This window comes from Pseudomonas sp. LS-2 (genome assembly GCF_003605735.1).
In the GTDB taxonomy this organism is placed as follows: domain Bacteria; phylum Pseudomonadota; class Gammaproteobacteria; order Pseudomonadales; family Pseudomonadaceae; genus Aquipseudomonas.
The window spans coordinates 171,567-227,589 of sequence record NZ_QXTJ01000002.1 but is presented as its reverse complement, the minus strand read 5'-3'; the positions used below and the strand labels follow the sequence as shown (position 1 = coordinate 227,589).

Genomic DNA, 56,023 nt, shown 5'->3' with positions numbered 1-56,023 from the left:
GATGCCCAGGTCCGGCACACCCAGCGACCCGGCAGCGACCCCGCCCCCGGACAGGTAGATCGCCTTGAAACCGGCGCGCTGGGCCAACAGTGCGTGATTGGCATTGATGGCGCCGACCACTTGCAGCGGATGCTCACTGGCCACCGCATCACGGAAACGTTGGCCGGGAGTCGTTCTTGAAGTCATTGTTCACCTCGGGCAGGAGTAGCTTGCGGGTTCTGTTCTGGGTGGTTCTGATGCTGATATCGCTGTTCGATGTTGCGTTTCGATGCGCCGATATGGCGGCGCATCAGCAGCTCAGCCAGTTCGCCATCACGGTCGGCGATGGCGTCCAGAATGCGATGGTGTTCGGCGAAGGCCTGGCGCGGGCGGTTGGGTGTACTGGAAAACTGTATGCGGTACATGCGCACCAATTGATACAGCTCGCCGCAGAGCATCTGGGTCAGCGTGCTGTTGCGCGCGCCCTGGATGATCCGGTAATGAAAGTCGAAGTCGCCTTCCTGTTGGTAATAACCCACGCCGGCCTGAAACGCGGTATCGCGCTCGTGGGTCTCCAGCACATGTCGCAACTCGCCGATTTCCTCGACCGTCATGCGCTCGGCCGCCAGCCGGCATGCCATGCCTTCCAGGGATTCACGAATTTCGTAAAGCTCGACCAGTTCGGCATGACTCAGCGAAACGACCCGGGCGCCTACGTGGGGAACCCGGACCAGCAGCCGCTGCCCTTCCAGCCGATGGATGGCTTCGCGCAGCGGCCCGCGACTGATGCCGTAGGTGCGTGCCAGTTCGGGTTCGGAGATTTTGCTGCCCGGCGCGATCTCGCCTTTGACGATAGCGGCCTGAATGCGCCGAAAAACGTTCTCGGACAGCGTTTCCGAATCGACGGAAGCAACAGCAATGTTCTCGACGGCATCCAGCATTGTCGACACCTTTTGATTTGATACGGCTAAAACTAGCTAATCGACTTCGATACGTCAAAGCAATTTTCTGGATTGTCGACAATCGTCTAATGACGGCGGTATCTAAAGCTGATTCCTACGAGACGGGTCGTCGTGCCCTTCGCTGGCGCCCTAAAACCTTCATGCTAGAATGCCGCCCGCATTTGGCTGCCGTGTCAGGCAGCAACGGACGTCCGTGATGGACGTGGTCCAAGCCATTTCATACCCTGAGCTGACATCAGCCAGCTCCTGTTTTTCCCTCACCGCGCCAGGACCTATGAGCCGCCATCCCCTACTCTTTCTTTTGTGCCTGTATTTGCCCGGTCTGTTTTTCAGCAACGCCTGCCTTGCAGCAGGCAAGACGGTGTATGGCCTGAACGAGTACGCGGAGCTGACAGGCATCGATCTTCAGGTGGCGGCCAAGCTCGATACCGGCGCCAAGACCGCTTCGCTCAGCGCCCGCGACATCAAGCGCTTCAAACGTGATGGCGAATCCTGGGTGCGCTTCTATCTGGCAATTGACGACGCCCATGAGCACCCCATCGAACGACCGCTTGCACGGCTCAGCAAGATCAAGCGCCGGGCTGGCGACGTCGACCCGGACGACGAAAAGAAGTACACCTCGCGACCGGTAATCAGCCTCGATGTGTGCATGGGGAATGCGTTGCGCACCATAGAAGTGAACTTGACCGACCGAAGTGCATTCCAATACCCGCTTTTGATTGGCTCCGAAGCCCTGAAACGCTTCGACGCGCTGGTCGATCCAAGCCTTAAATATGCTGCCGGCAAACCTGCCTGCGTCACTGATGCTCACACCGCAGAGTAATAAAATGCGCTCTCTTACCCTCCATCTGAAAATCCTGATCACGGCCTTGGTGGCACTGGGTATCGCGATCACGACCTATCAGATATTGGTGCTCGGCATCCCGGTGACCGAAGACGAAACCGACGACCTGTGGAATATCGACGCCAAAGTCGAATTCGTTGCCAACCATAAAGATTCGGTCAAGGTCCAGATGTACGTACCGCCGCTCTCGCGCGACTACATCAGCCTCAATGAAAGCTTCATCTCCAACAATTACGGCGTGAACGTCAACCGCGCCGACGGCAACCGCAAAGTGACATGGTCCGCCCGCCGCGCCAACGGCAACCAGACCCTCTATTACCGACTGGTTCTGACCAAGCGCTACAGCGCCGAAAAAGCCAAGGTCAAAGGCCCGATCTTCCGCGACAGCATTGCCGTTGAAGGCCCGGAAAAAATCGCCGCCGATGCCCTGCTAGCCCCCATTCGCCAGCACTCTGCCGATGTCGAGACCTTCGTCAGCGAAGCCATCAAACGCGTCAACAATCTGAGCGACGACAACGTCAAGCTGCTGCTGGCGGGCGATACGTCGGTGCAGAACAAGGCGCGCATCACCGAAACCCTGCTTTCCATCGCCCACGTTCCCGTGGAAAAGGTGCACACCATTCGCCTGGTCGCGGACCAGCCGCAAATGCCCGAGCTATGGCTGCGCAGCTTCAACGGCAAGGATTGGCTGTATTTCAATCCGGAAAACGGCGAGGCAGGTCTGCCAGAGGATCGTCTGCTATGGTGGATCGGCGACGACAACCTGATCACCGTAGAGGGCGGCAAGAAAGCCACCGTCAGTTTTACCCTGAACAACAGTGAAATGAACGCGATTCGCCTCGCCAAGCTGACTGACGAAAGCACCGACGCCGACTTCCTCGAATACTCGCTTTACGGCCTGCCCCTGCAGACTCAACAGACCTTCATGATCATGGTGATGATCCCGATCGGCGTGCTGGTGATCCTGATCCTGCGTAACCTGATCGGCCTCCAGACCCTCGGCACCTTCACCCCGGTGTTGATCGCGCTGGCGTTCCGCGAAACGCAGCTGGGGTTCGGCATCGTGCTGTTCACGATCATCACCGCGCTGGGGCTGTCTTTGCGCTCCTACCTAGAACACCTCAAGCTGCAAATGCTGCCCAGGCTGTCAGTGGTGCTGACCTTCGTCGTGGTGCTGATCGCCGCCATAAGCCTGTTCAGCCACAAGCTGGGGCTGGAGCGCGGACTGTCCGTTGCGCTGTTCCCGATGGTGATTCTGACCATGACCATCGAACGCCTGTCGATCACCTGGGAAGAACGCGGCGGCGGCCATGCCATGAAAGTCGCCGTCGGCACTCTGTTCGCAGCGTCCCTGGCGCATATCATCATGAGCGTGCCGGAGTTCATCTACTTCGTCTTCACCTTCCCTGCCATCCTGCTGATCCTGGTGGGCTTCATGCTGGCAATGGGTCGCTATCGCGGGTACCGTCTGACAGAACTGATCCGCTTCAAGGCCTTCCTCAAGGAAGACGCCGAACGGGAAAACGTCAAATGATCGGCTGGTGGAAAACCTGGAAGGCTCTGGAAGCCAAAGGGATCATGGGCATCAACCGGCGCAACGCCGATTACGTGCTCAAGTACAACAAGCGCAGTCTGTACCCGATCGTCGATGACAAGATCATCACCAAGGAGCGGGCCATCGCGGCTGGCATTCATGTGCCGGAAATGTACGGCGTCATTTCCACCGAAAAGGAAATCGAAAAGCTCGACGACATCATCGGCGGGCGCAGCGACTTCGTGATCAAGCCCGCTCAGGGCGCTGGTGGCGACGGTATTCTAGTGATCGCCGACCGTTTCGAGGAGCGCTTCCGCACAGTGTCCGGCCGCATCATCAGCCATGACGAGATCGAGCATCAGATCTCCAGCATTCTTACCGGGCTGTACTCACTGGGCGGTCATCGCGACCGCGCATTGATCGAGTACCGGGTCACGCCCGACCAGATTTTCAAGAGCATCAGTTACGAAGGCGTTCCGGACATTCGTGTCATCGTACTGATGGGCTATCCGGTGATGGCGATGTTGCGTCTGCCCACTCGCCAGTCCGGCGGCAAGGCCAACCTGCACCAGGGCGCCATCGGGGTTGGCGTTGATCTGGCGACCGGACTCACCTTGCGCGGCACCTGGCTGAACAACATCATCAGCAAGCATCCGGACACCACCAACGCCGTGGACGGCGTGCAACTGCCCAACTGGGACGGTTTCATGAAACTCGCCGCCGAGTGCTACGAACTGTGTGGCCTGGGTTACATCGGCGTGGACATGGTGCTGGATCAGGACCGCGGACCGCTGATCCTCGAACTCAACGCCCGGCCCGGCCTGAACATTCAGATCGCCAACGACTGCGGGTTGACGCACCGCACCGTTGCGGTGGAGCAGCGACTGGATCAGCTGGCTGACGAAGGCAGGCACGACAGCCCGGAGGAACGGGTCAGATTCGTTCAGGAGCTGTTCGGACACGTCTGACGCGCCTTGACGCTTGGGTCCACTGATCAGCCTAAACAAAAGAGGCGGCGCCTAATCGTCCAATTCCGACACACCTCTAGGAGCCGAGTCACCAGGAGACTACAATCGCGGTCCGCGCACCACGACTGACCTGCCTCGAATGCCAACCTGTTTCGTACACCCGATCGCCTACCACATCGATCCGACCGAATATTTCTCTGCCATCCGCCGCGCCCCCGGCGCCGTCCTGCTGGACAGTGGCCGGCCGGATGCAGACCGAGGTCGTTTCGACATTCTCAGCGCCTGGCCGCTGGAAACACTGGTGCCTGCCGCGGATGAAAGCGGTGGATGCTTTCTCCAGCGCCTGCGTGCCAGCCTTGCCCGGCTGGGCGAGGCTGAGTTGCCGCAGCACTGTGCGCTGCCATTTGCCGGTGGGTTGATCGGCTATCTGGCCTATGACTTCGGTCGCCTGATCGAACCCTTGCCGACACAGGCCATTGATGATCTGCATCTGCCGTCCGCCGGGCTTGGGCTCTATGCCTGGGCGTTGATCAGCGATCACCAACAGCACAACAGCCAACTGGTCTTTCATCCCACGGTCGATGAAACAGAACGCCAGCGACTGATCGGCCTGTTCGAGCCGCCGTCCGTTTCGCCGCCAACTGATGACCAGGACATCGGTTTCACACTCACCACGCCCTTCAGCTCCGACATCAGCGCCGATCAGTATCGCCACGCCATCGCGCGCATTCATGCGTACATCGAGGCAGGCGACTGTTATCAGGTGAACTTTGCCCAGCGTTTTCGCGCTGACTTCAGGGGCGATCCCTGGATCGCCTATCAGGCGCTGCGCAAGGCGTGTCCGACGCCCTTCGCCGGCTATCTGACATTGCCCGGAGACGACGCCGTACTGAGCCTGTCACCGGAGCGCTTCGTCAAGGTCAGCCAGCGTCAGGTCGAAACACGACCGATCAAGGGCACTCGACCGCGAAGCCAGGATGCGGCCGAAGACGCGGCCTTTGCCGAGGAATTGCTCGCCAGCAAAAAAGACCGAGCGGAAAACCTGATGATCGTCGATCTGTTACGTAACGATCTCGGGCGCACTTGCCGTATCGGTTCAGTGAAAGTTCCGGAACTGTTCAGCCTGGAGACCTACCCCAACGTTCATCACCTGGTCAGCGCCGTCACCGGCGAACTGGCCGATGGCAGAGACCCTCTGGATCTGATTGGCGGCAGTTTCCCCGGCGGGTCGATCACCGGCGCACCGAAAATCCGTTCGATGCAGATCATCGACGAACTGGAGCCCACTCGCCGGGCACTGTATTGCGGCTCGTTGATGTATCTGGACGTGCGCGGCGAGATGGACAGTTCCATCGCCATCCGCAGCCTGTTGGCCAAGGATGGGAAAATCGCCTGCTGGGGCGGTGGCGGCATCGTCGCTGATTCGCAATGGGAAGCGGAATATCAGGAAACCTTCACCAAGGTTCGGGTGTTGATGCAGACGCTCGAGGCGCTCTGAGGGCGCGCTCGAATCCCTGGCGAGCGCAAATCGGTGAAGGTTTTTGTTACCATCTGCGCCATTACGAGCGCTTAAGCGCCGATTTCTATTAGGAAGCCGCCTGATGAGCCACCCCTTCGACGTCGCGGAGATCGCCGCGACCTACGCGAACAAGTCCGCCCAGGACATTCTTAAATTCGCCTTCCAGCACTTTGGCGATGAGCTGTGGATTTCGTTCAGTGGCGCTGAAGACGTGGTGCTGGTGGACATGGCCTGGAAGATCAACAAGAACGTCAAGGTGTTCAGCCTCGACACCGGGCGCCTGCACCCGGAGACCTATCGCTTCATCGATCAGGTCCGCGAGCAATACAAGATCGCCATCGACATCGTCTCCCCTGACCGGGAGAAGCTCGAGCCCTTCGTCAAGGAAAAGGGCCTGTTCAGCTTCTATAAAGATGGTCATGGCGAATGCTGTGGCGTGCGCAAGATCGAACCCCTGCGCCGCAAGCTGACCAACGTCAAGGCCTGGGCCACGGGCCAGCGTCGCGACCAGAGCCCGAGCACCCGCAACAGCGTCGCGGTGGTCGAGATCGACAGCGCGTTCTCGACGACCGAGCGTCCACTGTACANCAGACGTGTGGAACTACATCCGCATGCTGGAACTGCCGTACAACAGCCTGCATGAGCGCGGCTTCATCAGCATCGGCTGCGAACCGTGCACCCGCCCTGTCCTGCCGAATCAGCACGAGCGTGAAGGTCGTTGGTGGTGGGAAGAGGCGACCCAGAAGGAATGCGGGCTGCATTCGGGAAATCTGATCGCGAAAACCTGACGCCCTAACTTTCTGTAGCAGTCCGGCCGGGCGGACTGCACAGCGTATCAATGCTCCGGCAGCACCACCCCGTCGAACAACTCTTCCAGCTCCTGCTTGTTGTGGCACTGGATTGCCTTGGCCATGACATCCCGCGTCAGGTGCGGGGCGAACTTCTCGATGAAGTCGCACATGAAACCGCGCAGGAACGTGCCGCGACGGAAACCGATCTTGGTGATGCTTGCCTCGAACAGCTCGCTGGCATCGAGCACCACCAGATCGCTGTCCAGCTTCGGATCGACCGCCATCTTGGCGACGATGCCCACGCCCAGACCCAGCCGCACGTAAGTCTTGATCACGTCGGCATCGGCGGCAGTGAAGACCACTTTCGGCGTCAGGCCGCGATGGCTGAACGCCTCGTCCAGCTTCGAACGCCCGGTGAAACCGAACACGTAGGTAACAATCGGGTATTCGGCGAGAATTTCCAGCGTGAGCTTAGGCAGCTTGGTCAGCGGATGGCCTTGGGGCACCACGACGCAGCGGTTCCAGGTGTAACACGGCATCATCACGAGATCGCCGAACAACTCCAGCGCTTCGGTGGCGATGGCAAAATCCACGGTGCCGTCGGCGGCCATTTCAGCGATCTGCATCGGAGAGCCCTGATGCATGTGCAGCGCCACGTCCGGGTACTGCTTGATGAAATTGCTGATGACTGGCGGCAGCGCGTAACGTGCCTGGGTGTGGGTGGTGGCGATCGACAGGGTGCCCTTTTTCTCGTTGGAGAACTCCTGGGCGATCTGCTTGATGCTCTCGACCTTGCGCAGGATTTCCCCTGCGGTGGTAATGATCCGCTCCCCCGCCGGTGTCACCCGCGTCAGGTGCTTGCCGCTGCGCGCGAACACCTCGACACCCAACTCGTCTTCCAGCAAACGGATCTGCTTGCTGATACCCGGTTGCGAGGTATACAGACTTTGCGCCGTCGCTGAAACGTTGAGGTCGTGGTGCGCCACTTCCCAGATGTAGCGCAGTTGTTGAAGCTTCATATGTATCCCTCAAAGCCGGAGGACGCCAAAGGGCATCAGCGACGGTATATAACTGGATTAATGGTCAAGAAGGCAGAGCTAGAACTTTTTATCACTTTTACACGTTAATGGCACGCTGCTTTTTATATCGCGCCGCACGTTTGCCCCTCACCCCAGGGACGCGGCACGATTCCGCACCATAGGCACCATGTAAACCGGAACCTCTGAAAGCTGCAGAACCCGCGCTGCCGTCCGACCGATCGGGGTATCCCCCTGCGCGCCGTGGCTGTGACTGCCGACCACCAGCAAATCGACTTCCAGACGCTGAGCCTGCTCGAGTATCACGTTGGACGGATCCCCCTGGACCACGCGCACGCTACGAATCAATTCCAGATCCTGATGATCCTCCCCCAGTTCGTCGCGGAAGTTATCGAGTACCCGCTGCTCGATCCCTTCAATCACCGTATTGACGCCTTCGTTGTGCAACTCTCTGAGCACGTCCTCGGCCAGATAGCTCTGCAATACGGATTCGGCGAATAACCCCATGGGCTCGACAACGTGGATCACGTGCAGCTCGGCATTGAACGTTCTGGCCAGCGCCAGCGCATGCTGGAGGACATAAGGCGCATAGAGACCGAGGTCAGTGGCATACAACATCGAGCGAATCATGTGACCTCCAGGCAGCCGTAACAGGCGCAGACACCATTGAGCGTAGCAGCGCACAAGCGATTCAGCAGCCTGGATACAGCTTTGCGATCTAAAAGTTCACTGTTTTAGCTCATTGCTGATGCCATGGGGGACGTGGCCGGTGGCAACCACTTCGCGGGCACGCTCGCAATGGCCGGGCTGATCGTCGAAGAAGACATCGGCAGCGAAGGCCTCCAGAAAGGCCGACTTTTCCAGGCCGCCGAGAAACAGCGACTCATCCAGACGAATGTCCCATTCGCGCAGCGTGCGGATGACCCGCTCATGGGCAGGCGCGGAACGGGCCGTCACGAGTGCCGTGCGAATCGGACAGGATGCTTCGGGAAACTCACGCTGTAGCAGATTCAACGCCGCCAGAAACGGCTTGAACGGACCGCCGGGCAGCGGTTGACGGGCGGCTTCCCGCTCACTGGCCTGGAAGGCCGCCAGACCGCCGGATTGATAAACGCGCTCGGACTCATCGGAGAACAACACGGCGTCACCGTCGAACGCGATACGCAGTTCGGCACTGGCCGCCCGTCGCGCGCCGCCAGACAGAATCGTCGCCGCCGCAAAACCTGCATCCAGCGCGCTGCGCACGTCCTCGGCGTGGGTTGAGAGAAACAGATGGCTGCCAAACGCGGCTAGATAAGGAAAGGGACTTCGGCCCCCGACGAACGCGGCGCGGGAAATGTCCAGGCCGTAATGTTGAATCGAGTTGAAGACGCGCAAACCGGTGTCGGCACTGTTGCGCGACACCAGAATCACTTCGACCCGAGACTGGCTCAGGCTGGCGTTGAGACTCAGCAGCTTTTCAACCAGTAAAAAGGCATCGCCGGGCTCCAGCACTTCGTCTTCATGGTCGATCTGGTATTGACGATAGGCCGCCACCCCGTCGGTCATGTAGATCGCGTGACTCTCCCGCAGATCGAACAGTGCACGCGAGGAAATCGCCAGCACCAGCTTGTTGCCGGCGCTCTTCATGGTCAGATCGTTGGCCATCGGTTATCTCCCGGAAGATGTGGCATAGACGCGGGTAAGTGGACCGTCATGGGCGCTCGGAAAGAACGGCGGGCATTACCGGTTGGAGCGATCAATAAACGCCAGCGCATGGTACAGGGCGCGAATCTTCGGCATGTCGCAGCCTGCAGCGAGCGCCGCAGCCAAGGGTCTTGCATAAATGGCGTCCAGTTCCAGGGGGCGTTTTTCGATGAAATCGTGGTACATGCTCGGGCGATAATCCGGCATGTGGCCGGTCACCTTGAACAGTTGCTCGGCATAGCCGTCCGGCATGACATGCCCGCATGCCTGGGCGCCCTTGACCACTTCAGCCATCAGCCCCTGAATCAGCTCGCGACTGTCGGCGTCGGCCATCAACGGCGTCGTACTGGCATTAAGCAGCACCGAGAGGCCGTTGTAAGGCACGTTCCAGACAAGCTTCTGCCAGCGCGCCTTGTCCAGATTGTCCATCGCCACCGATTCGATGCCCGACGCGTGAAACAGCGCTGCGCCCTCTTCGACGATCCGCTGGCTGGCGACACCGTCGGCAGCAGGTCCACTGTGATAACCGATGTTGACGGCACCGAACGCCTGATGGGCAATCTGCCCCGGCCCCGTGCGATGAACGCAGATGAAACACAGGCCGCCCAGCAAATGCAGCGAGTCGGGCAGTAACGCGCGCAGCTCGTCCTCCACGGCAAGACCGTTTTGCAGCATCAAGACTTTGGCGCCTGGCGCGGCAACCTGGATGATCGCCGGGGCGACACCGTCGTTGCCGGTGGTCTTGGCCCCGACCAGCAGCCAGTCGCAAGGTGGCATATCAGCGGCCGAGGAATAGGCTTGAACGTTTTCCAGGGTCAGGACGCCATGCACCTGACTGTCCACACGCAGACCGCGTTGTGACACCGCACTGAATTCGCTGCGCAGCAGAAAGTGCACGTCATACCCGGCCCGCGCCAGCATCAGGCCGTAAAACCCGCCGATGGCACCGGTACCAATGATGCCAATACGCGGCTTGTTAATGGTTTCGCTCATGACTCCCCCGTTCAAGGCAACTCCTCGGGCGCACGACTCAGCGCTTGGTCAAGGCCAATAATGATGGCATCAGCCGACATTGTGCTACGTAATGCGCCGTAGAACTCACCGTCGCGCACAACGAACAATGATGGCAGGTGAAACACGCCGTAGCGTTGCACCGCACCACCGTTTTCTTCGGCGTCGATCCAGCACAGGCGATCGATCGGCAGAGATTGCTTTGGCAATTGATCCTTCGCCCAACGGCAACTGGCGCAGCCGACGCTGGTGAAGATGAGCAAAGAAACGCCCGGCAGTGACAGCAGCTGCTGGTCGACGTCAAAATCCGTCAGTTGCAGTTGATCCACGTCGATCCCCCTAAAGTCCGCTGCACACTATATCCGGTCACGAACGCCGGTTTGCAATCTTCAAGGGTGCCGACGGTGACGAGCCGGGGCAAATAGTCCCGGCTATGCCGCCCCGGTTGGACGAAAGCGGCGTTTTACCCATTGTCGAAGTACGGCCTAACGCGCTAAGGTTCCGCTCCCCCGTTGCGCTCAATCTTGCTCGGCTCCGCCGCACGGGGACGCTGGCGGCCAGCATCCGTGACCTGATGAGTAACACGATGGCTGATTTACCGATTGACGACCTCAACGTTGCCTCCAACGAGACACTGATCACTCCGGATCAGCTCAAGCGCGAAATACCCCTCACTGCTGCCGCCCAGGCCACCGTGAGCAAGGGCCGCGAAGTTATCCGCAACATTCTCGATGGCAAGGATCACCGCCTGTTCATCGTGATCGGGCCGTGCTCGATCCATGACATCAAGGCCGCTCACGAATACGCCGAGCGCCTGAAGGCACTCGCTGCCGAGCTGTCGGATACCTTGTATCTGGTCATGCGTGTGTATTTCGAAAAACCACGCACCACCGTGGGCTGGAAGGGCCTGATCAACGATCCGTATCTGGACGATTCCTTCAAGATTCAGGACGGTCTGCACATCGGTCGTCAGCTCCTGCTGGATCTGGCCGAGAAAGGCTTGCCGACCGCGACCGAAGCGCTGGACCCGATCTCCCCGCAGTATCTGCAGGACTTGATCAGTTGGTCGGCAATCGGTGCGCGCACCACCGAATCCCAGACCCACCGCGAAATGGCGTCCGGCCTGTCTTCGGCGGTCGGCTTCAAGAACGGCACCGACGGCGGTCTCACCGTCGCCATCAACGCACTGCAATCGGTTTCCAGCCCGCACCGTTTCCTGGGTATCAACCAGGAAGGTGGCGTGTCGATCGTTACGACCAAGGGCAATGCCTACGGTCACGTGGTGCTGCGCGGCGGCAACGGCAAGCCGAACTACGATTCGGTCAGCGTTGCGCTGTGCGAACAGGCGCTGAACAAAGCGAAGATCAAGCCGAACATCATGGTCGACTGCAGCCACGCCAACTCCAACAAGGACCCGGCGCTGCAACCGCTGGTGATGGAAAACGTTGCCAACCAGATTCTGGAAGGCAACGAATCGATCATCGGCCTGATGGTGGAGAGCCATCTGAAATGGGGCGCTCAGGCCATTCCCAAGGATCTGGCCGACCTGCAATACGGCGTGTCGATCACCGATGCCTGCATCGACTGGGAAAGCACCGAGAAAACCCTGCGCGGCATGCACGCCAAGCTCAAGGACGTACTGCCTGCCCGCAAGCGCGGTTGATCCGGGCTGTAGATACGACAACGCCGAGCATTTGCTCGGCGTTTTTCGTGGCGGCCAACCGCGGCTGAAACGGTTGATGCATGCAGTCAGATCTTGGCGGCCTGACGCTGATTGCGCTCCATGTAGCGTTCGACATAAGAGCATGACGGAATCACGGTGTACCCCATGCTTTCGGCATAATCGAGCGCCTCTTCGGTCAGCGCGGCGGCTATGCCTCGTCCCCGCAACGCATTGGGCACGAATGTACGGTAGATATCCAGGGTCTGTTTCCCCAGATCCATGTACGTCAAGTAGGCACGATGACCGTCGATATTGATCTCGAACTGGTGACCGGTCTCGTCATGGTGGATAGACAACGCCTCGCTCATCACTACTCCTCGCGGGTCTTGGAATTTGACCCCTACCTTACCCATGTTTGTCCGGCGAAGGAACCTCTCCAGGCAGATGAACATCGCTGCAGGCTGTGCGCCAGATGAACCGCGCTCGCATGACTGCCTTTCTACGCCGCCCCGTGCCTGATTTGGACACCGAGAAGAGCTTCGCTGTTCTCTAACAAATGAGCACCTGCAAATAGTAGGCGCCAATATTGAATCTGCTCAAGTGAATCAAGAGGAAAAAATGCGATCTGTCGCACTTGCGCCGCTTGTGGAGTTGAACCTGTCATCGCCGATGAATGTCCATTGAGACGTCGACGGTGCGGCGAAGTCACTTTAAGCACCCGCGTACAAGCAACTTCGTCGATCTTCGGCTATACAAAAAAGGCTGTAACGCGGTTCAACGTCACCTGGCCAAGGATCGAATGCGCTATCACCGACTCTTTCGAAGGCATAGGGAGCTTGCCGGTCCAACCGTCCGCCCCTGCCCTACTGACAGCCGTATTCGCCTGACAGCGCCGGGTTTTTTCCAGATAAAAAGCGTGAGGAATTGCACGGAACGCTTTCAAAGCAAAGAATTTTGTGCGGTTCTTGCGCTTAGTCCGTTTACTTACTACAAACAATGGGTAGTATGTACGCCGGTCATTTTCTCATTTTCGAGAGGTGACTAATTTGATAGAAGTCCTTTAAGGGGAACACGATGAACAACGTTCTGAAATTCTCTGCTCTGGCCCTGGCCGCAGTTCTGGCTACCGGTTGCAGCAGCGCCTCCAAAGAAACCGAAGCTCGTCTGACTGCAACTGAAGATGCAGCCGCACGTTCGCAAGCCCGTGCCGATGAAGCCTATCGCAAGGCTGATGAAGCTCTGGCTGCTGCTCAGAAAGCTCAGCAGACTGCTGACGAAGCCAACGAGCGCGCTCTGCGCATGTTGGACAAGGCAAGCCGCAAGTAATAATCCCTCGGGATTATTGATAAGCCGATCCGGTTTTGGATCGGCTTTTTTGTTGCTGGTCGGCGTCGACAGGCAATAAAAAACCCGTTCACCCACCCCTGCTTGCAGAGACCGGTGAACGGGTATCAGCGCCTGATCAGGCTATTGCAGCGTGACCGGCGCATTGTTGATGATTGGCGCGGCTGCACCCGGCACCGCGATCTCAACGGGCATGCCATCTTCGGCTGCGACCACGTCTCGCACCTCATCCCAGTTGATCCGCAGGTTATTGGCCAGGTCTTCACGCTTGAGCAGTGCGTTGATGACCGCGGTGTGCTTGTCGACCACCGACGGATTGCCGCTTTCATCCAGAGGCGTATGCGCTTCCAGGAACACCTTCCCGCCGCTGACACCGAACTTGTACGGCTCGTTCATGATGCGCACGGTGGTGCCCACCGGAACCATGTCAGCCATCTCCAGCACGTTGTTGTTGTACATGCGGAAGCAGCCGTGACTGGTACGCATACCGATGCCGAACTTCTTGTTCGAGCCGTGAATCAGGTAGCCCGGCAAGCCCAGGCCGAACTTGAACGGACCCAGCGGGTTATCGGGACCGGCTGGCACCACGTTGGGCAGGATGTCGCCATCGGCGGCATGTTCGGCCTTGACCGAAGCAGGCGGGGTCCAGGTCGGGTTCGGCGTCTTGGCGGTCACCTTGGTGGTGGAAACCGGCGACCCCCAACCTTCGCGGCCAATCCCCAACGGGAAGGTGTACACCACGTTCCTGCCTTTGGGGTAGTAGTACAGACGGTACTCGGCGAGGTTGATGACAATGCCTTCACGCGGGCCCGGCGGCAGGATGAATCGGGTTGGCAGGATGACCTGAGTCCCGGCGCCTGGTAGCCAGGCGTCGACGCCGGGGTTGGCGGCGATCATTTCCAGATAGCCCAGGTCATACTGGGTGGCCAGGTCGGCGAAGGTGTCTTCGTACTTGGCGGTGATGGTCTGCACCGAGCCGATGATGTCTTCGCCTGGCGGCGGCAACGGAAACTCCAGAGCGGAGACAGGGCCGACCGCACACAGTGCAGCAAGCGACAGACAGCGGGCGAAAGCTGGAATGCGCGACAACATCCGGGAATCCTTGGGTAAACGGGAGGCTTGAATGAGCGGGATTGTACACGCACGCCGGGCCCTTCGGGAGTGGGCGCGACGGCTTACACGCCGGTGTCCAGTTCCGGCCAGATCGGGTTCCAGCCGCGTCGCTGTGCATCGATGATCGCCCGGCACAGGGGGCACAGGCGTTCGTCCTGATAGATCCCCTGTTCGACGCTCGACCAGCGCGGCTGCGCGGGCAACAGACTGCCGCAAAGCGTACGGTCGGCGGAACCGGCCAGTTCCAGTTGCCGGGCGGCCAGATGCACACGAACTTCCTGGCACGCGAACAGGTCGAGCTGCTCATCGGGCTCGATCAGTTGATAGGCAAAAAGGGACCAGGCAGGACGGCGCGGCATGTGGGGCTCCAGATCGGGGGCGCCACATTAGCCCAAAGGCCTGGTTTGGAAAAGGGTTGGCTAGGGTTTGTTACTCTGGTGCCCTCCGGGCCTGTTCGCCAGCAAGCCGGCTCCCACATTTTTTGCAACGTGCCGCAGCCTGAAAGATCTCCTTATCCACCTTGTGATGCCTGACCCATCAGCGAACTAAAAAGGCTGACAACTCGATCCATCAGGCCATGGCACGTTTAAGCTGATGTGGGATCCGGCTTGCTGGCGAATGCGGAAGGTCTGTCACATTGACGTCGACTGACCCACCGCAATCGCGGGCAAGCGCGCTCCTACGATATTGGCTCAATTCAGAAGCCCGATAGGCCACAAATCTGCGGTATTGCAGGACACGCCTAACGGCTTCTGCCCGGAGGGCGTGGGAGCCACCGGGGTGGCGCTCCACCTTGTCGGCGATCTGGCGCGCAGCGGCAGCAAAACCTGTGCATGCGGTGTGCCTGATGCACTGAGGTGGATGATCTTACTGCCGGTACCCGGCAGATCGCCGACAAGTCTGGCTCCCACGCCTTCGGCAGAAGCGGGATTGCAGTGTGGTTCGAGCTTTTGATTCTGGCCGAAAGCCGTGGGTGCCGGCGCAGGCAAGCGCGCTCCTAAGATGTTTGGGGCTCAGCACAGAAGCCCGGTAAGCCACAAGCTGCGGTATTACAGGAGACGCCGAACGGCTTCTGCCCGGAGGGCGTGGGAGCCACCCCGGCGACCTCCCACGCCCTCCGGGCAGAAGCGGGATTGCGGTGTGGTTCGAGCTTTAGATTCTGGCCGAAGCCCGTGCGAACCGGCTTGCTGGCGAACAGGCCTTAAGGGCATTAGAGTTGCAATCCCGAGCCAACCCCTACAGCAACGGCTTCAACTGCGGCCACACATTCTCCAGCAATCGCCCTTGAGCATTGGCGGCCGGATGCAAGCCATCCGCCTGGGTAAACTCGGGGACCCCGCCTACCCCCTCCAGCATGAAAGGCACCAGCGCGACCTTCTTCTCGGTCGCCAGATTGCTGTAGACCTCCTTGAACGCCTGGGTGTAACGCGCCCCGTAGTTCGGTGGAATCTGCATCCCCAGCAGCAACACCCTCGCCCCCGCCTCCCGCGAGCTATCGATCATCGACGCAAGATTTTGTTGCAATTGGGCCGGTGGCTGGCCGCGCAGACCGTCATTGCCACCCAGTTCGAGAATCACCAGATCCGGCTTATGCTCTGCAAGCAGCGCCGGTAGCCGCGCCTGGCCACCGGCACTGGTGTCACCGCTGACCGACGCGTTGACCACCTTCTCCTTGTAACCTTCCTTCTCAAGACGCTGTTGGAGCAAACTGACCCAACCCACGCGGGTATCCAGCCCGAAAGCCGCGCTGATACTATCCCCAACGATCAACACCGTGCCTGCCATGGCTCCTTGAGACAACAGCAGCAACCCCAGGCCAGCACTTAAAAACCACGCACGCATCGGATTCTCCATGAGCGAAAGTATTCTCAGTGCAAGGAACCTAAGCAAAGTGGTCCCCAGCACCGAAGGTGACCTGACCATCCTGCACGAACTCTCCCTGGAACTAAACAAGGGCGACACCCTGGCCATCGTCGGCGCATCCGGTTCCGGCAAATCGACCCTGCTGGGCCTGCTGGCCGGTCTGGACCTGCCCAGCGCGGGCGCGGTGACGCTGTCGGGGCGTAACCTCAGTGAACTGGATGAAGACCAGCGCGCCAGGGTTCGCGCCGAACACGTGGGATTCGTCTTTCAGTCGTTCCAGCTGCTCGACAGCCTGAATGCGCTGGAAAACGTCATGCTGCCGATGGAGCTGGAAGGCCGCAAGGACGCCCGGGAGCAGGCCCGGCATCTGCTGGAACGTGTCGGCCTCGGTCAGCGGCTGACCCATACCCCGCGCCAGCTCTCGGGCGGCGAGCAGCAACGGGTGGCCATCGCCCGCGCCTTTGCCGCCGACCCTGACGTGCTGTTCGCCGACGAACCCACCGGCAACCTCGACAGCCATACAGGCGAACGCATCAGTGACTTGCTGTTCGAGCTGAATCAGGAACGCAATACCACACTGGTGCTGGTGACCCACGACGAACGCCTGGCCCATCGCTGCCGGCGCCTGATCCGCCTTGAAGGTGGCCGCCTGGTCACCCCTATGGAGCCCTGATGGCACGTCTGCCGCTTGCCCGTCTGCTCAGCCTCGCCGCCCGCCAGTTGCTTCGCGATGCCCGCGCGGGAGAGCTGCGCGTGCTGTTCTTCGCCCTCATCGTCGCGGTTGCCGCCAGCACCGCCATCGGCTACTTCGGTTCGAGACTGAACAGCGCGATGCTCTTGCGCGCCACCGAATTTCTCGGCGCCGACCTGATCCTCAGCGGTTCGACGCCTGCGAAACCCGAGCAAATCGAAGCCGGTACCGCGCTCAAGCTCGACCACTCGCAGATCGTGATCTTCTCCAGCGTCGTGGCCACCGACAACGGCATTCAGCTCGCCAGCGTCAAGGCGGTGGATGCGGCCTACCCGTTGCGCGGCGAACTGAAAAGCGCCGATGCGCCCTATCAACCCGAAGTCACCGGTGGAGAGCCGGGTCCCGGAGAAGCCTGGGCCGAAGCGCGCGTGCTGGTGGCGTTGAACCTGAAAGCCGGCGACAGCATCGATGTCGGCTCGACCACCTTGAAAGTCACCCGTGTGCTGACCTACGAACCCGACCGCGCAGGCAATTTCTACAGCCTGACGCCACGGGTGATGATCAACATGGCGGATCTGGAGGCGACGAAAGTGGTGCAGCCGGGTAGCCGGGTCAGCTTTCGCGACCTGTGGCGCGGCACCCCACAACAATTGGCGGCCTACCGCAAGGCGATAGAGCCTGCACTGGCGCCCAATCAGAAAATCGATGACGCCCGCGACGGCAACCAGCAGATAGGCGGCGCGTTGGGCAAGGCCGAGCGCTACCTGAACATGGCGAGTCTGGTCGCCGTGCTGCTGGCCGGCGTGGCAGTCGCATTGTCCGCCGCCCGATTCGCCGTCAGACGGTTCGATGCCAGCGCGCTGCTGCGTTGCCTGGGCCTGTCGCGTAACGAAGCACTGGTGCTGTTCAGTCTGCAACTGGCGATGCTCGGCATTGCCGCCAGTGTGGCCGGCGCGTTGCTCGGCTGGTTTGCCCAGTTGGGGCTCTTCTACCTGCTGGAAAACCTGCTGCCCGCGGCCGTTCCGCCGGGTGGGTGGCTGCCTGCGCTAGCCGGCATCGGCACGGGGCTGGTGGCACTGGCCGGTTTCGCCCTGCCCCCGCTCGCGGCGCTGGGTCGCGTTCCGCCGCTGCGCGTGTTGCGCCGCGACATGTTGCCGATCCCCGCCAGCACCTGGCTGGTCTATGGCGCTGCGCTGTTGGCACTGGGTCTGATCATGTGGCGCCTGAGTCTGGACCTGATCCTGACCTTCGCCCTGCTCGGTGGCGGCCTGATTGCGGCCGTCGTCCTGGGCGGCATCCTGCTGCTGGCTCTGCAGAGCCTGCGACGCCTGCTGGCGAACGCATCTTTGCCATGGCGTCTGGGTCTGGGCCAATTGCTCCGACACCCGATGGCAGCGGCGGGCCAGTCTCTGGCGTTCGGCCTGATTCTGCTCTCAATGGGCTTGATCGCCTTGCTGCGCGGCGAACTGCTGGACACTTGGCAAAACCAGCTGCCCAAAGACGCGCCCAACTATTTTGCGCTGAACATCCTCCCTGCCGAACGCGACCACTTCGCCGAACGCATGGGGCAGTTGTCGACCCACAGCGCGCCACTGTACCCCATGATTCCGGGGCGCCTGATGAGCATCAACGGCGAGGCGGTGAGCAAGTTCGTGACCAAGGACTCGCGCGGAGAAAACGCCACCCAGCGCGACCTCAACCTGACCTGGGCGGCCAACTTGCCGGAAGGCAACACCATCACCGAAGGCCAGTGGTGGAACAACGAGCAAGCGCCCACCGACGCGATACCGGGTGTATCGGTCGAAACAAAACTGGCGAAGAGCCTGAACATGAAACTCGGCGACACCTTGAGCTTCGTGATCGGCGGCGCGACCCACGAAGTCAGGGTCACCAGCCTGCGCGACATCAACTGGGACACCTTCCAGCCCAACTTTTTCATGATCTTCCAGCCCGGCACGCTCAAGGATGTGCCGACCACGTACCTGACCAGTTTCTATCTGGCACCGGGCAACGATCAGCAAATCGTCGAACTGTCCCGCGCCTTCCCCGCCGTCACCATCCTGCAGGTAGAAGCGCTGCTGGAACAACTGCGCAGCATCCTCGATCAGGTCACCCTCGCCGTGCAGTACGTATTGCTGTTCGTGCTGGCAGCGGGCCTTGCAGTGCTGTTTTCCGGTTTGCAGGCGACGCTGGATGAGCGCATTCGCCAAGGCGCACTGCTCAGGGCGCTGGGGGCCAATCGTGCGTTGCTGATCAAGGCCCGACGCATCGAGTTCGGCCTGCTGGGCGCCGTCAGTGGGGTGCTGGCAGCGCTGGGTTGCGAGGTGGTGAGTTTTGCCTTGTATCGCTACGCCTTCAATCTTGAGTGGCACCCCCATGCCTGGTTGTTGGTGCTGCCGCTGATCGGCGCCCTGCTGGTCGGTGGCGCAGGCGTGTTCGGCACCCGCAGAGCCCTGAACGCCAGCCCGCTCACCGTGCTGCGCGAAGGCTGACATCAAGGGTTGACCGTCACGATGCCGACAGCAAAGATGTCGGCATCGTGCACGGAGCACCGACAACCGAGAAGCCCTTTGAGCACCAACATCTGCACCCGCGAGGGTCACACCGCCCTCAAGCAAGAACTCGATCACCTGTGGCGCGTCTACCGACCGGAAATCACTCAGAAGGTCGCGTGGGCGGCGTCGCTGGGTGATCGCAGCGAGAACGCCGACTACCAGTACAACAAGAAGCTGCTGCGCGAAATCGACCGCCGCGTGCGCTACCTGCGCAAGCGCCTGGAAGACATGCGCGTGGTGGACTACTCCCCTGAACAGGAAGGCCGGGTGTTCTTCGGCGCGTGGGTCGAGATCGAGAACGACGATGGCCAAACCAAACGTTTCCGTATCGTCGGCTACGACGAAATCTACGGCCGGATGGATTACATCTCCATCGATTCGCCCATGGCGAGGGCGCTGTTGAAAAAGGAAGTGGGCGACGAGTTCAGGGTGCAGACGCCCACCGGGGAAGCCACGTGGTACGTCAACAGCGTTGCGTACGAGAACGCGGGCAGCTGATACCCCAGATACTCCACCCGCACTTTCCGGTCGGCGTTGAACCGCTGGTAGCAGGTCGACGGCCTGGACATGTTGACGCAGTGAACGGGCTCTTTTTTCTTCCCTGGATGCTAGTGTTGCCCTTGATCTCAGAGGCTGTGCCATGCACGTTATTGCTGACTACTCCAACGAACACCATCGAACTGCCGTCATCGCGCTGTGGGAAACCGTCTTCGGTTACGAAACCGCGCATAACACCCCTGCCCTTGCCATCGATAAAAAACTGGCCGTTAACGATGGCCTCTTTTTTGTCGCGCTGGCAGGAGATGAAGTGGTCGGCACCGTGCTCGCCGGATACGACGGTCATCGTGGCTGGTTGTACTCGGTAGCGGTTCACCCCGCCCACCGCAGACGGGGGTTGGGTGCAAGGCTTGTTCACCATGCGGAGAACGCCCTGACCGGGCGTGGCTGCATGAAAATCAACCTGCAAATCGTCAGCACAAATGAAAGCGTCAAAACTTTCTATGAAGCACTGGGTTATTCGACCGAACCTCGTATCAGCATGGGGAAAAGGATCGAGTCGAATATCGCGATGCCGAGGGGGTAGGTCTGGTTGACGTGGCGTTTGGGTCGGGGACCGCCAGCTTTCGGCCGATTCTGTTGAAAAAGTAGATCTCCTGCCTGGCCTGCGGCAAAATCAGGTCATCGGCCAGCGGGAGGATTCGCAGCATGATGGGACAATTGTCGAACGGACAAGAGAGACTGTTTTACTCGTTCAACATTGAAGATCACATCCCAGCCAATCACCTCCTGCGCAGCATTGATCGATGCCTCGATCTAAGCGATCTGCGCCATTATCTCGCCGATTTTTATAGCCCAATCGGGCGTCCATCGATTGATCCCGAACTGATGATTCGCCTGTTGGTGGTGGGCTACTGCTACGGCATTCGTTCCGAACGTCGGTTGTGCGAAGAGGCTCATTTGAACCTGGCGTATCGCTGGTTCTGCCGCTTAAGCCTCGAAGACGAAGTCCCCAATCGCTCTACGTTTTCCAAGAACCGCCACGGTCGTTTTCGTGACAGCTCGCTGTTTCGCTGGCTGTTCAACGGGGGTGCTGTGTCGGTGCATGGACGCGGGTCTGGTCAAGGGCGAAGGGTTTGCTGTCGACGCCAGCGTCATCAAGGCAGATGCCAGTCGACAACGTGGCGTACCTGGCAACGAAGAGGTTAACTGGCGCGATCCGTCGCTGAGTACTCGCGCCGTTCGTGAGTACCTGGATGCGCTGGATGATGAGGCGTTGGCCGAAGCACTGCCCAAGCGCCTGTCGCTGACTGATCCACTTTCTCGTTGGACCGCAGCGCCAGGAGGCCCAGCGTTTTTCGCCTACTCGACGAACTATCTGATTGATGTCGAGCATGGCGTGATCATGGACGTGGAGCCGACGCCAGCGCATCGAACCGCCGAGGTCGAGAGTACCAAGACCATGATTGAGCGGGTCGAAGAACACTTCGATATCAAGCCGGATCGGCTCATCGGCGATACCGCTTATGGAACCGCACCGATGCTGGCCTGGATGGTGGACGAAAAAGACATCGAGCCACATGTGCCGGTATGGGACAAAACCGAGCGTAAGAACGACAGCCTCTCGATCAGCGATTTTCAATGGAATGAAGAGGTGCAGGAATATCGTTGCCCCGCGGGGAATGCCCTGCGTAGCGAGTGGCGGGCCTTCAAGAACCAGCGCTCACATGTCACGAAAGCCGACACCATCATCGTCCGATCCCGGCAAACCGACTGTGCTCCATGCTCAATGAAAGAGCGCTGCTGCCCGAACACTTCATTTAGAAAAATCGCACGCAGCGTCCATGAAGCAGCCCGCGATGTAGCGCGGCGAATCGCCAAGACACCTCAATATGTGTGCTCTCGCCACGAACGTAAGAAGGTCGAAATGTTGTTCGCTCACCTCAAACGAATCCTGAAACTGGATCGGTTGCGACTACGAGGAATGACCGGTGCGAACGACGAATTTACCTTGGCGGCTGCGGTACAGAATCTAAGAAGACTGGCAAAACTGACCTCACAAGGGCCGCCGGCCAGGGGATAGGTACGCCCGGAAACAGCAAAAAACCTCAAATCAACCCACCGACCAAGCTGCAACGATCAACGCAGAACGAAAAAGCCACGCAACGTGGTGGATAGGTTCTGAGGTGAGGGACAACCTCGACATCTTCGAGCCTGAAATTCCGACTTTTTCAACAGAATCGGCCAAAAGCAGTCACCGAGGGGTGTTTAGGCAGCTGAAATGCGAGTAACACCAGTTGTTTCGAGAGCCTAGGCGCAGACCAGAGGATACAGAACAATCTAGTTTGGGATGGAAGCGATAAAACTTTACGGGTTAGGACTCAAGATAGGCTGCTGGATCTTGATAGCGCACAATTCAAGGACGGTTACCCATCAACTCTCAGGAGCTGTAACGCGAGCATATGACCAGGGTAAAACCAGTAGCCCCATTGCGTGACTTTCCACAATCGCACCTCCCATGGGCGGCGCAGCATCCACAACCCAAGGAAGGCGCTGAGAAAAGCGGTCAGCAGCGTGGCTGCGGCATACCCATCCAGATCCAACATGCGCCCCAATGCGCCGTGCCTTGAGTTCATCAGCACGCAGAGCAACGCGGGCAAAATCGCCAATGCAGGGTGTGCGGGTTTTGTGACGGCAATCGTAAACGCAGCAGGCAACAGCAAGCCGTACACCCCGTACATCAACGACTGCTGATAGATCAACCCAATGGTCAATGCAGCCACCGCCAGTACGGCACCAGCATGTGAGCGTTGGTGAAACCCAAGCGCGACCAATAATCCCAGCGTCAGGGATGGAAAAACATTCAGGGTCTGGGAGTCGTAGAACCACCTGTAAGGCGGCTCTGAAATTAAAGAAAAGAACACCATGAACGCCACATAGCGTGCCGAACTGGGGGTGATCATTCGCCTTGGCGTTGTACGCGCCACGTTTGCGGCTATCGCCAGGCAGAAGAACGGAAAAGAGATTCTGCCGGGGATAAAGGTGATGGCGAGTTCCGGCCACACGAGGCGCAGATGATCGATCACCATGGTGATCAACGCGATCCACTTGATCAGATCAAGGCCGTGTTTTCGATCAGGTTTGTCAAGGGCAGGCACGATTGTCATTCAGGCACCCCAGCCAAGCGTGATTGAGGTCACCACCAGGTAACGCGAAGCTTTGGCCAGGGTGACAATCACCAAAAAACTCCAGAACGGCGCTTTCATCACGCCCGCCACCAAGGTAATGGGGTCGCCGATGATTGGCAGCCAACTGAGTAGAAGCGTCCATTGTCCATAGCGGTGGTAAAGCGCTTGCGCCTTGATGAGCTGCCGTTCTTTTACGGGAAACCAGCGCCGGTCTCGGAAGCGTTCGATGGATCGCCCCAAGAACCAGTTCAGGATGGATCCGGCAACGTTCCCTACCGTAGCACTCAATAGCAGCCCAAGCGTGGCATAGCGCTCCGACAACAGCATGCCCACCAGCACAGCTTCGGATTGCAAAGGCAGAAGTGTCGCGGCGCCAAAAGCCACCGCAAACAGCCCCAGATAACCCGTGAGATCAAACACTGCGCCAAACTCAGCTGTGCAGCCCGATCCAGCCGTTGATACCTACGTACAAGCCCACGCAGATGATCAGCACGCTGGAAAGGTAAGGAGCTCGGCGCGCTGCTTCGCTCAGCCACGGAAAGCGACTGGAAGCCTTACGTGCTCCGATTGCAGCCGCAGCTCCCACCGAAACCAAGGTAATCGCCAGCCCAATACTGAAGCAAAGGACGAGGATGGCCCCCAGCGTGACCTGCTTGACCTGCAAGCACAGCAGCAGAACGGTAATCGCTGCCGGACAAGGCACCAGTCCACCGGTCAAACCAAATACCAGGATTTGGCCATTGGTGACCTCACGGTTAGTAAAGCGCTTGCGAATATCGTTGGCGTGAGCGCGTTCATGGGTATCCTGATAACCCTCAGCCGTCAGATCCATCCCGGCGAGTTCAGTATGGTCAGGATGGTGGCCGTGTTCGTGCTCTTTGAAGTCGAGGTCGTAGTCATGCGTATGACCGGCATGGCCCAGGCTCAATCGTGCTTTGAATTCGTGGGGTTCAGGAATTTCGTCGAGCGATTGGAGAAAGCCGTTCTCCTGCGCAAATCGAAATGACTGCATGACGCCGTCAGAGCGGATGGTGTGGACAACAACCTCGTCTTCCACCCACGTATGGCCACTTAGCGTCTCCAGTCGCCAGTGAGGCGGCATACCCTCCTCAAAAATCGACAGCTCAACCACGCCATGTCCGGTGTTGATACGGTGAGTTTCATCATGTCCATGATGGCTTTGAGTTTGCTCCAGTTTGTAAAGTTGCTCACCACGCCATGTACGCCAGAGCATCCACAGCGCAATTGCCACGATCAGCACCGAAGACGCTATCTGGAAATACGGTTCGGTTGTCTCTGCATCGAGGCCCTGTCCTAGATACATGCCCACTATTGCCACCAGCCACACCACTGCTGTGTGCGAAACAGTGGCCGCCAGCCCCAGCATCACGGCCTGTTTCACCGAGCCTCGGATCGCGACGATGAATGCCGCCATCATTGTTTTGGAATGACCCGGTTCAAGGCCGTGCAAGGCGCCCAAGAGAATGGCGCTTGGAAAATACAGCCAGGCATGTGATCCGCCCTGCTGCAACAACTCGGAGAAATTGAGCATGGTCGCCTTACAGGTATTTGGTGATTTGTTTGAAGGCTTCCAGGGGCGCTCGCTCGCCCTTGGCGAGTGAGTCCACCGTGTCCTCAAGACAGTGATCGATGTGATCCTGAATCAATGTCCGCTTCGCTTGGCACACAGCCTTTTCGACGGCATGAAGTTGCTGGGCAATGTCCACGCATTCCCGGCCTTCTTCGATCATCGTGATGATGCTGCGCAGGTGTCCGTCAGCTCGTTTTAGCCGCTTGATGATTGCTTCGTGAGACTGATGCGTATGTCCATGAGGGGGTTCATGCTCACTCATTGCTTGAGCCTCTTGGCTGAATGATTTAGGCTGGCATGCTATCCCCTAGGGGGGGATACGGTCAAACCGTCGTCGAAAAAATTAATTCGATGTGATCTTCATGATTAGCGTGTCCATGGCGAATAAAATTCGATCATTCATAGTTGCATGCGCGTTGCTGTTAGCGGTCATGACGGCGTGGGGGACACACATCTCCACGTCGCTGATTGCTACCGGGCATTCCGCTATGGCCATCGAACATGCCGCAGACGCACAAGATGACTATTGTTCGGATCATGTGCACACACCGACGATGGGTGATCATCAACATGAGATTCCTCACCTCGTCCGCCCGCCGCTATTGAAGTCGTACGTTGCCCTTACTTTTAGGCACACGGACTCGTCCTATCCGCTTCCTGATGCCCCGTTCTTTCAGATAAAGCGTCCGCCGCGTCCTGATTTGCCGGTCTGAAATCGGTCGCTTCACGCGGCCCACGATTACTGCAACTCAGGATCTGATCATGCATTTGTGCACTTCAAATCGAGGGGGCGCGCTAGTATCCACGGCGCGTCGTTCCCTTCTGTATCTCTTCGCTCTGCTCGCATTATTTCTGGTAGGCACCGCTGATGTGATGGCTCACGCGGTGGCTGAAGGAGATAAAGGTTTCATACAGGAAAGTACCGGCGTGATGCTGCTCCCATTCATCTACATGGGCGCGAAACACATGATCACGGGCTATGACCACCTTCTGTTCTTGTTCGGTGTGATCTTCTTCGTCTACCGGCTAAAGGACGTTGGGATCTATGTCACGTTGTTCGCCGTAGGACACTCGGTGACTCTGCTGTTCGGCGTGCTAACCGATATCAGTGTCAGCTCCTACGTCATCGACGCCATCATCGGATTCTCAGTGGTCTACAAAGCGCTCGATAACTTGGGTGCCTTCAAGCGGTGGTTTGGGTATCAGCCTAATACCCGATTGGCCACCCTGATTTTCGGGCTGCTGCATGGCTTTGGCCTGGCGACGAAGATTCAGGAGTTTGAAATCTCAGCGGACGGTCTGATTCCCAATCTTTTGGCTTTCAACGTTGGCGTGGAAATCGGCCAGCTTCTAGCCCTCAGCGCGATCCTCATTCTCATGGGGTATTGGCGCCGCACCGAAAGCTTTTGGCGGCATGCATACACGGCGAACGTCGCCATGATGAGCGCGGGCTTCCTGCTCATGGGTTACCAAATCACCGGCTTTTTCATTTCTGCCTGAGGACACGACATGTTCAATTCACCACTTCCATCTGCCAATGACTTGCCTAGCGCCGGGAAACTTCTCAGGTCAACTGTCGCTGCGCTGCTGGTTGCAGTTGGCCTCCTGATCACAGTGGTTATGCCATCTGAATACGCGGTCGATCCGACCGGGCTAGGCAGAGCTCTAGGGCTACAACAGATGGGCGAAATCAAGATCGCCCTGGCAAACGAAGCGCTGGCCGAAACCTTGGCGCCGGCTCCTGCAGTTGCTGTTGCTGTTGCTGCGGCTCCGTCTGTGGCACCTGCGGCGATGACCACTCCTCCTGCGATTTCGTCAACGCCTGCCTCAGCTGCTACCACTCCGGCGACCGTAGATCCCGCCAAAACAAACAAAATGACGGTAAGCCTGAAACCTGGTGAAGGTCGCGAGATCAAGCTTGAAATGGTTAAAGGCGCGAACGTTAGATACGAATGGACGGTCGCGGGAGGGACAGTGAATTACGACACTCACGGCGAACCTTATGATGGCAAGAAGGGCTATTTTCACAGCTACAGCAAAGGTAAGCAGGTCAACCGCGATTCCGGCGATTTCACTGCACTGTTCGATGGAACGCACGGTTGGTTTTGGCGCAACCGCAGCGATGCTCCAGTGACCATCTCGCTCGCGACTTCGGGCGAGTATTCGAACGTCAAACAGTAAAGCTTCTCTCTGCTTGCGGCTCGTTATGAATCGAGCTGCGGGTGCTTTTTCTTATCTGAGGTCAGTCCATGAACACATCCAAAACCCTGCTGCGTTTCACCTTCGTTACTTTGCTAATCGGCCTGCTTTCTGGCTGCGGTGATCCTTCGGCCAAGTCCGCTGAAGGGGAGAACGGCCACGGCCATTCTCACGAGTAAAAACTGAACAATCAGGGCCGCATTAGCGGCCCTGATTTTTTGGCCAGCGAGGATGTTCATCATCAATGATGTAGGGATGCTGATGCTCGCCCGTGTCATGATTCCCGCCGTTCGCTTCATCGTGCGTGTGTTCTACAAACTCTTGCTCATGGGCTGGTCGCCAGATCAACATACTCAGCAGTAAGGCTGCGCCGGCGACAAGGGCAAGTGCAATGAACGATGCCGTCAGGCCGACCTTCGCCCCCATCCACCCCGCCAGCGGGTAAGTGATTAACCAGCAGGCGTGTGATAGCGCAAACTGTGCCGCAAACAAGGCCGGACGGTCTTGCGCATGAGCAGAACGACGCAGCAGCCTGCCGCTCGGTCTTGCGCATGAGCAGAACGACGCAGCAGCCTGCCGCTCGGTGTCTGGGCCAGTGAATAGCCTATCCCTAGAAAAGTCCACAGTGGCAACAGGAAGTAGTAGTTCGTGAGGGAAATACCGATTGCCAGACCGGCGACCAGTATTCCGCCACCAATCAGCATGGCGGTACGGTCGCTGATGTCCTTCAACAGCTTGGGCAGACAGAGCGCTGCCAACATCGATCCCCCGCCAAAGGCGGCCAGCGCTAAAGCGGTCGAGCTCTGCTCAAGCTTGAAATCCGACTGCACCAAAACGACGGTGTTAACGATGACCATAGCGCTTGCTGCAGCGACCGTGAGATTCAAAGCTAGGAGGCCCCGAAGCCTTGGGGTCGCCAGAAAGAGACGCATACCGCGAGTCGTACGCTCATAGATGCTACGCCGTTTTACCGGCTTCGCCTTTGGCAAGAGGACTGTGCATACCAGCGCTGCTGAGGCTAGAAAGCCCACGACAGTCCCTGCAAACAGGCTGTGAAAGCTGATCACTGTCAGTAACGCTGCCGCGAGCATAGGGCTGGCTACGCTCTCCAGATCGTAGGCTAATCGCGACAGCGACAACGCTTTGGTGTAGTCATCTTCATCCGGAAGGATGTCGGGAATAGTGGCTTGAAAGGTAGGTGTGAAGGCTGCTGAAGCTGACTGCAAAACGAAAATAAGCACATACACCTGCCAGACCTCAGATACGAACGGCAAAGCCAATGCCACTAGCGCCCTGATGAGATCAAGGGACACCAACATGGCCCTACGCGGCAATCGCTCTGCAAATGCAGCCGCAATCGGTGCAACCCCAATGTAGGCAGTCATTTTGATGGCCAAGGCGGTACCCAGGACGGCCCCAGCCTCAGCCCCTGCCAGGTCATATGCTAACAACCCCAGTGCGATGGTTGCTAACCCGGTGCCTATGAGGGCAATGACCTGCGCCAAAAACAGGTGGCGGTACGTTCGATTGGCCAAAATATTCAGCACGGCAACGCCTCGGAAAGGGGAATGGGGTTGATGTTGGAAGAGCTGCGTGAACTACCATTCATATCCCCCTAGGGGGATACAATTGTGATCCTATCTCAGGTGTGGAGTTCACTCAAGAGATCCCGTCAATCTGAGTCAGGGCATGGAATGGTCGCTCAGCGGACGCAATCTTGATCGCGGCGCCCAACTTCTATGCAGGTGCGTGCCTATCGGCAACGAGGAATGCCTGTCTGCGGTTCCAACTGCTATCTGAGCGGCAATCGCGCCCAATCGCCTTGAAGCTCTACAGGAGAAGTTGCCAGGCACTGAAATAGGCCTATAGTCTGTATCTCTACATATTTAGTAGCGATCTCTTCATGAATAATTGGATCGTTCTGGTCATGGCGTTGCCAACGTCACAAGCCACAGAACGCATGCGCGCTTGGCGGGCGTTGAAGGCGTGCGGTGCAGCAGTATTGAGGGACGGCGTCTACCTTCTGCCGGACGAACCTGCATGCCGTGATCACTTGGCCAGCGTGGAAAAGGACATCGCTTCAACCAATGGCACCGCTTTTCTGCTTCCTATCGTTGATCCCAATGGCGAACGCTTCATCAACCTGTTTGATCGAGGTATGGATTACCTGCAACTGAGTCAAGAGATCGAAAATTGTCGAGCCTTGCTCAACGAGGCGACGGTGGGCACGTGCTCTAAAACCGTCCGCAAGTTACGAAAGCAACTGGCCCAGTTAACGGCAATCGACTTCTTTCCTACTGATCTCAAGGTTCAGACCAGCACGGCGCTGACAGAGCTTGAGGTTTCGATCAGCCGCGCTATTTCTCCGGAAGAGCCTACGGATTCGAACCAGCCGATCACTGTGCTTGAAAGAGCTGAGTACCAGGGCCGAGTCTGGGCAACCCGCAAGCGCCCCTGGATTGACCGCTTGGCATCGGCCTGGCTCATCCGCCGATTCATCGACAGCGATGCTCAGTTGCTCTGGCTCGCCCATGCCAATGACTGTCCAGCACATGCACTTGGATTTGATTTCGACGGTGCACAGTTTTCCCACACAGGGAATCTGGTGACCTTCGAAACGCTGATGGCGAGCTTCCAGATTGTCGCGCCTGGAGTGTCTCGCGTCGCGGCACTGGTTCACTACATGGATGTCGGGGGGATTCAACCTCCTGAGGCCACTGGGGTTGAACGGGTGATGAGTGGGCTTCGGGAAACCATGCTCGACGACGACCAGCTGCTGGCCGCTGCCGGTGCGATTTTTGATGGCCTGCTCAATGGTTTCGTGAAAGAGGATGCGAGCAATGCTTGAATCAACGACCGTTCCGGGTGCATTGGTTGCTCCAGAAAAGGTCAGCTTCCGGGAAGCCTTTTGGTTCTGGCTTAAGCTGGGGTTCATCAGTTTCGGCGGGCCTGCTGGACAAATTTCGATCATGCATCAGGAACTGGTCGAGCAGCGACGCTGGATTTCCGAACACCGGTTTTTGCACGCCCTGAACTACTGCATGTTGCTCCCTGGGCCAGAGGCACAACAGCTTGCCACGTACATCGGCTGGCTCATGCATCGGACGTGGGGCGGGATCATTGCGGGTGTGCTGTTTGTGTTGCCATCGCTCTTCGTGCTGATTGGGTTGTCTTGGTTGTACATCGCTTTCGGCAATCTTGAGGTCGTGGCGGGCATCTTTTATGGCATCAAGCCCGCCGTCACCGCCATTGTGCTGCAAGCAGCCCATCGCATCGGCTCGCGGACGCTCAAGAACAACTGGCTTTGGGGTATCGCGGCGGCGTCGTTCACGGCGATCTTTGCGTTCAACGTGCCGTTTCCACTGATCGTGCTGGCTGCCGGAATCATCGGTTATCTGGGCGGGATATACGCGCCCTCAACGTTCAGCGCCGGTGGCCACGCGGGCTCCCGTAAATCCTTCGGCCCCGCCCTCATTGATGATGACACCCCCACGCCAGAGCACGCCCGCTTCAGTTGGCCGAAGCTAGTCGCGCTTCTCGCTATAGGCGCGGCACTCTGGCTTGTCCCAATGGCGCTTCTGACAGCTGCGCTCGGCTGGGACGCCACGCTTACCCAGATGGCTTGGTTTTTCACCAAGGCAGCGCTGTTGACCTTCGGCGGCGCCTACGCCGTGCTTCCCTACGTTTATCAGGGGGCGGTCGGTCATTATGGATGGCTGACACCGACCCAGATGATCGACGGCCTGGCATTGGGCGAATCGACGCCAGGGCCGCTGATCATGGTGGTGGCGTTCGTGGGGTTTATCGGTGCTTATGTATTGCAGGTCTTTGGCCCTGAGCATGCCTTTCTTGCGGGCGCTGTCGCGGCAGGCCTGGTCACTTGGTTCACCTTTCTGCCTTCGTTCCTGTTCATTCTGGCAGGCGGCCCTTTGGTGGAATCGACTCAGAACGCGATTAGGTTTACCGCCCCACTTACTGGAATTACCGCTGCGGTGGTTGGGGTGATAGTGAACCTGGCAATGTTCTTCGCTTACCACGTGTTCTGGCCTAACGGCATCGAGGGCCGAATGGATTGGATATCACTTCTCATCGCATTTGCAGCGGCCGTGGCTTTATTTCGCTACAAGCTTGGCGTGATCAAGGTGCTTATGGCCTGCGGCCTCGCAGGCTTTGGGGCAAACTTGTTAGTGCAGCTCTAAAGTGTCGCGGATGAGAAAGCACGCCACTAGACAGCATTACGTTCGGCGAACGACGGCTTGATTCGACCAGCTCTTGGCTCACAGCTGAATTCGCGAGCGGCTGCTTTGGGTCCAGGCTGTGTGAAAACGCGCTAAACACCTCGAAAACTGAGAGTCGCGAGGGTTGCCTATGGAATCAGCGGGCGAAAGCGCGAATTAGCTTAGTCAGTGACATAGACGTTCGTAATGCCGTTTGGGCCGCGTCAGCGGCCCAAACGGCTACTAACGGGCGAGCCAAGCGGCTGGATTCACGCCCTGATCGCCTCAAGCAGTCCTGCGATGCCGAAGATGTTCATCATTCGTTTGAGGTTGTAGGCGAGCACATGAAGGCTCATCTCAGTGCTCACCCTCGGCAGGGTTTTGGTCAGGAAGTGGGTACTTCCCATCCAGTACTTGAGCGTTCCAAAAGGATGCTCAACGGTCTGTCGACGAACCCTCATCATCGCGGGATCATCTTCTAGCCGAACCTGCATCGCGTCGACTACCGACTCATGTTCCCAGCGCTTCACCCGGCGCTCCTTACCCGTCGTACATTGCTTTTGCATTGAGCAGGACTGGCAGCCTGAGAAGTAATAACAATGCAATAACATGCCGTCTTCCGTCGACGAATGTCGCCTGGTTAGTAACTGCCCCGCAGGGCATCGATACTCGTCCGACGCCGCAAGATAGATGAAATCCTGCTTGCCGAATCTGCCTTCCGCTTTGCTGCCAGATGTGAGGGGTTTCGGTACGAAGGTAGTGATGCCGGCTTGCTCGCAAGCAAGGATTTCCAGACCTTTGTAATAGCCTCGATCAGCCACCACCGTTAGCGATTCAGCTCCAATTTCTTCACGCGCTTGGTTCGCCATATTGCTCAGCTGCCCGCGATCATTGCCAACGTTGGTCACCTCATGGGTGATCAAATGGTGTTTGTCGTCGACAGCGGTTTGCACGTTGTAGCCAACCGTCCCGGTGCCCCGACCGCTCGTGGCCATTGAGCGTGCATCTGGGTCTGTGAGGGAAATCTGCTGATCTGGACTTTCGCGGAGCTGCGCCTCAATTTCCTTGAGTTTCTGCATCTGCTTTTTCAGTGTTCCTATCTTTTCTTTAAGCCGCTCTGCTTTGGCCTCGGCCACTTCGGGCGTTGCCCGATCCGCCGAATCCATCGCCGCCAGATATCGATCAATGCTCTGCTCGATCTGCTGCATGCGAGCCTTCACTTTGCCCTGAGTGAAGTTGCGGTCGCGATTATTGACGGCTTTGAATTTGCTGCCGTCGATGGCGATGATCGACTGGGAGAAGAGATTGAGGTTGCGGCAAAGAACTACGAACTGGCGGCATACGCTAAGAATGGCTTTGCCATTGTCTTTGCGAAAGTCGGCAATTGTTTTGAAGTCCGGAGCCAAACGCCCCGTTAGCCACATCAACTCGACGTTGCGCTCGGCCTCACGTTCAAGCCGGCGGCTGGACTGAATCCGATTGAGATAGCCGTAGATATAGATCTTCAGCAACACCGATGGGTGATAAGCCGGACGACCAGTTGCGGCAGGATCGACGCCCTCAAAACCAAGGGCGCCCAGGTCGAGTTCATCGACGAAAACGTCGACCACGCGCACTGGATTTTCTTCGGCTACGTAATCGTCCAAGCACTCAGGCAGCAAGGTGACTTGCGTCCGAGCCTCACCTTCAATGAATCGCTTCATGGTCGCCCCCGCTCCGATCTCGACGATCAGAAGGTTAGACAATCACTGGCGTTTTCACACAGCCTGGGTCGATAGCTGCCGCTTGCCGGAGGTTTAAAACGGTGTCGAACGAGCGAGAGCACGAAGCCATGTGCCCGACGCAGAACAGATCACTCACAAGGAATTGGCAAACCAGTTCTCTCCATCAGGAGGGTAGGATAGATTTTGCAAGATCCAACCATGCCTCGGCAGCGAATGAGAGCTGACCCTGGCGTCGCCACGCGAGCATGAGTTTCCATCTCAAATCCGGCGATGCCAGCTCAAAGAATTTGAATCGGGATTCATCAAGGTTTTCGCAGAAGGCCTTGGGCAATAAGGCCACGCCAACCCCCAAGCTAACCATTGTTGCGATGAAATCCCACTGTGAGCTTCTCCCGCTGATCTTCGGAGAAAACCCCACTGCGTTGCAGGCCTCAAGAACGAGGTCATTCAGCGCAAATTGCTCGCCGTAAAAGATAAATTTGGAATCTGCCAGATCAGCCAACCGTACGCTCGGTTTCTCAGTCCATTCCGGGGTATTGGGAACGAGTAGGCAAAGAGGCGACTCCACCAGAGGGATGGAGTCAAATTCTGCGTTAAGGGTCTCATGGCTGGATAGATCCATCGTGGCACCTAGCTCAATCTTCCCGAGCCTTAACGCCTCTAACGCCGCGATGCTACCCATTTCATGCATCTTCAGTTCAATTGATGGGTAAGCAACGTGGTATGCCGCGAAGACGGGAGCTAAAACCGTATGAGTCGAAGGGGATAATGAGATTTCGAGCTTACCCTTGCGTATGTCCTTAAGATCTCGCACCTCGGCTTTCATCTTCTCGTGGGTAAGAATTATTTCCTTGGCCCGTTCGTACACGATGTTGCCAGCGTCCGTAACGTTGAAACGCTTACCGACGCGCGAGAGTAGGACGACTCCGAAGCTCAACTCCAACTGTTGGATCATTTTGCTAATAGTCGGTTGCGTTAGGTTCAAGCGAGCCGCCGCTTTGGTAAAGCTACCCTGCTGAACGACCTCCACGTAACCTCGAAGCGATTTCACATCCATCGATCATTCCACTTTTGAATGATTTTAGTAAAAATAATTCATTATCATTATGGGAGTCAAGATTATAAGGTTTCCTGCATGACACACATAGATACGGCAGCACATCGTGGACTCTTTGCATTCAGTAGCGCAATCTAGAAAGCTAGCAGCTTGGGCGAGCAATTTTGCACAAGTAATTCTCATTTCCTTGATCTGGCTGGTCGCCGGAAAGATTGCGATCACACTCAAAATTCCATTATCGGGTGGCGTACTAGGCCTGCTCATCCTTGTGGTATTACTCATGACCAAGGTTGTCCACCCCGCCTATCTAGAAAACGGAGCAGAGATATTACTTACCAACATGATGTTGTACTTCATCCCACTGGTTGTCTCGATCATTAAATATTTTTCTTTATTCCAAAGCTCTGGATTAAAACTGATGATCGCGATCAGCGTAGGCTTCGTCGTAGTTATGGTGGCTACAGCAGCAACGGTCGAATGGTTTTGTCGATGGACCCGCAAACGACTTCTCAAATCACATCTCGCGGTTCGCAAAGGACGGTTAGCTACACGCCATCCCGGTCAACTCTTCTGAGACATCCGCTATGCCACGTCACCTCATCGCCTTTATCTTTCTAGTAGCCACCGTCGCTTCGTTCTACCTGGCCCAATCGATTCACAGACGTTATAAGAAAATTTGGCTGGTGCCTGCCGTGTCCTCTTCATTGTTTATAATCGCACTCGTAGAGGTAACAGCTACTCCTTACGAAGTTTACTTCCAGGACACCCAGTGGTTAGTGTGGCTGCTCGGCCCTGCTACCGTCGCCTTCGCTTTGCCGATTTACCAGCAGAGAAAACTCATAATCAAATATTGGCTTGCCTTACTAATGGGAAGCCTGGCAGGGATCATAGCGTCGGTGTGCGTTACCCTTGTCCTCGGAAAATTGCTGAGCCTCGACCCTCTGATCGCGCATAGCCTACTTGCGCGCTCAGTCTCTACTCCGTTTGCACTGGAAGCTACTACGCACATGGGCGGATCAGCGCAACTGACGAGCTTGTTTGTTGTAATCACAGGACTGCTGGGCATAATTTTCGGTGAGGTAACTCTTGCGTTTTTGCCCTTCAGATCCAAGATCGCAAAAGGCGCGCCCTTAGGCACTGCAGCTCACGGATTTGGTTTGAGCGTCGCTAAAACCATGGGCGCTGAAGAAGGGGCAGTTGCTAGCCTTACAATGATTTTTAGCGGGGTGATAATGGTACTCCTGGCGCCTGTAATCTCGGTAATGGTCGGTTAGATCCATCAGTTGAGTCGCCCAATCCCACAGCGTTCACATGCTCAATAGCTTTTCCTAGCGGCGCAGATGGGCGTATCGACGCAGAGACGTCTGGTCCCGCACATTGCTGGAAATGCGCAGCCATGCGCCCTAATCAGCGCACCGACCTGACTTAAATGATGAGACGATCGCGCAAGGAATTGAGCGGATCACGTAGGACTTGCACTCCCTCCAGGCAACAAGCTAAGCCCATCAAAACACATGGGACTTTGCTATGAACACTCAGAACACTCTCACTCACAAGCTGCTGAACGAAGCAACCCGCCTCGATAAGCTGGGAATTCACCTGATCCGGATCGGGGTGGCGATTATCTTCATATGGATCGGCGCACTAAAGTTCGTGCCCTACGAAGCTGACAGCATCACTCCATTCGTGGCCAACAGTCCTGTCATGTCGTTTTTTTATGCTCATCCTGCCGAGTACAAAGAACATCTGACTCATGAAGGCCAGCTCGATCCTGCCAAGCGTCTGTGGCAGACGGAAAATCACACCTATGCGTTCTCAGATGGGCTTGGCACGGTCGAAATTCTGATTGGCTTGTTGGTGCTGTATTATGCTTTTTCCCCACGCTTGGGAATGGTTGGATCAATACTCGCGTTTCTTACCCCTCTTGTCACACTGTCCTTTCTTGTAACGACCCCAGAGGCGTGGGTCGCTAACTCGGGTGACGCAAACTTCGGCTTCCCTTACTTGTCGGGAGGCGGAAGACTGGTTCTCAAGGACGTACTCATGCTGGCAGGGGCGATAGTCATGATTGCCGACTCAGCTCGCCAGTTGCTCCAAGAAAGGTCCGCACCGAAGCCGTATCAAATTCACACCGTTTGAGGCGACGTCCTCAGGCTACCTCCAGCCTCATGCCACCGCAGATCTTGACTAGCAGGCCATAGAGATTCACCTGACCACGCTGGAAAAGAACACCCATGTTACAAACGCTTCAGGAGCGCTGAGCAAGCCCGGCTCGATTGAGCCGGGTTCAGCAAATGGCTGTTAGGGATTGGGGCGAACAGCCTCAAGAAACTTCAAAATTTCGGTAGCGACCAGTTTGGGGGCTTCACGCTGAGGAAAGTGACCAACGTCTTCAAGCACCCGCCGCTCATACTGACCTGTAAAAAATTTTTCTTTTCCCTTGGAGCTATCGGGATGATTACAGGTGTCTGCGCCACCGTGCAGCACTAACGTTGGTACGGACAATTGTGGTGCTGGAGTCAATTTCGCGTCAATGAGATCTGAGTGGGCGTCGCCTTTGGCAAAGCCCCAGCGGTGCCGGTACGAATGCAGAACCACTTCGGCCCAATCAGGGGAATCGAAAGCCTTGCAGGCTGTTTCAAAATCCGCCTCGCTGTACCAGCCTGGGGGAGACCAGGTGTCCCACATCATCCTCGCAAAGGTATAGCGATCGTTCTCAACCGTCAGGCCTCCACGCGGCGTCGCCATGAACCAGTGGTACCAATAGTTCCGAGCCTGTTGCAGCGATATGGCTTGATTGGGATCGTTCGTGCCATACCCCACAGAGAGCATCACCAAGGCGCTAGCCACCCCCTCTCGGATCCCGCAGGCGTTAGCAACGGCACGAGCACCCCAGTCATGCCCCATGAGTATCGGGCGCTCCAACTTCATCGCATCAATGAAACCCAAGAGGTCGACGCCCAACGAGGACAGCGCACCTGTGCGCGGAGTGGAAGGATCTTGAAATGTGGTCGGCGCAAAACCTCGAAGTGCAGGCGCCAACACTCTATAGCCTTGAGCAGCCAGGTGGCCGGCAGTTCCCAGCCAGGTTTCAGCGCTATCCGGCCAACCGTGCACCAGCACGGCAACGTCCGTTGAATCGGGATTCCATTCAAGGTAACCAATGTTCAGCTGATCGATCGAAATGAACGAGTACTTCATAACAGTCCTTACGGTTTGCATGATTGACTATCACGAAGCCTACCTTCTAAATTAATAATTATTCATGATAAATAGCCATCTATTATCAACGTTTCAAAAGGAATTCCCGTGCTCGTCGACCTGCCTACCGCGCCCTTATCAGCCTCCCTCGATATGTCCCTGCTACGCACGTTCATCACGGTTGTAGATGCCAGCAGCTTCGCCTCAGCCGCAGAACTTCTGGCGGTCACAGCCTCAGCCGTGAGCGGGCATATCAAGCGCCTTGAAAGCGACATCGGTGTAAAGCTGCTCGAGCGAACTACCCGCAGCATGGCACTGACACCAGAAGGTGAAATGCTTTACAGCTACGCCCGCAACATTCTTAGCCTCGAAAGAGAAATACGAGCAAAGCTCCGTGGCTCATATATCCAGGGTCGCGTTAGGGTGGGCTCATCCGAGGATTTTGCTGGGACTTGGCTGGCCGACGTGCTTCAGTCATTCAGTCGAACTCATCCAAAAGCCTCGGTCGAGTTGAAGGTTGGGATCACCTCCGACCTGTTACAGCAACAGCAGCTAGGTCAGCTGGATGTGGTGTTCGGTAAGCAATGCAGGAAGATTGACGATCAAGGCGAGCTGCTATGGGAGGAGCCGTTGATATGGGCTTACAGCTCAAGAGCTAATCTGGAAGGCGACTTTCCCTATCCTTTGGCAATGTTTCCTGAGCCTTGCGTGTACCGAGAAGCGGCACTCCAAGCGTTGTCACGTTCCAAACGGCCTTGGCGCCTGGCCTTTGAAAGCAGCAGTATGGCGGGCTGTATTTCAGCTGCGCTCGCCGGGTTTGCGGTGACGCCAATTGCTCGGAGCCAACTACGAGAAGGGTTGAGGGAGTTGGATAAAAAAGACGGTCTGCCGCCACTGGGAACTGCGCGTTTCTACGCATTTTTTAACCGCACCAATGATGTCGCCCAAGCCTTGGTAGAGTCTGTCCAGGACGTTGGTAAGCATCGGCGTTTCATGCCTCAATGACTCATGACAATCGGCAACGTGGAGTATCGCCAGAACGCAGATTTCATGAAAACAATGGTCGATTCTTCACCTGCTCTTTCAGGTGCGAAATGAAGCTTCGCACCGCTGCTGAGAGATTTTCCCGGGAGGGATAAACCGCAAAAATCCCAATAGGCGGCTCTACCGTCCAGTCCGGCAAGGCTTCAACCAGACGACCCGCTTTCAAATCTTGCGCGACATGCCAGTCAGCAAGCATCGCAAGCCCATGCCCATCGATAGCCATATGCCGGACTACCTCTCCCATAGTGGCCGTAAAGCTGCCTCGTACGCGAACAGTGTGTTGTTGTGCGTCTTTAGCGAATACCCATCGGTCTTGGCCAGAAATGATTAGCGCATCGAGGGCTTTCAAATCTTCTGGGCACGAAGGCATCCCATGATGCCGCCAGTATTCAGGTGAAGCACAAACCAGACGTCTGCAGGGTGAAATTAGCTGTGCGATCAGCGTCGAATCTTCCAGCGCACCATAGCGGATAGCTAGGTCCACGCCCTCTGCGACCAAATCAACCATGCGGTCCGTCAAGTCGAGTTCAATCGAGACCTCTGGATAACGCCCCAGGTAGCTGCTCACTACTTCAGACAGGTAGCTGCCGGCGAATGTGGCTGACGACGTAATGCGAAGTCGGCCAGATACACCAGAACCTTCGGATAGAGCCCGCTGAGCAGCATCAACGCTCTTGATGATGCTTGTCACGTGCTGGTGAAACTGTTCACCATAGGTGGTTGGGCTTAACTGCCGAGTGGTGCGGTTGAATAGGCGCTGGCCAATGCGATCTTCGAGACTCTGTAACCTTTTACTGCCGCCTGCAGGGGTAATGCCCAAGCTGTCAGCCGCGGCGCGGATTGAGCGAGTCGCATAAACCTCCACGAAGAAGCGGAGCTCATCGATAGAGTCCAGCATGATTCGCAACCTTTAGGACCGAAAGACGGAACCATTGTCGCCTATTAGTTCCAAGCGCTCGATGATAATTTTCCAGAAATTGTTAATTGAATTCTGGAGCAATGATGAAAGCTATCGTCATCACCCGTCATGGTGATTCTCAAGTCTTTGAAGATCTCGAATTGCCTGATGTGCAAGCCCGACCTGGGCACGTTGTCATCGATGTGCAGGCTACCAGCGTCAATCCAGTCGACACAAAAATACGCCAAGGGAGTGAGGGTACGGCAGGTCTGACGTTCCCAGCAGTTCTCCATATGGATGTCGCGGGCATCATCAGCGCTGTTGGCGAAGGTGTAACAAAGTTCAAGGTCGGCGACGCTGTGTATGGCTGCGCTGGCGGCGTTGTGGGAATCCCTGGAGCGCTTGCCGAGCAGATGGAAGCCGATGCGGACCTGATAGCCATCAAGCCCGAATGGTTGTCCTTTGCGCAGGCCGCTGCACTGCCGCTGGTATCGATTACTGCTTGGGAGGCCTTGGTTGACCGCGCCTCGATCAAACCCATGGACGACGTACTGATTCACGGAGGCACAGGAGGCGTTGGCCACATAGCAATTCAGTTGGCCAAGGCGATGGGGGCTCGCGTGAGCACGACGGTTTCGACCGAAGAAAAAGCTGAGATTGCCCGAAAGCTTGGAGCCGACGAAATCGCCCTCTATACCCACGAGGCGCCTGACCAGTACAGCCAGCGCATTACCGGCGGCAAAGGTTTTGACACCGTGTTCGACACCTTCGGTGGCGAAGTCCTGCAGAATTCACTCAAAGCGGCGAAGCTCAAAGGGCACGTCATTTCGATCATCGGGTATGACACCTATGACTTGACCGACATGCACTTCAAAGGCCTTAAACTCGACCTGGTGTTCATGCCGATCCAGATCATCCACAACGTGAACCGCCAGCATCATGGGGATATTTTGAGAAGGATTTCGGCTCTCGTAGATAGAGGCTTGATCCGACCTCTAATCGACCAAAGCTACCCCTTCACACGTGAAGGCGCCGGCGCTGCTCATGACCGACTCGAATCATCCAAAGCCATCGGCAAAATCGTCATCGCGCGATAGTCCGATTTCAACTATCCCTACCTGAAGGATTTCATTCGATGAGCACTAATTCGCAAACCCAGGCACTGCTTTATCTAGTCGCAACCTTGAAAGCAGCTAAAGGATCGGAAGACAAACTGCTCAGTGCTCTCAAAGCACTGGTGCCTTTGTCCCGGCAAGAATCTGGTTGCGTGCGTTATGACCTGCACGTGGATCGCGAAGATCCCTCCGTTCTGATCGTTTACGAGATCTGGCGTGACGATGAAGCTCTGGACGATCATGCCTCTTCGGCACATTTCCAACACTTCCTGAAGATCGCAGAACCGCTACTCTCGGCACCGCTCGAAGTCAGGATTCTTGACCTGGTTGTCTAGAGGCTGACCCCGCTTACCCGATGAGCCTTTTCGCTATCTGAAAAAGGCTCATCGGGATGGTCAACTGGAAAAGCCAGAATCCTCCAAGTGCGAGTCATTTATCTCGAGCTGCTGCTCACGCTCAAGGCTTAAGCCGATAGACACGCAGAGGCCATTGGATTCGGGAAACGCCCCCGTTGAAGAGTGCCACACGATCCACTTGGGCCGCTGGCAAATAGATTCTGCCTTGGCTGTCGAAAGTTGGTGCATCCACCCAGTGGAGGCTGGGATCAGAAGCTACCGTCTCTGTTTTTCCGGATGGACTTAAGCGTTTTACCGTATCGGTCGCAAGGTCACTGAAGTAGAAGTTGCCCTGTTTATCCAGCGCCGTCCCGCCAACCGGTGGCAGGTCGCGCCAAAACTCCACCTTCTCAGCTAACTCAGCAGGAGAAAGCGAAGAGTCGTTCAGCCAGCGAGTTTCAATCTTGTACCAAGGGCCTTCTAGCGCGGCAAAATACAGCCATTTACCGTCGTGACTCGTCTCTAGGGGATCCGAGTTAACTCGCAGTGCTTCACCGTTTGGAGCCCTTACCACCTTACCGCTAAGCACAATATCTCGGTCGACGGGAGCCCTCACTGCTGGGCTAGTATCAAGCACTCGGCGCATGTTCGCGCTCGCGAGGTCGAGCACAATTATCCCCGGAACTCCGGCATCTGTGAGGTAAGCGTGATCACCACTGAAACGTATATCGTCGATGTAACTGCCGTCCTTTAAAACATCTGACGTGAAAGTAATAACTTTCGTCGCCTTACCTGATTGTAGATCCACCACGACCAGCTTGGCGGCGCCGGGAATCACGTGGCCACCAAAATCCGACACACCCGCATCGACGATCCACAATTGGCCATGAGCATCCCTATGCAGGGCGTTGACGTTGATGAAGCGCTCGGAAACCGGAACTGACGCGTTGTCGCTGTTCCAACGGGCATCTGGGAACGGCTGGGGACGACGATTAGCGTCAAGTTTGGAGACGGATGGTCCCTTCATTCCAGTCCATTTAGGGCCCGCTACGTACACTCCATCAGCGTCGTCCACGGCGACAGCATTCCAGATTGCATCATGGGTTTCAGCGATGACTTCCAACTGTTTATCCGCAGCCTGGGCCAAGCCTGCGAATGCTGTTAGAACAACGGGGTATAGCCATTTACGTCTCAATATATTCATTGCCTATCGCTCCTATGAAAAAGACGAAGCAATGATCATCTGCATGAGATACGCTGAAAATCGCCCATTCAAACGAATCAATTTCAGCGTTATGAAGAAAATTGTCCGACTCGATGACCTTCAGGTCTTTGTCACCACCGTGAAGCTCGGTAGTTTTTCCGCAGCCGCTCGCTTGCTGGATACCTCACCCGCGTTTGCGAGTTCTGCGATTCAGCGGCTGGAGACGGGCCTAGGAGTTCGGTTGTTTGTCAGGTCTACCAGACGCCTGCGTGTTTCTGAAGATGGAGAGCGGTATTTGCCATACGCCGAGGCTGCCTTGACCGCAATGACGGGCGGGGAGATGGCACTGGATGAGGGCCGCATTGACATCTCTGGCCCGATTCGCTTGTCGATGCCCTCGGATTTGGGTCGCAACGTACTTCTGCCTTGGCTGAATGAGTTCCAAAAAGAGCATCCTCGGATTCAGCTGCAGCTGCGAATTAGCGATCAGATCGCCGACTTTTTTACCGACCAGATCGACGTGAGCATTCGCTATGGGCAACTTGCAGACTCGAGCCTCATCGCTCTGCCACTTGCACCCTATAACACCCGCACAGTATGTGCCTCGCCCGAATACGTCGCCCGTTGCGGAGCGCCTGAAACGCTGGAAGACCTGGCCAAGCACAACTGTCTGCGCTTTGTGATGAGTGAGCAAACATATGAGCGGTGGACATTTCATCTGCCAGAGGGCATCAAAACCGTTGCGATCACAGGAGATCGTATTAGCGACGACGCGGACGTGGTCCGCCGCTGGGGGGTAGCCGGCGCTGGCATCCTTTACAAATCACGAATCGATGTGAGTGCGGATCTGCGGGCCGGTAATTTGGTTGAGCTATTCCCTGGGGGGATTGGCCAACCAGCACCGCTGCAAATGGTGTGTGCCCATCGCCATTCCCTTACGCCGGCCATACAGAAGCTGCGAACATTTCTGGCAATGAAATGCGATGAAATGCAGATGCGGCCCGCCGATGGAGTAAATGATGTCGAAGGGAAGACGGTGCTCACTGAATGAATGGATTGTCCTTCTCGGCTTTGGAAAAGGACAATTATTCAGATTTTCAGGATGCCGGTTTAATGTAGCTCGCGGTCCCGTCAATCCAGTCTTGGCGCTGAGGAGTGAAGATGTCGATATCGACCGTGCCTTCCTCCAAAGAGTGGAACTCATGAGGGACGTTCGGCGGGAAGACAATAACGCCGCCTGCCTTCACGATGTAACGTTTGCCTTGAGAAAAAACTTCTACTGAGCCAGCAGTGATCCAAGTGATCTGTTCGTTGGCGTGATGGTGGAGAGGCACTACCGCGCCTTTCGCAAATACCCATTTGGCCATTGTGCTCTGCCCATTGTGAACGGTCTGACGCGTGATGCCCGCGCCCATCTGCTCGATCGGGATTTGGCGAAAATCGTACAGCTCGGGAAGGGTATGACGGAATGGAGAGATTGTTGGCTGCTCTCCTTTGCCTGGCGCATTGGTTATCAGTGTCTCGGCCGCTAAAGTTGCGCCGCTCAACGTCATGGCGCAGGCGAACAGGGAAAATGCGAATGCTTTCATGGGGTAACCTGATACTAAGTTAAGTGACCTGTAGTATCCCCGTCGCTACAGATCACCATAAATAGGGCTGGATCCTTAACTCTTTCTGTATATCGCGGAAAATGACTGTCAAGTCTTATGAGAGGACGGGCTCAATGGTGGGATAACCCTCCGTTGAGCCTTCCACGGTGCTCAACCCACTTTGACAGCTCGTGTCCAGATAAGCCCCACGACGGCGAGTGCGGCCAGCATCACAATCACCGCGCCAAACAACTGCGCGGTAACCATGATGTCGGCGCCTTTGGCCACCTCATATCCCGCTGCAATCGCGGGAACTCCCATGCCCAGATAGCAGCACAGGAAAGAAACAGACAGCACACCCGCCAGTTCTACAGGGGCCGCTGCGGCAACGACCATACGGATACCGCCTTGAAATCCCGCTCCAAATCCCATGCCGGCAATACCAATGCCGTAGAAGAAAAACGCGAAGGATTTGAATTGCAATGAGATCAAGACAGTAACCATCCCGATCATAAGTGCCAGGCTTCCAACCCAAGCGAATGTGCGGGCCGATCGTGATCGCAATGCAAGGATTGCTGCCACCCCGCTCCCTGAAAACGTAGCCAGTGCCAAGCCGCCTATCGATGACGAAGAGACTTCAAAGACATGCTTGATAAGGGCGGGGCCAAGCGATGCATAAAAGCCGGCAACTGCCCACCCGGCAATGAAAACCGATGCTGCGATCAGCATGGCGGAGCGTACCTGGGTGGGCACGCTGAATTGAGGAACCAGAGAGCGCAGCGCTCCGGGGCGGGCGGGTTGCGTATCTCTCAACAGCACCAGTCCTATGAACTGGACGATCAGTATGCCAGCAAGAACGGCAAACACCGTATGCGTGGGAAAGGGTACGAATTGCACCATCACACTTCCCAACAGTGCACCGATTGCGCTTCCGCTCACGGGCGCAATTGCATTCGCGATCGCGCCACGCTGGGCGTGAAGCTGAATCAGTCCCGCACCGACCGCCGACACGGCGGCGCCTGTGGACAGCCCCTGAAGCACACGTCCGGCTATCAACTCCCCCAGTCCCGACGCCGTGCCCAGTGAATACATGGCCACAACTTGCATAGCCGTCGTCACCAGCAAGACAGGGCGCCGACCGATGTAATCCGACACCCTGCCGAATACCAGCAAAGCGGCCAGAACCGAAAGCGCATAGACACTAAATATGATCGTAATGACGACCGCCGAAAAGTGCCAAGCGCTTTGATAAATGGGATAGATCGGAGTTGGGACGCTGGAACCTGCAAGAAATGAAAGCGTGATCGACGCCAGTAGACAGAACCGTACTCGAGGGGACAGCCTTTGGTGCGGCTCAGCACCGCCAGATACCCTGGAAAGCGAAATCTCAGTCATGGCGAATTCAACTCATCAAAGTCCACTGATCAACAGGCATGCGCCGAAACCAAATATCGCCATGCCCACCGCGAAACGTACCGCTCGCCAAGGGCGAGCGGATGCAGTAACGACTGCCGTCATGCCTTGCCTTCAATCAGGGTGTAATTGGCAGCGTGGGTTACATCGGCCTTGGGATTGGAAATCGCATCGTTCATCACGCCCACTACTTTCCCGTTACGAATAAGCGCTGGGACGTCGTGGCTAGGCAGCAAGAACTTGCTGTCCGCAAGGGCGCGCTTGAGCGCTTTCTTTTCTTCAAGAGTCGACATTGCACGGTTCGCAGTAATAGTTGGCTCGTGCGCGGCCTGATCAAGGATCGGGTCAATCAATTGGTCCTGGAGGTTGTAGGCAATATCACCACAGATGTTAGCCATACCTTCGTCTGTCTCGACGAGGATCGACAGGGAGCCTGGGGTATGGCCACCCGAAAGGCGAACAGCGACTCCGGGAATGACCTCTTCTTCAAAAGTGCCGTCGACATCGAACAAACGAATCGCACCACGAGTATGCAGACGATCAATCAGATGCTTGGTGTCGGCCGCGGTGTACATCAGCGGGCCCATAATTCCGGAAGCTGCGAACTCCAGCTCGCGGCGCGAGATGCCTACGGTGGTTGCCATGGGGAAGAGATCCGTCATGCCGACGTGGTCGATGTGGGCATGGGTATGGAGGATGTGGCGGATGTCCTTCATGCGCATACCGTGTTGCGCAAGGTGATACTCAAGTGTCATCTCTGGAGTTACTTCGTAAGGCAGACCGAAAGCGGCGTACTGCTCGATGCTTCGCGAACCAGTGTCCACCAAAATCGGCTCCTCACCACCAGTAATAAGAAATCCCAAAACAGGAATCGTCACCGTTTCACCTGGGTTACGGAACAGGACCAGGCCACTGGAGTCGAGCTGCATGTTGCCGAGATTGATGGGATGAATTTTCAACGCCATGGTAATTCTCCTGCTGGTTGCCCTTAATCGAGGCAAGGCTTCGCCAACGTCGAGTTTTGAGCACTCGACGGGACCGAAAATGAACTGGGTTATGGAAAAACCGGAAAGGACAGACAGATCCGGTCTTTGAGCGGCACTAGACTATTTAGAACCGACCGGTTCAATATAGGTTACCAGCAGCGAGTCGGCAAGATAAAAAACCGATCCGTTCAAAATAATTTAAAGCAGCTTTACCGCTTGCATGAAGTGGCCGACAGGATCGACTGCGTCCTTGGTCTGCAGACTGCTCTCAACACAAACGCCAGAAAAGAACACCATCACCAAGTCGGCGATTAGCTCGGCCGGGAGCCTGGTTTGCTCCGCTTGCACGTTCGCCACCACCTCAGGCATCAAGCGACGGTGGCTGTCGATCAAAAGCTGGCGTATGCCGTCGGACAGGGTCGAGATTTCACGCAGCGCGTTGACCGAAAAACACCCGGTGCACCCATTTTCTTGCCTTTCTCCCAGCCGCAAAAAGCTTTCAATATTGGCCCACCCCAGAGGTTGTGCGCTCAGAATTTCAGGTGCTCCTCTGTGCTGGTAGTAGTAAGCAAGAGCGTTGAAAAACAGGTCTTCCTTGTCTCGAAACTCAGAGTACAGGCCTGATTTATTAACCCCGGTAGCCTGCTCCAAATGCTGCAGGGACGTCCCAGCAAATCCATGTTTCCAAAACACCGGGAGCGCCTTTTCGAGCACTTCTTCTCGACTGAATTTTCGGGGTCTGCCCATGACACATCTCGCGAGTTGAAAAACTTAAAGAACCGATCGGTTTGATATCATACCGTTTCTTTGAGAGATGTAGCCAGCGGGGACTGAGCGAAAAATATCGGCTGATCTATCTCGTTGATTCCTCGACTGTCCCATCGACATAGCAGAGGGCGCCACTGCTAAGAACAGGGCGGTGAACCAACATCCATGACTTAGGCCAACATACTGATCTCGTGCAAGGCTCTAGAAAATATTGTCAGCGCTTGCTCAATAGGGTCATACCATTCGGAGGCAACGGAAGCGCGGTCTTGTACCTCACCTGCTTTAGCGCAAAGCTGGAGCGAATGTTGGCGACTCCCGGGATTTTGCTGAGGTGCTCCAGGATAAAACGCTCCAGATCTTGAATCGACGAGACGAGCACCCTGATTAGGTAGTCAGCATCGCCGGACATCAAATAGCATTCCATGACCTCGGGACGTTCGGCAATTGCGGCCTCGAATCGAGCCAATACCTCAATCACCTGCTTTTCGAGACTGACGTGGATAAACACGTTCAAGTGAAGGCCTAGGGGTTCTGGATCCAAAAGAGTCACCTGCTGACGGATCAACCCTTTCTCCTGCATCGCCTTGACTCTGTTGAAGCACGGCGTGGGCGATAGATTGACCGAACGAGCCAGTTCAGCGTTAGTGATCCGGGCATCATCCTGCAACATGTTTAGGATGTTGATGTCAGTCCTGTCCAATCGGGTCATAAGGAAATTAATCTCCAAAAAGCTATTTTCAAAGAATTTTTTTACTGACACAGCTCGTGTTGCTTCGGACTTCAGAGAATTTCTCTGGCGTCCGCAATTTAAAATATCTTCATCACACTTGTGGGGATAGGGCAATGAGAAACACGAGCGATCACTGTAGCGGCACCGGCGTCACAAGCCCGCAACAGGCAATGGGTGTAACCGTCTTCTCCAACCGGACCAAGGGCGTGACCTTACTGGTCGTTGCCATCCTGATTTGGGGAGCCAATTGGCCGGTCATGAAATCCGGGCTGTCTCACATCACTCCAATTTGGTTTTCAGCAGCACGATTCGTGACCGGTGCCGCGACATTGTTTGCCTTACAACTATTGACCGGTACCCTCAAGCTGCCGAGCCGGCAAGACATCCCACTGCTGCTTAGCGTGGGTTTACTGCAGATGTTGGCTTTCACCGTCCTGGGATCGATTGCCATGGCAGAAATCCCTGCTGGCCGATCCGCCGTGCTCGCGTATACCACCCCTCTGTGGGTCACGCCGGCTGCTGTGTTTTTCTTCAAGGAAAGGCTGAGCCGATCGCAACTTTTCGGAACGCTTCTGGGGATCGTGGGAGTCTCGATGTTGTTCAATCCCTTGGCGCTCGACTGGGGTGATCACGCCGTTATGAAGGCGAATCTTTTACTGCTCGCTGCATCATTCTGCTGGGCACTCTGCATTCTCCATTTGCGCCATTACAAAGGAAAATCCAGCGCCTATCAGCTCGCCCCTTGGCAAATGTGTATTGCGGCGGTTCCGTTGCTCGTTCTCGCTCATATGATCGAGGGCCCCTTCACAGGTGATGGCTCCCGGTCTTTCTGGGAAATCATCTTATTCGTGGGCCCACTCGCTACTGCTTTTTGCTTCTGTGCGGTCAACGCTGCGAGCATGTGGCTATCCACCACAAGCATGTCCTCAGCCATGCTTGGTGTGCCCATCGTTGGATTGTTGGTATCGGTCATCACACTCGGGGAACACATGACAATCTCCCTGACCATTGGTGTAGTGGCCATCGCCGGAGGCATCCTGTTCGTCAGCATGGGAGCACGTAAAAAAACAGCTTCCGCGAGCCCGCTCAAATGAGCGGGTGTGATCAACAACGCGCAAGCTGTGAAAACTATTGATGCTCAGCGCCGTTGGTAATAGGTGACATTAATATCGTGGGTTTATCAGAACCTTACCCCGGCGAGGTGATTCTTGGGCGAGCCCGGCCAACTCCAAGGCGAATATCTCGGAGATGTAAGGAGTCAGGCTCCCGGAACTCACCATGTCGATCAGATTTTCGAGCTTTTCTCGCACGGTTCCAGGTCCAGTTCCGCCTGCAAGGAACTCGGCGGTCACTCCATCAGGCGCAGTAGGGGGCAGGTCAAATAAGCTAAATACTCGTCCGCCAGGCTTCACTGCAGGGTAGATCGAAGCGATGCTCTCGGCACTCACGCCATCTATGACCAAATCCAAATCACTCAGCAATTGAGTGTAATTTGAATCCGCATAATTTAACGCCTCGTTGGCTCCAAGTGATCGTACGAAACCAAGGTTTGGTGCTGATGCCACGCCAATGACATGTGCCTTCAAGTGATGCGCCATCTGCACTGCAAGATGACCCACGCCACCAGAGGCGCCCTGAATGAGCACTTTCTGGCCCGGCCCCAGTTTCCCTAGAGCAATGATTGCCGACCACGCTGTCAGGCCAGCTACGGGCAACGAAGCAGCCTGCTGGAAACTGACATTATCCGGAATGCGGGCAAGATTGACGGCATCGATCTTGACGTATTCGGCGTAGCCTCCAGTGTTCGGCATCAGCCCCCCGAAGACACGAGTGCCGGGTGGAAGATCTGCCCCCTCACCAGCTTCCTCAACGACTCCTGAGAAATCTGACCCGGCTGTATAGGGGCGAGGTGCATACTCCCTCAGATAACCCTCCCTGACACGCCGATCAACGGCGTTTACCGATCCGTATTCAACTTTGACCACCACTTCCCCAGGTCCGGCTACTGGCCGTTTCAGTTCGCGCACCTGCAGCAGCTCCGGACCACCTTCACCTTCAACCACCACTGCTCTCATTGTCTGAACCATCACCGGTTACCCGTAATAAAAATCTAGAATATCCGATGAGAATCTGGCGACAATTAGGCACGTGTCCGTAACTAGGTTACCTGGAGGTAACTACTGTGCCGCCAAAAGAAACTCCAATTTCCCTGGCGCCTTGCCAAGGCAGAGAGCTGCTTGCAGATTTGCAGGTCACCGATAAATGGGTCACGTTGATTATTTACGGACTATTGAAGGGACCTTTGCGATTCAATGAGATACGCCGGTCTATCGAGGGTATTTCTCAGAAAATGCTCGCCCATAATTTAAGAGGCCTAGAGCGAAATGGGATGGTCAATCGTAGGGTTAACGACACCGCTCCCGTGACAGTGGAGTACAGCCTCACTCCGTTGGGGAAATCCTTTGAAATCCCGCTGCAGGCTTTGTTTGATTGGATTCGTCTACACCAAGCTGAGCTGCTGCACGCTCAGGGCAACTTTGACGCTCAACAGCATGACGTGGCCAGGCCGTCCGTCCATTCACGCTAACTATCAGCCACACATTACCAGCACTGTGCCCATCCATTTCAGCTTCATCCCAACTGGCGCATTGGATCTAGGCAGAACCCGTACCTGATCCTCGCCGAAATGAGATTTTCACGGAAACGGTGAAAGAGTTAATCAGATCCGACGGTTTTCCTTCGTCTAGACGAAAGACAAGATAAGAACAAGTATTCCGCATTCTTCGTCTGAAAAAGGACTGCCACTATGAAAGCTGTCGTCTACACCCAGCAAGCATTGCCAATTGAAGATCCACAGTCTCTCATCGATATGGATTTGCCCATACCCACTCCTGGCCCGCGTGACTTGCTCATTGAGGTGAAAGCCATCTCAGTAAATCCTGTAGACACCAAGGTTCGGGTTCGCGCTGCCGCAAGTGCGTCCGAGCCGAAAGTTCTTGGGTGGGACGCAGTTGGTATCGTCCGAGGCGTGGGGAGCGACGTCACGCTTTTCAAAACTGGTGATGAGGTTTTCTACGCCGGCTCCATCGCTCGCCCGGGAAGTTATAGCGAGTTTCACGTGGTGGATGAGCGCATTGTTGGGCTCAAGCCGCAATCCCTCGACAATGCACATGCGGCAGCCTTGCCTCTCACTTCAATCACGGCTTGGGAGCTTTTGTTTGATCGCCTGGGTGTCGCAGAAGGCGGAGGCGAAGGCGACAGCCTCCTGATTATCGGCGCAGGCGGTGGCGTGGGCTCAATTCTCGTTCAATTGGCTCGCAAGCTGACAAAGCTCACAGTCATTGGTACCGCTTCCCGCGACCAGACACGTGAATGGGTCAAAACTTTAGGCGCTCACCATGTGATCGATCACGGCCAGCCACTAGTGGCGCAGTTGGAGAAGATTGGGGTCAGTGAAGTCAGTCACGTCATCAGCCTGACTCATACCGGCAGCTACTTGCCTCAACTGATTGAAGCCTTGCGTCCGCAAGGTCAACTAGCTCTGATCGATGATCCGGAAAGCCTTGATGTCATGCCATTGAAGCGTAAATCGCTGTCGCTGCATTGGGAGCTGATGTTCACACGATCGCTGTTTGAGACGCCGGATATGATCGAACAACATCGTCTACTCAATCGCGTAGCCAAGCTGATCGATCAGGGTGTCTTGAAAACCACCCTCGGCGAACATTTTGGCGCGATAAATGCCGAAAACCTGCGCCGTGCCCATGCGTTGATCGAAAGCGGCAAAGCGACCGGCAAGATCGTTCTCGAAGGTTTCTAATCCTCACGCACAATATTGACTGGCCTGCTTCGGCAGGTCAGGGAGCCCATTCATGTCTATGAAATACCCATTTTTCGGAACAGCTCTTGCACTTGCCATAGCCGCCGTAAGTCAAACCAGCTTCGCCGCCGACGCACATCAGCTGCCATCCTCCGCACCTTCTGAAAAGACCGTTGGCGAACTGGAGCAGGTATTTAGTTTCCATGACGCAATGCCCACCGGCGTCACCGTTGCTGAAAACGGGCGCATTTTCGTCAACTACCCGAAATGGGGTGATGACGTGCCGTTCACGGTAGGCGAAATTCGAGACGGCAAGGTGATCGCATATCCTGATGCGGCATTCAATCGTGAGGATACGAAAGATCCGGCCAAAGGCCTGATTAGTGTTCAAAGTGTGGTTGCCGATGGCAAGGGCCGGGTCTGGCTGCTCGACACAGCGGCTCCAGGTTTTGCAGCCCCGAAAGCTGGCGGCGCGAAATTAGTCGCTGTTGACTTGGCTAGCAACAAGGTCGTCAAGACGCTGGTATTCCCGGCCGACGTGATCCTCCCGAGCACCTACGTCAACGATATGCGTTTTGACTTTCGCAACGGCAAGGAAGGCACGGTCTACGTGACTGACTCTTCGGTCTCCGGCCCAGGTGCAATCATTGTGATGGATATCGCCACCGGTAAGGCCGTGCGGCGTTTGAGCGGGGCGAAATCAACGTCTCCAGATCCCGATTTCATTCCGGTGGTCGAAGGGCAACCCGCCTTGATCACCAAAGGACCGGATGGAAAAGCTAAAACCCTGACCGTTGCATCGGATGGCATTGCTCTGTCGAGTGACGGCAAGACGCTTTATTTCTGCCCGCTCTCCGGTCGTCACCTTTATTCGGTGCCAACTGATCTGCTGCGAAATCCTGATGTGACCGAGGAGCAACTGGAAGCCGCTGTGAAGGATCTCGGCGAAAAAGGTGCCTCCGACGGTCTTGAAGCCGATGCCAAAGGCGCAGTGTACGCTGGGGACTATGAACACAATGGCATCCGCAAACGTCTGGCTGACGGAAGTTGGCAAACCATTGTTCACGACCCACGTGTGTTGTGGCCCGACACTCTGTCCATCGGTCCCGATGGATACTTGTACTTTACTGCGAACCAGCTCCAACGCCAGGCTGGATTCCACGACGGCAAAGATCTGCGCGTGAAGCCCTACAGCTTGCTGCGGGTGAAGATTGATGCCGCTCCGGCGCCAACCCATTGATAACGGCGGTGAACATGAAACCTCTGATTCGCTTGGGCCACATCGATTTAAGCTTTCATGCCGCGAGTGCGGCTGTAGTGCAACGTATTCTGGAAGCCCACGGCTATTCGGTAGTCTCCAGCGCCTCACCGCACGAGGAGATGTTCCAGCGTTATGGCGCTGGCGAGGTCGACATGCTGGTATCGGCTTGGCTGCCAGATAGTCACGGCGGCTACCTGGCGCCGTATGCCCATGAAACGCGTTACCTTGGTGTGCTGTACCAGCCCTACTGCATTTGGGGGGTACCCGACTACGTGCCCGTCGACAAAGTGGCTTCGGTGAGCGACTTGCTTCGCCCAGAGATAGCTGCACGAATGAGTCATCTGATTCAGGGTATCAATCCCGGAGCGGGGATCAGTCGCTTCTCTCGGGCAATGATTGAGCAATACGGTCTCGGGGCTGCCGGTTACCACTTTGAAAACGGTACTCAGGAAGACTGTTTCAAGCGTTTTGAAAATGCCGTTGAACACCATGAATGGGTAGTCGTGCCGCTGTGGCACCCGCAGTTCCTTCATCATCGGTTCAGTATCCGCCCGCTGTCCGAACCTAAGGGGCTGCTCGGCGGACAAGATGACGCCACGCTTATCGTCAAGGAGCACATCGCCCTAGGAATGCCTGATGAGCTGCTGGAGCGACTCACTCGCCTGACACTCGGCAATGCCGTGATTAGTGAGCTTGATCATCTGATCTGTCGTGAAGGCCTGACCCCGCTCGCGGCGGCAGACATCTGGCTTGGGCGAGCACGATCCTGACGCTCATCGGACGAGTTGTCCTGCAGCCGCCTCAGTGAAGCGGCTGCAGTATTCAATTTCCCTGAGCTTCAGCGGTGGTTTAACGCCGATGTGCAATACCTGAATAACTACTTGGGGCCTTAAGCATCGGTCGACGATGCCTGATCGCGCTGTAGTTCGAGTTCAGCGAGCCGTTGGGCGAGTTGCTGATGCATGGCTGTGTAGGCATCCGTTCCGAGTACGAGTCTTTTGGGCGCCGGGATCTGGCTAGCGCTTTCGATGATCCGGGCGACCATTTTTTCTGGATCTCCCGGTGGTACTGCAGTACCCGCCTCAATCATCTGGCGCGCCATGCTCGCCGGAGAAACGTCATAGGCTGGCAGACGTGGGCCAATGCGGGAACTGCCGTAGCGGAATTGCGTACGAGCGCCCCCTGGTTCAACGAGCGTACAGCCGATGTTGAACACTTCAATTTCACGGCTCAAAGAATCGATGAAACCTTCTATTCCCCACTTGGAGGCGTGATATAGCGAAGCGCCAGGAAAAGCAGCTTGCCCCCCCACGGTCGACAATTGGATGATTCTGCCGCCGCCTGCGATACGCAGATGAGGCAGCGCACATCGTACCAATTGAATTGAGCCGAGCAGATTGGTGTGAATCTGATGAACAACCTGCTCATCCGTTGCTTCCTCTGCTGCACCAAACAAGCCATAACCGGCATTGCTGACGACTACATCTATCTTGCCCATCGCTGAAAAAGCACTGTCCACTACCTCACGAATCGAGCCCATCTCGTCGAGATTTAGTTCGGTTACCCAAAGCTGATCGGTATAGCGACGTTGCAAATCTTCCACGCTCGAAAGGGACCGCACCGTCCCCGCTACTCGATCGCCAACAGCCAAAAGCTGTTCTGCCATGCTGCGACCAAAGCCACTGCTAATTCCGGAAATGAGCCATGTACGTTGCATCACAGATACTCGTTACGATTGTAGAACCCCAATGCTACGGGACGGCTTGGAGATTCCTAATGCGCAACAGTCCATACTTCATGAGCCATCGTCCAAAATGAACGCTGACCCATTTTCCGAGTTGATTCAGCTCATCACAGCAAAAGCACTCGGCTCGGGCGGTCTAGTCGCTGGTGGCGCATGGGGGCTTGAAATCCCCGCTCCGGATGGCGTGAAGTTTTGGGGGGTGGCGAAAGGGAAATGCTGGATCAAGCTCGAAGGCAAGACTCAGCCATTGCTGATTCAAAGCGGGGAGGTGCTGCTGCTAACGGCGCCGAGGGCGCTGGTCATCGCCAGTGATCTAGAGGCTCCTCGCACCCGGCTGGATGATTTGATCAACAAGCGCTCAGGGGCCGTATCGCAATTGGGCGATGGCGATGATTTTTTCATGATCGGAGGGAATATCTCGTTGGCGCATGCCGGAGCAGATTTATTCTTGGGATCACTTCCGCCATACCTTCACCTGAGTAAAAACTCCACGACAGCAACGACGGTGCACTGGCTTCTTGAGCAGTTGATGAAGGAGAGACGGGAGCAGCGTCCTGGTGCCACGGCCATCTCGTCCCAGTTGGCTGAATTGATTTTCATCCAGATACTCAGATCCCACCTCGAAGAAGCTCCAAGCGTCACACCAGGATTGTTGAAAGCCGCGTGTGATAAGCGCCTAGCACCTGCACTTAGCTTGATCCATTGCGATCCATCGCGTACATGGCGGCTCGGCGAACTTGCTGCCGCCAGCGCTATGTCTAGGGCATCTTTTTCTGCATATTTCAAACAGGTAGCCGGGGTTTCAGCGCTTGTCTACGTAACGGGGTGGCGTATGCGGTTGGCCAGAAAGGCTTTGCTTGAGGAAAGACTGACGCTGTCCCAGATCGCCCCGCGTTTTGGGTACGCCTCTGAAAGCGCCTTCAGCAATGCCTTCAAACGCCTGACCGGGATGTCCCCTAAGCGCTATAGAGAAACGGGGAACAGTGACACGGTTGATCGGTCCGCATAAGAACTTTGAAGGGGTCATGAGCTGTGAGCGTCACAGCGCTCACAGCTCAGCGGATCGCGGTAATCAATGAGCGATTGCGTCGATCTGCTGTAGAAACGTGAGGTTGTCTTCCAGGTGCCAGTTCTCGGCAATTCGGCCATCGGCTATGCGATAGATGTCGGTGGCAATGAAGTTGACAGTTTGGCCTTTGCCTTTCACCCCATTGAAGGTGCCGGTGAAGTGTCCCGTAAAACGCAAATGGGAGACGACCCGGTCGCCACTGACGATCATCTGCTGGACCTCGCAGCCAAGGTCCGGCACTGCGGCATGGAACGCCTGAGAGGCCGCGAGAGGACCAGAGATACCCTGAGGACGCCCTGGTGGTAGCGCTCGATCCATGAAATCGGAGGCCAGCGCCTCGCGCGCCAGAGCTGGATCACCTGACGCCCAGAATGTCGCGTAGCGTCTAGCTGCCAACGTCTGTGCCTGGATCTGCTCAGGCGTTACACCATGATCCGCGATGAGAACCTTTGGGGTGATCAAAGCAGGCTCGGCCGCTACTGCGGCATGGCTCAATGTACTAGCGATGACAACTGCGGCGAAGAGGCCTGGAATGAACGGACGCATGGATTTCCTCCGGTATTGGTGGGTAGTTGCTGTCCTCCAGCAGTGCTTCTATGAGCGCTGCTTCATGCTCTTCCAACCGTGCCGATGCCTATGACGTTCTGACACAACATCAAAGCGGTTGGGCGTGAACACAGTGAGGCAGGCTTCAAGGCAGAAATTTCTTCAGCCAGTGATGCTTGAGATAGCCAGTGTGCGTTAGGCAATCAGCTTTGATAACTGGGCTGGTCATTGATGGATCTTCAAAAAAACCGGAAGAATTATGGATA

At 56.5% G+C, this 56,023-nt stretch carries 56 protein-coding genes and 5 pseudogenes (2 of these 61 only partly in view); 32 read left to right on the top strand and 29 right to left on the bottom strand.

Translation table 11 applies throughout. The features are described 5' to 3' along the window. Positions 1–186 (bottom strand): annotated as a pseudogene (prpB, locus tag D3M70_RS32530) (methylisocitrate lyase); its annotated part reaches 39 nt to the left of the window's first position; the annotation flags it as partial. Continuing rightward, positions 183–920 carry a GntR family transcriptional regulator gene (locus D3M70_RS01920; protein ID WP_120123884.1) on the bottom strand — a complete coding sequence of 246 codons (738 nt, stop codon included), beginning with the start codon at positions 918–920 and terminating at the stop codon, positions 183–185. The pseudogene prpB and the gene D3M70_RS01920, both read right to left, overlap by 4 nt. Before the next feature lie 295 nt (positions 921–1,215). Here D3M70_RS01920 and D3M70_RS01915 point away from each other — a divergent pair, with 295 nt between their 5' ends. The 6 genes and pseudogenes from D3M70_RS01915 to D3M70_RS32525 all read left to right on the top strand — a co-directional run. After that, positions 1,216–1,764 (top strand): ATP-dependent zinc protease, encoded by a 549-nt coding sequence (locus D3M70_RS01915; RefSeq protein ID WP_256659668.1) that lies wholly within the window; start codon positions 1,216–1,218, stop codon positions 1,762–1,764. Between the two features lie 4 nt (positions 1,765–1,768). Next, the gene (locus tag D3M70_RS01910) at positions 1,769–3,319 is read left to right on the top strand and encodes an inactive transglutaminase family protein (RefSeq protein ID WP_120123881.1); all 1,551 of its coding nucleotides are present in this window, start codon (positions 1,769–1,771) and stop codon (positions 3,317–3,319) included. Next, the gene (locus tag D3M70_RS01905; protein ID WP_165869719.1) at positions 3,319–4,287 is read left to right on the top strand and encodes an alpha-L-glutamate ligase-like protein; all 969 of its coding nucleotides are present in this window, start codon (positions 3,319–3,321) and stop codon (positions 4,285–4,287) included. The genes D3M70_RS01910 and D3M70_RS01905 overlap by 1 nt, the downstream gene beginning before the upstream one ends. A gap of 139 nt (positions 4,288–4,426) precedes the next feature. Further along, positions 4,427–5,785, top strand: a complete 1,359-nt coding sequence (gene pabB, locus D3M70_RS01900; protein ID WP_120123878.1) for an aminodeoxychorismate synthase component I — start codon at positions 4,427–4,429, stop codon at positions 5,783–5,785. A 103-nt stretch (positions 5,786–5,888) separates the two neighbouring features. Continuing rightward, positions 5,889–6,393 (top strand): annotated as a pseudogene (locus tag D3M70_RS01895) (phosphoadenylyl-sulfate reductase); the annotation flags it as partial. Between the two features lies 1 nt (position 6,394). Then, positions 6,395–6,588: pseudogene (locus D3M70_RS32525) on the top strand (phosphoadenosine phosphosulfate reductase family protein); the annotation flags it as partial. Positions 6,589–6,641: 53 nt separating this feature from the next. Here the strand turns inward: D3M70_RS32525 and cysB are convergent. The 5 genes from cysB to D3M70_RS01870 form a co-directional block, all read right to left on the bottom strand. Further along, entirely contained in the window at positions 6,642–7,616 is a 975-nt protein-coding gene (cysB, locus tag D3M70_RS01890; protein ID WP_062382408.1) for an HTH-type transcriptional regulator CysB, read from the bottom strand. A gap of 147 nt (positions 7,617–7,763) precedes the next feature. Then, entirely contained in the window at positions 7,764–8,264 is a 501-nt protein-coding gene (locus D3M70_RS01885) for a universal stress protein (RefSeq protein ID WP_120123876.1), read from the bottom strand. A gap of 96 nt (positions 8,265–8,360) precedes the next feature. Next, positions 8,361–9,263, bottom strand: coding sequence for a 5'-nucleotidase (locus D3M70_RS01880; RefSeq protein ID WP_120123917.1), 903 nt, complete (start codon positions 9,261–9,263; stop codon positions 8,361–8,363). 93 nt (positions 9,264–9,356) lie between these two features. After that, positions 9,357–10,313, bottom strand: coding sequence for a putative 2-dehydropantoate 2-reductase (locus tag D3M70_RS01875; RefSeq protein ID WP_120123874.1), 957 nt, complete (start codon positions 10,311–10,313; stop codon positions 9,357–9,359). Between the two features lie 11 nt (positions 10,314–10,324). Then, a complete protein-coding gene (locus D3M70_RS01870) occupies positions 10,325–10,660 on the bottom strand; it encodes a co-chaperone YbbN (RefSeq protein ID WP_120123872.1) in 336 nt (111 codons plus the stop codon). A gap of 257 nt (positions 10,661–10,917) precedes the next feature. Between D3M70_RS01870 and D3M70_RS01865 the strand changes: the two genes are divergently transcribed. After that, positions 10,918–11,994, top strand: a complete 1,077-nt coding sequence (locus D3M70_RS01865) for a 3-deoxy-7-phosphoheptulonate synthase (RefSeq protein ID WP_165869716.1) — start codon at positions 10,918–10,920, stop codon at positions 11,992–11,994. A gap of 86 nt (positions 11,995–12,080) precedes the next feature. Here the strand turns inward: D3M70_RS01865 and D3M70_RS01860 are convergent, their stop codons facing one another. Next, positions 12,081–12,362, bottom strand: coding sequence for a GNAT family N-acetyltransferase (locus tag D3M70_RS01860; protein WP_165869715.1), 282 nt, complete (start codon positions 12,360–12,362; stop codon positions 12,081–12,083). Between the two features lie 706 nt (positions 12,363–13,068). On the opposite strand from D3M70_RS01860, the gene oprI reads away from it, so the two are divergent. After that, positions 13,069–13,320: an outer membrane lipoprotei OprI gene (oprI, locus tag D3M70_RS01855; RefSeq protein ID WP_003199355.1), complete on the top strand. Its 252-nt coding sequence runs from the start codon at positions 13,069–13,071 to the stop codon at positions 13,318–13,320. Positions 13,321–13,461: 141 nt separating this feature from the next. Here oprI and D3M70_RS01850 read toward each other — a convergent pair whose 3' ends face one another. From D3M70_RS01850 to D3M70_RS01840, 3 genes are all read right to left on the bottom strand, one after another. Continuing rightward, positions 13,462–14,430 (bottom strand): L,D-transpeptidase family protein, encoded by a 969-nt coding sequence (locus D3M70_RS01850; protein ID WP_120123866.1) that lies wholly within the window; start codon positions 14,428–14,430, stop codon positions 13,462–13,464. Positions 14,431–14,513: 83 nt separating this feature from the next. Then, positions 14,514–14,810: a hypothetical protein gene (locus D3M70_RS01845; protein WP_120123864.1), complete on the bottom strand. Its 297-nt coding sequence runs from the start codon at positions 14,808–14,810 to the stop codon at positions 14,514–14,516. Between the two features lie 877 nt (positions 14,811–15,687). Then, complete coding sequence (locus D3M70_RS01840) at positions 15,688–16,293, bottom strand: arylesterase (protein WP_120123862.1); 606 nt, start codon at positions 16,291–16,293, stop codon at positions 15,688–15,690. Between the two features lie 10 nt (positions 16,294–16,303). Between D3M70_RS01840 and D3M70_RS01835 the strand changes: the two genes are divergently transcribed. The 5 genes and pseudogenes from D3M70_RS01835 (at position 16,304) to D3M70_RS01815 (ending at position 22,141) form a co-directional block, all read left to right on the top strand. Then, positions 16,304–16,987: an ABC transporter ATP-binding protein gene (locus tag D3M70_RS01835; protein ID WP_074749736.1), complete on the top strand. Its 684-nt coding sequence runs from the start codon at positions 16,304–16,306 to the stop codon at positions 16,985–16,987. Beyond that, positions 16,987–19,497 (top strand): ABC transporter permease, encoded by a 2,511-nt coding sequence (locus tag D3M70_RS01830; protein WP_120123860.1) that lies wholly within the window; start codon positions 16,987–16,989, stop codon positions 19,495–19,497. The genes D3M70_RS01835 and D3M70_RS01830 overlap by 1 nt, the downstream gene beginning before the upstream one ends. Positions 19,498–19,575: 78 nt before the next feature. Continuing rightward, positions 19,576–20,058: a transcription elongation factor GreB gene (gene greB, locus D3M70_RS01825; protein ID WP_120123859.1), complete on the top strand. Its 483-nt coding sequence runs from the start codon at positions 19,576–19,578 to the stop codon at positions 20,056–20,058. A 142-nt stretch (positions 20,059–20,200) separates the two neighbouring features. Further along, positions 20,201–20,644: a GNAT family acetyltransferase gene (locus D3M70_RS01820; RefSeq protein WP_120123857.1), complete on the top strand. Its 444-nt coding sequence runs from the start codon at positions 20,201–20,203 to the stop codon at positions 20,642–20,644. A gap of 122 nt (positions 20,645–20,766) precedes the next feature. Further along, a pseudogene (locus tag D3M70_RS01815) lies at positions 20,767–22,141 on the top strand (IS1182 family transposase). Between the two features lie 343 nt (positions 22,142–22,484). Here the strand turns inward: D3M70_RS01815 and D3M70_RS01810 are convergent. The 4 genes from D3M70_RS01810 to D3M70_RS01795 are packed head-to-tail and all read right to left on the bottom strand — an operon-like array spanning position 22,485 to position 25,099. Continuing rightward, a complete protein-coding gene (locus D3M70_RS01810) occupies positions 22,485–23,225 on the bottom strand; it encodes a TraX family protein (protein ID WP_120123855.1) in 741 nt (246 codons plus the stop codon). Next, positions 23,226–23,666, bottom strand: a complete 441-nt coding sequence (locus D3M70_RS01805) for a YqaA family protein (RefSeq protein ID WP_120123853.1) — start codon at positions 23,664–23,666, stop codon at positions 23,226–23,228. Positions 23,667–23,676: 10 nt separating this feature from the next. Then, positions 23,677–24,798: a nickel/cobalt efflux protein RcnA gene (locus tag D3M70_RS01800; RefSeq protein WP_120123851.1), complete on the bottom strand. Its 1,122-nt coding sequence runs from the start codon at positions 24,796–24,798 to the stop codon at positions 23,677–23,679. A 7-nt stretch (positions 24,799–24,805) separates the two neighbouring features. After that, positions 24,806–25,099: a metal-sensing transcriptional repressor gene (locus D3M70_RS01795; protein WP_120123849.1), complete on the bottom strand. Its 294-nt coding sequence runs from the start codon at positions 25,097–25,099 to the stop codon at positions 24,806–24,808. Between the two features lie 500 nt (positions 25,100–25,599). Here D3M70_RS01795 and D3M70_RS01790 point away from each other — a divergent pair, with 500 nt between their 5' ends. From D3M70_RS01790 to D3M70_RS32520, 3 genes are all read left to right on the top strand, one after another. Continuing rightward, positions 25,600–26,337, top strand: coding sequence for a HupE/UreJ family protein (locus tag D3M70_RS01790; RefSeq protein ID WP_120123848.1), 738 nt, complete (start codon positions 25,600–25,602; stop codon positions 26,335–26,337). A gap of 9 nt (positions 26,338–26,346) precedes the next feature. Beyond that, positions 26,347–27,018, top strand: a complete 672-nt coding sequence (locus tag D3M70_RS01785) for a transmembrane anchor protein (protein WP_120123846.1) — start codon at positions 26,347–26,349, stop codon at positions 27,016–27,018. Positions 27,019–27,086: 68 nt separating this feature from the next. Continuing rightward, positions 27,087–27,215: a hypothetical protein gene (locus D3M70_RS32520; RefSeq protein WP_256659666.1), complete on the top strand. Its 129-nt coding sequence runs from the start codon at positions 27,087–27,089 to the stop codon at positions 27,213–27,215. A gap of 22 nt (positions 27,216–27,237) precedes the next feature. Here D3M70_RS32520 and D3M70_RS01780 read toward each other — a convergent pair. Further along, a pseudogene (locus D3M70_RS01780) lies at positions 27,238–28,583 on the bottom strand (MFS transporter). 356 nt (positions 28,584–28,939) lie between these two features. On the opposite strand from D3M70_RS01780, the gene D3M70_RS01775 reads away from it, so the two are divergent. Continuing rightward, positions 28,940–29,884 (top strand): chromate resistance protein ChrB domain-containing protein, encoded by a 945-nt coding sequence (locus tag D3M70_RS01775; RefSeq protein ID WP_120123844.1) that lies wholly within the window; start codon positions 28,940–28,942, stop codon positions 29,882–29,884. Then, positions 29,877–31,235 carry a chromate efflux transporter gene (gene chrA / locus D3M70_RS01770; RefSeq protein WP_120123842.1) on the top strand — a complete coding sequence of 453 codons (1,359 nt, stop codon included), beginning with the start codon at positions 29,877–29,879 and terminating at the stop codon, positions 31,233–31,235. The genes D3M70_RS01775 and chrA overlap by 8 nt, the downstream gene beginning before the upstream one ends. A gap of 287 nt (positions 31,236–31,522) precedes the next feature. Here chrA and D3M70_RS01765 read toward each other — a convergent pair whose 3' ends face one another. After that, positions 31,523–32,956, bottom strand: coding sequence for an IS1182 family transposase (locus tag D3M70_RS01765; protein ID WP_120123841.1), 1,434 nt, complete (start codon positions 32,954–32,956; stop codon positions 31,523–31,525). A gap of 184 nt (positions 32,957–33,140) precedes the next feature. Beyond that, entirely contained in the window at positions 33,141–34,034 is an 894-nt protein-coding gene (locus D3M70_RS01760) for a LysR family transcriptional regulator (protein ID WP_120123839.1), read from the bottom strand. A gap of 106 nt (positions 34,035–34,140) precedes the next feature. On the opposite strand from D3M70_RS01760, the gene D3M70_RS01755 reads away from it, so the two are divergent. The 3 genes from D3M70_RS01755 to rclC all read left to right on the top strand — a co-directional run bounded on the left by D3M70_RS01755 (position 34,141) and on the right by rclC (position 36,173). Further along, positions 34,141–34,608 carry a CidA/LrgA family protein gene (locus tag D3M70_RS01755; RefSeq protein WP_165869714.1) on the top strand — a complete coding sequence of 156 codons (468 nt, stop codon included), beginning with the start codon at positions 34,141–34,143 and terminating at the stop codon, positions 34,606–34,608. Between the two features lie 10 nt (positions 34,609–34,618). Continuing rightward, complete coding sequence (locus D3M70_RS01750) at positions 34,619–35,308, top strand: LrgB family protein (RefSeq protein WP_120123835.1); 690 nt, start codon at positions 34,619–34,621, stop codon at positions 35,306–35,308. A 253-nt stretch (positions 35,309–35,561) separates the two neighbouring features. After that, entirely contained in the window at positions 35,562–36,173 is a 612-nt protein-coding gene (rclC, locus tag D3M70_RS01745; RefSeq protein ID WP_120123833.1) for a reactive chlorine resistance membrane protein RclC, read from the top strand. Between the two features lie 162 nt (positions 36,174–36,335). On the opposite strand, the gene D3M70_RS01740 is transcribed toward rclC, so the two are convergent. After that, on the bottom strand, positions 36,336–37,235 hold the full coding sequence (locus D3M70_RS01740) for an alpha/beta fold hydrolase (RefSeq protein WP_120123832.1): 900 nt from the start codon (positions 37,233–37,235) through the stop codon (positions 36,336–36,338). A 153-nt stretch (positions 37,236–37,388) separates the two neighbouring features. Between D3M70_RS01740 and D3M70_RS01735 the strand changes: the two genes are divergently transcribed. Continuing rightward, a complete protein-coding gene (locus tag D3M70_RS01735; RefSeq protein WP_120123915.1) occupies positions 37,389–38,240 on the top strand; it encodes a LysR substrate-binding domain-containing protein in 852 nt (283 codons plus the stop codon). A 43-nt stretch (positions 38,241–38,283) separates the two neighbouring features. Here D3M70_RS01735 and D3M70_RS01730 read toward each other — a convergent pair whose 3' ends face one another. After that, complete coding sequence (locus D3M70_RS01730; protein WP_120123830.1) at positions 38,284–39,177, bottom strand: LysR family transcriptional regulator; 894 nt, start codon at positions 39,175–39,177, stop codon at positions 38,284–38,286. 104 nt (positions 39,178–39,281) lie between these two features. Here D3M70_RS01730 and D3M70_RS01725 point away from each other — a divergent pair, with 104 nt between their 5' ends. After that, positions 39,282–40,274 (top strand): zinc-dependent alcohol dehydrogenase family protein, encoded by a 993-nt coding sequence (locus D3M70_RS01725; protein ID WP_120123828.1) that lies wholly within the window; start codon positions 39,282–39,284, stop codon positions 40,272–40,274. Between the two features lie 38 nt (positions 40,275–40,312). Further along, positions 40,313–40,627, top strand: a complete 315-nt coding sequence (locus D3M70_RS01720) for a putative quinol monooxygenase (RefSeq protein WP_120123827.1) — start codon at positions 40,313–40,315, stop codon at positions 40,625–40,627. A 121-nt stretch (positions 40,628–40,748) separates the two neighbouring features. Here D3M70_RS01720 and D3M70_RS01715 read toward each other — a convergent pair whose 3' ends face one another. Beyond that, positions 40,749–41,831: an L-dopachrome tautomerase-related protein gene (locus tag D3M70_RS01715; protein WP_120123825.1), complete on the bottom strand. Its 1,083-nt coding sequence runs from the start codon at positions 41,829–41,831 to the stop codon at positions 40,749–40,751. A gap of 43 nt (positions 41,832–41,874) precedes the next feature. Between D3M70_RS01715 and D3M70_RS01710 the strand changes: the two genes are divergently transcribed. Next, positions 41,875–42,882 (top strand): LysR family transcriptional regulator, encoded by a 1,008-nt coding sequence (locus tag D3M70_RS01710; RefSeq protein WP_120123914.1) that lies wholly within the window; start codon positions 41,875–41,877, stop codon positions 42,880–42,882. A gap of 46 nt (positions 42,883–42,928) precedes the next feature. Here the strand turns inward: D3M70_RS01710 and D3M70_RS01705 are convergent, their stop codons facing one another. From D3M70_RS01705 to D3M70_RS01685, 5 genes are all read right to left on the bottom strand, one after another. Beyond that, positions 42,929–43,420, bottom strand: coding sequence for a cupin domain-containing protein (locus tag D3M70_RS01705; RefSeq protein WP_120123824.1), 492 nt, complete (start codon positions 43,418–43,420; stop codon positions 42,929–42,931). A gap of 171 nt (positions 43,421–43,591) precedes the next feature. Beyond that, positions 43,592–44,815, bottom strand: a complete 1,224-nt coding sequence (locus D3M70_RS01700; RefSeq protein ID WP_120123822.1) for an MFS transporter — start codon at positions 44,813–44,815, stop codon at positions 43,592–43,594. A 119-nt stretch (positions 44,816–44,934) separates the two neighbouring features. Then, on the bottom strand, positions 44,935–45,798 hold the full coding sequence (locus D3M70_RS01695) for an N-acyl homoserine lactonase family protein (RefSeq protein ID WP_120123819.1): 864 nt from the start codon (positions 45,796–45,798) through the stop codon (positions 44,935–44,937). 219 nt (positions 45,799–46,017) lie between these two features. Beyond that, the gene (locus D3M70_RS01690; protein WP_120123817.1) at positions 46,018–46,566 is read right to left on the bottom strand and encodes a TetR/AcrR family transcriptional regulator; all 549 of its coding nucleotides are present in this window, start codon (positions 46,564–46,566) and stop codon (positions 46,018–46,020) included. Positions 46,567–46,801: 235 nt separating this feature from the next. After that, the gene (locus D3M70_RS01685) at positions 46,802–47,296 is read right to left on the bottom strand and encodes an Lrp/AsnC family transcriptional regulator (RefSeq protein WP_120123913.1); all 495 of its coding nucleotides are present in this window, start codon (positions 47,294–47,296) and stop codon (positions 46,802–46,804) included. A 134-nt stretch (positions 47,297–47,430) separates the two neighbouring features. Here D3M70_RS01685 and D3M70_RS01680 point away from each other — a divergent pair, with 134 nt between their 5' ends. After that, a complete protein-coding gene (locus D3M70_RS01680) occupies positions 47,431–48,411 on the top strand; it encodes a DMT family transporter (RefSeq protein ID WP_256659664.1) in 981 nt (326 codons plus the stop codon). A 69-nt stretch (positions 48,412–48,480) separates the two neighbouring features. Here D3M70_RS01680 and D3M70_RS01675 read toward each other — a convergent pair whose 3' ends face one another. Then, complete coding sequence (locus D3M70_RS01675) at positions 48,481–49,404, bottom strand: NADP-dependent oxidoreductase (protein ID WP_120123814.1); 924 nt, start codon at positions 49,402–49,404, stop codon at positions 48,481–48,483. A 95-nt stretch (positions 49,405–49,499) separates the two neighbouring features. Between D3M70_RS01675 and D3M70_RS01670 the strand changes: the two genes are divergently transcribed. From D3M70_RS01670 to D3M70_RS01655, 4 genes are all read left to right on the top strand, one after another. After that, positions 49,500–49,904, top strand: a complete 405-nt coding sequence (locus tag D3M70_RS01670; RefSeq protein WP_218568398.1) for a helix-turn-helix domain-containing protein — start codon at positions 49,500–49,502, stop codon at positions 49,902–49,904. Positions 49,905–50,123: 219 nt separating this feature from the next. After that, positions 50,124–51,137 carry a zinc-binding alcohol dehydrogenase family protein gene (locus D3M70_RS01665; RefSeq protein WP_120123812.1) on the top strand — a complete coding sequence of 338 codons (1,014 nt, stop codon included), beginning with the start codon at positions 50,124–50,126 and terminating at the stop codon, positions 51,135–51,137. Between the two features lie 52 nt (positions 51,138–51,189). Continuing rightward, positions 51,190–52,377, top strand: coding sequence for an L-dopachrome tautomerase-related protein (locus D3M70_RS01660; protein WP_120123810.1), 1,188 nt, complete (start codon positions 51,190–51,192; stop codon positions 52,375–52,377). Between the two features lie 14 nt (positions 52,378–52,391). After that, complete coding sequence (locus tag D3M70_RS01655) at positions 52,392–53,168, top strand: glycine betaine ABC transporter substrate-binding protein (RefSeq protein ID WP_120123809.1); 777 nt, start codon at positions 52,392–52,394, stop codon at positions 53,166–53,168. A gap of 119 nt (positions 53,169–53,287) precedes the next feature. On the opposite strand, the gene D3M70_RS01650 is transcribed toward D3M70_RS01655, so the two are convergent. Continuing rightward, positions 53,288–54,115: an SDR family oxidoreductase gene (locus tag D3M70_RS01650; protein WP_120123907.1), complete on the bottom strand. Its 828-nt coding sequence runs from the start codon at positions 54,113–54,115 to the stop codon at positions 53,288–53,290. A 97-nt stretch (positions 54,116–54,212) separates the two neighbouring features. On the opposite strand from D3M70_RS01650, the gene D3M70_RS01645 reads away from it, so the two are divergent. Continuing rightward, a complete protein-coding gene (locus tag D3M70_RS01645) occupies positions 54,213–55,151 on the top strand; it encodes an AraC family transcriptional regulator (protein WP_165869713.1) in 939 nt (312 codons plus the stop codon). Between the two features lie 63 nt (positions 55,152–55,214). Here D3M70_RS01645 and D3M70_RS01640 read toward each other — a convergent pair whose 3' ends face one another. Further along, positions 55,215–55,757 (bottom strand): ester cyclase, encoded by a 543-nt coding sequence (locus D3M70_RS01640; RefSeq protein ID WP_120123806.1) that lies wholly within the window; start codon positions 55,755–55,757, stop codon positions 55,215–55,217. 259 nt (positions 55,758–56,016) lie between these two features. Between D3M70_RS01640 and D3M70_RS01635 the strand changes: the two genes are divergently transcribed. Further along, positions 56,017–56,023, top strand: the 5' end (the start) of a protein-coding gene (locus D3M70_RS01635; protein ID WP_120123804.1) for a LysR family transcriptional regulator. 965 nt of this gene lie beyond the right edge of the window; only the first 7 of its 972 coding nucleotides appear in the window; its start codon is at positions 56,017–56,019; the stop codon falls past the right edge of the window.

Coding starts and splice junctions, on each gene's coding strand:
- D3M70_RS01920 (WP_120123884.1), bottom strand. CDS start 920: ATGCTGGATGCCGTCGAGAACATTGCTGTTGCTTCCGTCGATTCGGAA.
- D3M70_RS01915 (WP_256659668.1), top strand. CDS start 1,216: ATGAGCCGCCATCCCCTACTCTTTCTTTTGTGCCTGTATTTGCCCGGT.
- D3M70_RS01910 (WP_120123881.1), top strand. CDS start 1,769: ATGCGCTCTCTTACCCTCCATCTGAAAATCCTGATCACGGCCTTGGTG.
- pabB (WP_120123878.1), top strand. CDS start 4,427: ATGCCAACCTGTTTCGTACACCCGATCGCCTACCACATCGATCCGACC.
- cysB (WP_062382408.1), bottom strand. CDS start 7,616: ATGAAGCTTCAACAACTGCGCTACATCTGGGAAGTGGCGCACCACGAC.
- D3M70_RS01885 (WP_120123876.1), bottom strand. CDS start 8,264: ATGATTCGCTCGATGTTGTATGCCACTGACCTCGGTCTCTATGCGCCT.
- D3M70_RS01880 (WP_120123917.1), bottom strand. CDS start 9,263: ATGAAGAGCGCCGGCAACAAGCTGGTGCTGGCGATTTCCTCGCGTGCA.
- D3M70_RS01875 (WP_120123874.1), bottom strand. CDS start 10,313: ATGAGCGAAACCATTAACAAGCCGCGTATTGGCATCATTGGTACCGGT.
- D3M70_RS01865 (WP_165869716.1), top strand. CDS start 10,918: ATGGCTGATTTACCGATTGACGACCTCAACGTTGCCTCCAACGAGACA.
- D3M70_RS01860 (WP_165869715.1), bottom strand. CDS start 12,362: ATGAGCGAGGCGTTGTCTATCCACCATGACGAGACCGGTCACCAGTTC.
- oprI (WP_003199355.1), top strand. CDS start 13,069: ATGAACAACGTTCTGAAATTCTCTGCTCTGGCCCTGGCCGCAGTTCTG.
- D3M70_RS01850 (WP_120123866.1), bottom strand. CDS start 14,430: ATGTTGTCGCGCATTCCAGCTTTCGCCCGCTGTCTGTCGCTTGCTGCA.
- D3M70_RS01845 (WP_120123864.1), bottom strand. CDS start 14,810: ATGCCGCGCCGTCCTGCCTGGTCCCTTTTTGCCTATCAACTGATCGAG.
- D3M70_RS01840 (WP_120123862.1), bottom strand. CDS start 16,293: ATGCGTGCGTGGTTTTTAAGTGCTGGCCTGGGGTTGCTGCTGTTGTCT.
- D3M70_RS01835 (WP_074749736.1), top strand. CDS start 16,304: ATGAGCGAAAGTATTCTCAGTGCAAGGAACCTAAGCAAAGTGGTCCCC.
- D3M70_RS01830 (WP_120123860.1), top strand. CDS start 16,987: ATGGCACGTCTGCCGCTTGCCCGTCTGCTCAGCCTCGCCGCCCGCCAG.
- D3M70_RS01820 (WP_120123857.1), top strand. CDS start 20,201: ATGCACGTTATTGCTGACTACTCCAACGAACACCATCGAACTGCCGTC.
- D3M70_RS01810 (WP_120123855.1), bottom strand. CDS start 23,225: ATGACAATCGTGCCTGCCCTTGACAAACCTGATCGAAAACACGGCCTT.
- D3M70_RS01800 (WP_120123851.1), bottom strand. CDS start 24,798: ATGCTCAATTTCTCCGAGTTGTTGCAGCAGGGCGGATCACATGCCTGG.
- D3M70_RS01795 (WP_120123849.1), bottom strand. CDS start 25,099: ATGAGTGAGCATGAACCCCCTCATGGACATACGCATCAGTCTCACGAA.
- D3M70_RS01790 (WP_120123848.1), top strand. CDS start 25,600: ATGCATTTGTGCACTTCAAATCGAGGGGGCGCGCTAGTATCCACGGCG.
- D3M70_RS01785 (WP_120123846.1), top strand. CDS start 26,347: ATGTTCAATTCACCACTTCCATCTGCCAATGACTTGCCTAGCGCCGGG.
- D3M70_RS32520 (WP_256659666.1), top strand. CDS start 27,087: ATGAACACATCCAAAACCCTGCTGCGTTTCACCTTCGTTACTTTGCTA.
- D3M70_RS01775 (WP_120123844.1), top strand. CDS start 28,940: ATGAATAATTGGATCGTTCTGGTCATGGCGTTGCCAACGTCACAAGCC.
- chrA (WP_120123842.1), top strand. CDS start 29,877: ATGCTTGAATCAACGACCGTTCCGGGTGCATTGGTTGCTCCAGAAAAG.
- D3M70_RS01765 (WP_120123841.1), bottom strand. CDS start 32,956: ATGAAGCGATTCATTGAAGGTGAGGCTCGGACGCAAGTCACCTTGCTG.
- D3M70_RS01760 (WP_120123839.1), bottom strand. CDS start 34,034: ATGGATGTGAAATCGCTTCGAGGTTACGTGGAGGTCGTTCAGCAGGGT.
- D3M70_RS01750 (WP_120123835.1), top strand. CDS start 34,619: ATGCCACGTCACCTCATCGCCTTTATCTTTCTAGTAGCCACCGTCGCT.
- rclC (WP_120123833.1), top strand. CDS start 35,562: ATGAACACTCAGAACACTCTCACTCACAAGCTGCTGAACGAAGCAACC.
- D3M70_RS01740 (WP_120123832.1), bottom strand. CDS start 37,235: ATGAAGTACTCGTTCATTTCGATCGATCAGCTGAACATTGGTTACCTT.
- D3M70_RS01735 (WP_120123915.1), top strand. CDS start 37,389: ATGTCCCTGCTACGCACGTTCATCACGGTTGTAGATGCCAGCAGCTTC.
- D3M70_RS01730 (WP_120123830.1), bottom strand. CDS start 39,177: ATGCTGGACTCTATCGATGAGCTCCGCTTCTTCGTGGAGGTTTATGCG.
- D3M70_RS01725 (WP_120123828.1), top strand. CDS start 39,282: ATGAAAGCTATCGTCATCACCCGTCATGGTGATTCTCAAGTCTTTGAA.
- D3M70_RS01720 (WP_120123827.1), top strand. CDS start 40,313: ATGAGCACTAATTCGCAAACCCAGGCACTGCTTTATCTAGTCGCAACC.
- D3M70_RS01715 (WP_120123825.1), bottom strand. CDS start 41,831: ATGAATATATTGAGACGTAAATGGCTATACCCCGTTGTTCTAACAGCA.
- D3M70_RS01710 (WP_120123914.1), top strand. CDS start 41,875: ATGAGATACGCTGAAAATCGCCCATTCAAACGAATCAATTTCAGCGTT.
- D3M70_RS01705 (WP_120123824.1), bottom strand. CDS start 43,420: ATGAAAGCATTCGCATTTTCCCTGTTCGCCTGCGCCATGACGTTGAGC.
- D3M70_RS01700 (WP_120123822.1), bottom strand. CDS start 44,815: ATGACTGAGATTTCGCTTTCCAGGGTATCTGGCGGTGCTGAGCCGCAC.
- D3M70_RS01695 (WP_120123819.1), bottom strand. CDS start 45,798: ATGGCGTTGAAAATTCATCCCATCAATCTCGGCAACATGCAGCTCGAC.
- D3M70_RS01690 (WP_120123817.1), bottom strand. CDS start 46,566: ATGGGCAGACCCCGAAAATTCAGTCGAGAAGAAGTGCTCGAAAAGGCG.
- D3M70_RS01685 (WP_120123913.1), bottom strand. CDS start 47,296: ATGACCCGATTGGACAGGACTGACATCAACATCCTAAACATGTTGCAG.
- D3M70_RS01680 (WP_256659664.1), top strand. CDS start 47,431: ATGAGAAACACGAGCGATCACTGTAGCGGCACCGGCGTCACAAGCCCG.
- D3M70_RS01675 (WP_120123814.1), bottom strand. CDS start 49,404: ATGGTTCAGACAATGAGAGCAGTGGTGGTTGAAGGTGAAGGTGGTCCG.
- D3M70_RS01665 (WP_120123812.1), top strand. CDS start 50,124: ATGAAAGCTGTCGTCTACACCCAGCAAGCATTGCCAATTGAAGATCCA.
- D3M70_RS01660 (WP_120123810.1), top strand. CDS start 51,190: ATGTCTATGAAATACCCATTTTTCGGAACAGCTCTTGCACTTGCCATA.
- D3M70_RS01655 (WP_120123809.1), top strand. CDS start 52,392: ATGAAACCTCTGATTCGCTTGGGCCACATCGATTTAAGCTTTCATGCC.
- D3M70_RS01650 (WP_120123907.1), bottom strand. CDS start 54,115: ATGCAACGTACATGGCTCATTTCCGGAATTAGCAGTGGCTTTGGTCGC.
- D3M70_RS01645 (WP_165869713.1), top strand. CDS start 54,213: ATGAACGCTGACCCATTTTCCGAGTTGATTCAGCTCATCACAGCAAAA.
- D3M70_RS01640 (WP_120123806.1), bottom strand. CDS start 55,757: ATGCGTCCGTTCATTCCAGGCCTCTTCGCCGCAGTTGTCATCGCTAGT.